The following is a 43,815-nucleotide window of genomic DNA, read 5'->3' as shown; positions in this document are numbered from 1 at the left end:
GGGGATCCGGCCGCACGCGGGACCTGGGGCGTGGGAGGCGCCCGCACGCGGATCGGTCCCTACCTGAGACCCGCCGGCTCACGGGACCCGGGACCGTCCGCGCGGGGGTCCGTCCGCCCGGGGTATCCGTCCGTCCGCGCGGGAAGCGCACCGCACGGTGGAATCGCCCCCACGCCACACCCGGTCGCCCACGCCGCGCCGTCGGCCACCCGCTCGCGGGCGGCGCCGCGGAACCGTGTCGGCCGGCCGCGGGCGGTGTCACTGCCTCCCCGGCGCCCCGGGAACCGCGTGCGGCTCGCAGTCGTCGACCTGGAAGGCGAGGTCGTTGATCACGCCGATGACGCCGTCCACCCGCCACGCGGAGCGGACGGCCAGGGGCACGTCGCTGCGCAACCGCACGCGCCCGTCCAGCCGGACGACCCCGTCCCGGACGGAGACGCCGACGGCCTCCCGCGGCAGCCCGAGCTCCCCGGCCACCACCTCGTCGGTCACCTGGCGGCGGATGTCGTCGTCCGCGCGCAGGAACACCCGCAGCAGGTCGCGGCGGGTGGCGATGCCGACGAGGCGGTCCTCCTCGTCCACCACCGGCAGCCGCTCGATGCCGTGACGTTCCATCAGCCGGGCCGCGTCCGGGACGCCCTGCTCCGGATGCACGGTCACCGCGGGCGTCGACATCACGTCCCCCGCGGTGACCGGGCGGTCCGGGCCCCCGCCGTCCCGGGCCGCCTGCTCGCGCACCAGGTCGGTACCGGAGACGACGCCGATCACCTTGTCGTCGCGGTCGACGACCGGAAGACCGCTGATGTGGTGGTGGTCCAGCAACCGGACCACTTCCTTGAACGGTGTCGCCCGGTGGGCGTGGACCACCTCAGGGGTCATCACCTCGCCGACCGTCTGCGATGTCACGGCAGTTCTCCTCGAGCGAATCGGCGGGGTGGGGCCGGCCCCTCCCCGCCACGTCCGACGCGCGGCGCGGAACCGGGGCCCGGCACCGGACCGGGTCCGCTGCCCGCTCGTCCGTTCCACCCTCCGGCCGCCGGGGCCGCCGGCGGGAGGTCCCGCCGGTCCCGGGCAGGGGGCCGGTCGGCCCCGGCCGCGCCCGGCCCGCCGGACCGATGTCCTCCTCCAAGCCGGGACGGCGCGGCGGACCTCGTCCTCCTCGGCGCCGGCGACGCCGGTGTACGGGGGCGGGTCCGGGCCGCGGAACCGGTCACCCTTTTGGGGCCGAAGGGACCGAGGCGGGGCCGTGCGGCCCATGGGCGCCCGTCCCGCCCGGCAGGACGCTCGAAGCAGCAGGAGGGCCGAACCAGCGGGAGGGACGCGTCATGCTTCGGACTGTCGCCGTGGGAGTCGACGGATCTCCCGAGAGCCTGGCGGCCGCGCACTGGGCGGCCCAGGAGGCCCTGCGCCGGGGAGCCGGGCTCGATCTCGTGCACGCCTGGCGCAGGCCCGCCGGCCCGGCGCCGTACGTGGTCTCGGACACCACCGATCAGGACTGGGCCGAACTGATCCTGCGGCAGGCCGTCGACAGCGTCCGCGCCGCGCACCCCACGCTGGCGCTCGACGGCCGTCTGATCGAGGACACCCCGGTCGCCGCCCTGCTCACCGCCGCCGCGGACGCCGAGCTGCTGGTCGTGGGCTCGCTCGGGCTCGGCACGGTGGCCGGATTCGTGACCGGGTCCGTGTCCCAGCGGGTGGTGGCGAGGTCGTCCCGCCCCGTGGTGCTGGTGCGCGCGGGACAGAGCGCCGCCGACGACCACCTGCCCGCCGTGAACGGGGTCGCGCCGCACGAGATCCCCGAGACCCCCTACCGTGCCGTCGTCCTCGGCCTGGACATCGAGCACCCCTACGACGAGCTGATCGAGTTCGCCTTCGACGCGGCCCGGCGGCGCGGCACCGACCTGTGCGTCGTGCACGCCCGCAAGGCGCGGGAGCCCGACGCCCGCACCGGCCCGGCCCGGCAGGACCCGGCTTCCAGCGCGCTGCCGGAGCGCGAGAAGGAGCTGGCGGCGGCGCTGCGCCCGTGGTGCGAGAAGTACCCGGAGGTCCCGGTGACCCGGACGGTGACGGCGGGGCGGCCGGCCGCGGAGCTCGTCCATGCCGCGAGCGCCGCGGGACTCGTGGTCGTCGGACGCCGGGCCGCCGGGCGCCTCGGGACCCACATGGGGCCGGTCGTCCACGCCGTGCTGCACCACGCCGGCTGCCCCGTCGCCGTCGTCCCGCACCCCTGAGGCGGCGAGGACCGCGCCATGCGTATCGTCATCGCCCTCGGCGGCAACGCCCTGCTCCTGCGGGGCGACCGCCCCGACGCCGCCGTCCAGCGGGCGAACGTCGTCCGGGTGGCCACCGCGATCGCGCCCCTCGCCCACGACCACGACCTCGTGATCACCCACGGCAACGGGCCGCAGGTCGACCTGCTCGCCGAGGAGACCACGGCCGACCCCGAACTCAGCGCGCCCTTCCCGCTCGACCTGCTCACCGCCCAGACCCAGGGCATGATCGGCTCCCTGCTGGCGCGCGCCCTCCGCGACGCCCTGCCGGGCCGCCGCGTCGCCGCGCTGGTCACCCACGCCCTGGTCCGCGCCGACGACCCCGCGTTCGGCCGCCCCACCACGCCCGTCGGCCCCGCCTACCCGCGGCAGCTGGCACAGGCGTTCGCCCGCCGGCGCGGCTGGCACATCGCCGACGACGGCCGCGGCGGCTGGCGGCGCGTGGTTCCCGCGCCGTCCCCCCAGCGGATCGTGGAGACCGAGACGGTCGAGGAACTGCTGGGCAGCGGCACGGTCGTCGTCTGCTCGGGCGGCGGAGGCGTGCCCGTCGTCGCGGAGCGGGGCCTGCTGAGCGCCGTGGAGGGCCTCGTCGACAAGGACCTGGCCGCCGCCCGGCTCGCCCAGGACCTCAAGGCAGGTTTCCTGCTCGTCCTCACCGACGTGCCGAACGTCTACGACCACTACGGGACCCACCGCCAGCGGCCCGTGCTGGACGCCACCCCCGGCGAACTGCGGGCCGGCCGCTACGCCGAGGACTCCATGGGACCGAAGGTCGAGGCGGCCGCCCGCTTCGTCGAGGCCACCGGCGCCCTGGCCGCCATCGGCGCGCTGGACGCGGCCTATGAGATCGTCCACGGCAGGTCGGGCACGCTCGTCCGCCCCGCCCTGGCCGCCGGCTGAGACACCGGCCGGGCCGGTGGGGGCTGGAACCCGGCCCACCGCGACCGGCCCGATGAGCCGAACCGGCTGGCGGTGGCAGTCCCGCGCCCACGGCCTCGGCTTCCACCCGGGCTCACCGCCCGCTGACGGCCGGCCGGCGGCGTGCGCCGGCGTCTCCTGGGCCGCCGTGATCGGCGGCCCACCGCCCCCTGCCGGGTCCGCCCGGCGCGGGCCCGCATCCGCGGCCGCCGGTCTCGGCCGGTTCGGTGAAGCGGGCGGCGGGACAGGCGCGTTCCAGGAAGGGAATGTGGTCGCCGCCCCGCAGATGGCGGTCGCGCCGGTGGACCAATGTCAGGGGTGTGCGGGCGCCATGCTCATGGACCGGTCGTTCATGCGGCGAGGCTCGCGCACGCGCCTCTTCGGCTGTCCGGCCGACGCCGAGCCGGCCGGTCCGGCCGGGCTGTCCGGCCGGCGTCCCATGGCGGCCGGCCGGAGGCCCGGCCTGCCCGCGTGGCGTCTGCGGGTGCGGCGGCGCCGACTGCCACACCCGGGCGGTCAGCCCTGCGGGAAGCGGCGGCGGCTCAGTCGCGGATGAGCAGGACCACACCGGCGAGCACGACGGCGAGTGCCACGGCAGCGGTCCCGTGGACCAGCCGGTGCGCGCGCAGCCCGGGCAGGAAGCGGTCGGCAGCGATCCTGCCGGGCCCGGTGAGGGCGAGTCCGGCCGCGCCGGCGGCCAGCAGGAGTTCGTACTCGATGCCCTGGGGGGCGAAGAACCCGCCGCCCCACTTGACGGCCAGGGCGTTGATCATCGTGCCGAGGACGGCGGCGCCGGCCAGTGGCGTCAGCAGGCCGAGCACCAGGCCCAGCCCGCCGAGGGTCTCGCTCAGTCCGGCGATCGCGGCCATCGTCTCGCCCGCGGGGTAGCCGCTCATCGTGAAGAACTGGCCGGTGCCCTCAAGACCCCCGCCGCCGAACCAGCCGAACAGCTTCTGGACGCCGTGCGCCGCGACGGTCAGTCCGAGGGCGACACGGACGATCAGCAACCCGACGTCGTAGGCGTGCGGCGAGGCCCCCTCGGCGACGGTGGAGGAGGAGGCGGAGCGGGTGAGGGTGGAGGCCATGGCGGACGGACCTTTCTGCTGGAGGGCAGGGGGCTCGCTTGAAGTTTCAAGCTTCTGCTCCACGATAGCCGATACGTGAAAGTTCAAGGATTCTTCCGCGCGTCGCTCGACGACCGCTCGCGGCACACCGGGCCACCCTGGAAGCCGCGGTCGGCGAGTCCCGGAACGGCGGACGCGCACGGCACCCGCCCGGGACTCGACGGGCACGGCTGGGGAAGGCGACGCATGGCGTGCCGGCCCCAGCACCCTGCCGACGCGGTGCTGAGCGGAGTGGCGCGATACAGCGCCCCGCAGAAGGGAGAAGTTGTTCGACATGTGCGGTCGCTATGTGTCCACCCGCCGTCCCGACGACCTGGTCCAGCACTTCGGTGTCAGCGAATGGCATCCCGAGGAGAAGCTGGCGCCGAGCTGGAACGTCGCCCCCACCGACGACGTCTACGCCGTGCTCGAACGAACCCCGCGCGGCGGCGACGACGCGCCCGCGCGCAGGCAGCTTCGGCCGGTCCGCTGGGGTCTGGTGCCGTCCTGGGCGAAGGACGTCAGGATCGGCAGCCGGCTGATCAACGCCAGGGTGGAGACCCTCCACGAGAAACCGGCGTTCCGCGGCGCCTTCGCCCGGCGCCGCTGCCTGCTGCCGGCCGACGGCTTCTACGAGTGGCAGCAGGCCAGGACCGAGGGCGCGGGCAGGACCCGCAAGCAGCCCTACTTCATCCACCCCGAGGACGACCGCGTGATGGCGCTCGCCGGGCTGTACGAGTACTGGCGCGACCCGCGGGTCGCCCGGGACGACGATCCCGCGGCCTGGCTGATCACGTGCACCATCGTCACCACCGAGGCCACCGACGCGGCCGGCCGCGTCCACCCCCGCATGCCCCTCGCCCTGAGCCCGGACCACTACGACGCCTGGCTCGACCCGCACCACGAGGACCCCGCCGCGCTGCGCGCCCTGCTGACACAGCCGGCGGACGGGCACCTGGACGCCCGGCCCGTCTCACCGGCCGTCAACAACGTGCGCAACAACGGCCCGCAGTTGCTGGAGGAGGCGACGCCGTGAGGTTTGGCAGCCGGCCCGCCGCCCGCGTCGCCGGGCGCGGCCGGGCGCGGCCGTCAGGGGCCGCGCCGGCGCCGCGGCCGTCCGGTGACCACGGCAGCCCGCCGCCGCCCCCGTCGCCGGGCGCGTTGCGTCCCGCCCCGCCCCCCTTCCGCTTACCGTGCTCTAGTGATGTGACCGGAAAGGTTCGCCGGGAAGCTCGTGACACCCGGTGCTGGGGCAGGTCCCCACGCCGTTCGGGCCGCGGGGTGTGGGTATCTCCCACGCCGCCGGGCCGTGGGGGAGTCGCACGGCGGAGCATCGCCCGCGTACGGGAAGTACTCGGACGATCCGGCAACGCGGCGAGGTGCGGCGCCGGGCGCCGCGACCCGGTGAACCTCTCCGGTCACAGCACGAGACGTGACGGGCAGTCGCCGAGCGAGGCCGGGAGGCGTGGTGGCGGATGCGGGCGGCCCCGCGGCCGGGCCGGGCCGGCGGCGCCGAACCGGCGGCGCGGTGCTGGGCAGCCGGCCGGCGCGCGCCGTACGGCTCCCGCCCCGCGCCCGGTCCCGTCCGGCGGCCCCGTCGGCCGAGCACACGGTGACGTGGCTGCGCGTCGCCGCCGCCTACGCCTGGCGCCTCCTCCTCGTGGGCGCCGCCGTCTACGGCGTCTTCACCGTCCTCGGCCGGTTCCACCTGGTCGCCGTGTCCCTGTTCGCCGCGCTCGTCATCACGTCGCTGCTGCGCCCCCTGGCCGACCTGCTGAACCGCGTCCTGCCGCGACCGCTCGCGATCGCCGTCTCCCTCGTCGGCAGCATCCTGGTCCTCCTCGCCCTGCTCGCCCTCGTCGGCAACGCGGTGGCGGGGGAGTGGACCCGGCTGACCGGTGAGTTCCGCGGCGGCGTCCACCGGATCGAGGTCTGGCTGGAGCGCCCGCCGTTCCGGCTGCGCCCCGGCACCCTCTCCGACCTCCAGCAGCGGATCCTCGACTACGTCACCTCCCACCGGGCCGGGCTGCTCAGCACCGCCGTCAGCGGCCTCGGCAGGGTGGTGGAGGTGGTCACCGGGGGCGCACTGGCCCTCTTCGCCTCCGTCTTCTTCATCCACTCCGGGGAGGCCCACTGGCGGTGGGCGCGCGACCAGCTGCTGCCCGGCGCGGCACGTCCGGTGTGGGACCGCGCGGGACGGGCGGCCTGGAGCACGTTCGCCGGGTACACCCGCGGCATCATCATCGTGGCCGCCACGAACGCCCTGCTGGTCGGCGCCGCCCTGCTGCTGCTGAGGGTGCCGCTCGCGCTGCCCCTCGCCCTGCTGGAGTTCTTCGCCGCGTTCGTCCCGCTGGTGGGCTCGCCGATCGCGCTCGGCGTCGCCACGGTGGTCGCCCTCGCCGGCCGCGGTCCCCTCGTGGCCGCCGCCGTCCTGGTGCTCATCGTCGTCATCGGCCAGCTGGAAGGGCACGTGCTGCATCCCCTGGTCCTCAGCTGGGCGGTCCGCCTGCACCCGCTCGTCGTCGCCGTCTCCGTCATCGGGGGCAGCATCGTCGCCGGAGTGATCGGCGCGGTCGTCGCCGTCCCCCTCGTCTCCGTCGCCTGGGCGGTGCTGGGCGCGACACGCACCCCGGCGTGACGGACCGCGGCAGCGGGCCTCCGCCTCGCGCGATCCCGGTCGGGGCTTTTCGGCCCGCGCGAAAAGGGGCACGCGTCCGTCGTACCACCCCCGAGCGGAGGAACGGTGCCGTGATGGCCGAGTACGAACGTTCACGCACGATGCCCGCCCAGCCGGAGCGGATCTTCGACCAGGCCGCCGACCTCGGCCGGCTGGACTCCTGGCTCCCGGACGACCTCCACGTGCACGCCGAGGACCTACCCGCCGTCACCGTCCACGAGGACCGGACCGACCAGGACACCTCCGCCCTGCTGCGCGCCGAGCCCGATCAGATGCGCATCGAGTGGGGCACGCGCGAACAGGGCAGTTACGCCGGCTGGCTCCAGGTCGCGGGCATCGGCAGCGGAGCCAGCGAGGTGACCGTCCACCTGTCGTTCTTCGACGACCGCCACGATCCGGGTGAGCGGGCCGCCGCCGACGCCCTCGAGGGCAGCCTGCGGCGACTGGAGGAGCAGGTGCGCAGGGACACCGACAACCCGGCCGGCTGACCTGGGCGCGACCCCGAGAGGTGTGTGACGGCCCGGCAGCTCGCCGGGCCGTCACGGCGGTTGCACAGGCCGGGAGGGCGGTCATCCCGCGCGCGGCATGACCGCCGCGCGTCCTCGGCCGAAGGACGCGAGGCGGTGTGAGGCCTCGTGACGAGGTCTCACACCGCTCATCGTTCAGAGGATCGGGTCAGTGCCCGCCGCCTCCGTGACCGCCACCGCCGCCGTAGCCGCCGCCGCCTCCGTGACCGCCGCCGCCGTAGCCGCCGCCGCCTCCGTGACCGCCGCCGCCGTAGCCGCCTCCGTGACCGCCGCCGTAGCCGCCGCCATGGTCGCCTCCGTGACCGCCGCCGTAGCCGCCGCCATGGTCGCCGTAGCCGCCGCCGTAGCCGCCGCCGTAGCCGCCGTGGTCGCCGTAGCCGCCGTAGCCGCCCCAGCCGTGACCGCCCCAGCCGTGACCGCCCCAGCCGTGACCGCCCCAGCCGTGACCGCCCCAGCCGTAGTCGCAGTCGTTGTCACCCCACCAGCCGTTGCCCCAGTTGTCGCAGTAACGGTTGTAGTTGTGGGAGGTGTTCTGCGGGGCCGCGGAAGCGGTCCCCGCCGCGCCGATCGCGGCGCCGCCGGCCAGCATGACGCCGGCTGCGGAGACCGCAAAGAGACGCTTCACACGCTGTGCTCGCATGGGTTCACCTTTCTTTTCCATCGTCTCGCGCAGTCCCATGGGCGCGAGAATGATGGCCGCCGCCGCCAAGGAGATGTGTGTGCGGCGCGGTCTCAGGCGTCGCCGCTTGTGATGTGGGGACACGCCTCGCCCTGCGGCGCCGCGACGCCGGCCGTGTCAGGCCGCGCAGCCGTGCGCTACGGCACGGGCCCCGCTCGGGCGCCTCGCCGGAACGGGAACGTACCCCGTATTGCGGCTGTCACTTGTAGACGCTAGTCGCCCTGCCGCCAGTCGGCATCTTGAGCGAGCAACCCGAACGGACGACATCGGCCAATACGGAACAGACCCGCCCGGCGGCACGGCGCGCGTGGCCGAAAGGCGGGCACCGCCAAGGAGGTTCGGCGCCGGCCGGCCACCCGGCGCCCGGTCCGTCGCGCGGGATCCCGCCGCGCCCGCCCGGCCGGCCCGCGCCGCCGCTCCGCGGCCCCCGCCGTCGCGCCGCCGGGACCGGGCGCGCGCGACGTTCAGGCGAACGGGCTAGAGCTAGGGAGTGTCCCGCGGATCAGGCCGGAGGACCCCGGCGAGGTGCCCTGCCGCGAGGGCACCCCGGTCACCGGACCGGCTCGGTGCCACGAAACCGGGCACGCCCCGGGAGAGCCCCGGGTCCGGGCCGTCACGGGCGGTACGGCAGGCGGGTTTCCGGGGCGGGGCCGGCGGGACGGGACGGCGGGAGCCGCGCCGTGTGCCCGGGAGCCGCACGCCTGGACCGTGGTCCGGCAACCGGGCGCGGTCCGGCGCACGGTGGGCCGACACGGACGCCCGCGTGCCGTGAGGTGCGTGCGGGCCCGCCCGGAATGCGGAACCTTTGGAGTGTTGCCCGCTTCCCGGGTCTTCCATGTCGATAGGGGTCACCGATGGCTGTGCAGGCCGAGCCGGCGAGCTTGGGGCCGACCGCGGAACGCCATGGCGGGGGACGGGTGATCGTTTCCTGGATCACGACGACGGACCACAAGAAGATCGGGCACCTGTACCTGATCACCTCGTTCGGGTTCTTCCTGATCGCGGGTGTCCTCGCGCTGGCGGTCCGGGCGGAACTGGCCCGTCCGGGGCTCCAGATGCTGTCGGCCGAGCAGTACAACCAGGCGTTCACGCTGCACGGCACGATCATGCTGCTGCTGTTCGCCACGCCGACCTTCGCCGGTTTCGCCAACGCGATCATGCCGCTCCAGATCGGCTCCCCGGACGTCGCCTTCCCCCGGCTGAACATGCTCGCCTACTGGCTGTTCCTCTTCGGCGGCCTGATCGTGCTGGGCAGCCTCCTGACCCCCGACGGCGCCGCGGACTTCGGCTGGACGGCCTACATCCCGCTCAGCGGCCGGCGCCACAGCGGCCAGGTGGGCGCCGACCTGTGGATCATGGGCCTGGCCCTGTCCGGCTTCGGCACCATCCTCGGCGCGGTCAACTTCATCACCACCATCGTGTGCATGCGCGCCCCCGGCATGACGATGTTCCGCCTGCCGATCTTCAGCTGGAACATCCTGCTCACCTCGGTGCTCGTGCTGCTCGCCTTCCCGGTGCTGGCGGCCGCGCTGCTGGTGCTGGAGGCGGACCGGCAGTTCGGCGCGCACGTCTTCGCCCCGGCCAACGGCGGAGCCCTGCTGTGGCAGCACCTGTTCTGGTTCTTCGGCCACCCGGAGGTCTACATCCTGGCCCTGCCGTTCTTCGGCGTGGTCACGGAGATCATCCCGGTGTTCTCCCGCACCCCGATCTTCGGCTACACGGGTCTCGTCGGGGCGACGATCACCATCACCGGGCTGTCCGCCGTCGTGTGGGCGCACCACATGTTCGCCACCCAGGCCGTGCTGCTGCCGTTCTTCTCCCTGCTGACCTATCTGATCGCCGTCCCCACGGGCGTGAAGTTCTTCAACTGGATCGGCACCATGTGGAAGGGGTCGCTGTCCTTCGAGACGCCGATGCTGTGGGCCGCCGGTTTCCTCGTGACGTTCCTCTTCGGCGGGTTGACCGGTGTCGTCCTCGGCTCGCCGCCCCTGGACTGGCACGTCACCGACAGCTACTTCGTCGTCGCGCACTTCCACTACGTGCTCTTCGGCACGATCGTGTTCGCCATGTTCGGCGGGTTCACCTTCTGGTGGCCGAAGATGACCGGCACCATGCTCGACGAACGCCTCGGCCGGATCCATTTCTGGACGCTGTTCGTCGGGTTCCACACCACGTTCCTGGTGCAGCACTGGCTGGGCGCCGAGGGCATGCCGCGCCGCTACGCCGACTACCTGGCCGCCGACGGCTTCACCGCCCTCAACACCGTCTCCTCCATCGGGGCGTTCCTGCTCGGCCTGTCCACGCTGCCGTTCTTCTACAACGTCTGGAAAACAGCCAAGGAGGGCGAGAAAATCAAGGTCGACGACCCCTGGGGCTACGGCCGCTCCCTGGAGTGGGCCACCTCCTGCCCGCCGCCCCGGCACAACTTCGTCACCCTGCCCAGGGTCCGCTCGGAAGCGCCCGCGTTCGACATCCACCATCCGGAGGTCTCCCAGCTGGACCAGAAGCAGGACACCGGCCGGCGCGACGTCGTCGACGCCGCCGGACACGAAGGCAGCCGGTCGTGACCGGCCCGGGCCGCGACCTCCCGCCCGCCGAGCAGCCGGCCCGGCTGGTCAACGAGGTGGAGGGCTACCTGCTCGCACAGGCGGAACGCGACCGGGCACGGCGCGAGGCGGCCGCCCTCTGCGCGTGCCTGCCCTGGCTGACCGGAGCGCAGGCCGACGACGTCACCCACCACTACGTGCGGCAGCGCCTGGAGATCACCCGCCAGACGCTGCGCACGATCGCCGGCCGCGCCGAGCAACTGCGGCACGAGTACGAGACGCGCTACGCGGAACTGCGCCGGGCCCTGCTCAGACGGCACGCGGCCGTCGCCTGCGCCCTGCTGGCCGGTGCGGGCGGTCTCGTCACGGTGCTGTGCGCACTGACCCGGGACGCGTAGGGGACAGGGCGCGCCCCGCACGGGTCACCGGCGAGACGCGCCCCGTGGAACAGCGGTCGCCGCGGGGGCGCGCCGCACGCGGGCCGGCCGTGGGGGCGCGCCGTACGGGGGTCAGCCGGCCAGATGGCGTTCGATCCAGTCGGCCGCCCTCCGGCGGAACAGGCGGCGGTTGTCGGCACGCCGGAAGTAGTGGCCCTCCTCGTGCAGGACGAGCACTTCCGCCTCGAGCCCCCGCTCCCTGGCCGCCCGCACGAACTGCTCGGACTCGCCGGGCGGCACGTTGGTGTCGTGTTCGCCGTGCACCGCCAGCACCGGGACGCGCAGCGCGTCCACCCGGCTCATCGGTGACAGCGCGTGCAGCAGCTCGCGGTCGCGGACCGGATGCCCGTACTTGTGGGCGGCCGACTCGGCGATCCACGGCTCGGTGCCGGCGAAGAAGGAGGCGAAGTCCGACATGCCGCAGACCGGGACGCCGGTGCGGAACAGTTCCGGGTGCCAGACCAGCGACGCCATGACCAGGTAGCCGCCGTACGAGTGGCCGAGGACGGCCAGCCGGCGCGGGTCGGCGAGACCCTCGATCATCACGTGGGCCGCGCAGTCGGCCACGTCCTGGATGGCGGCGAACCGGCCCGTGCCCAGGTCCGCGTCCACGAACGAGCGCCCGTAGCCCGACGAGCCGCGCACGTCGGGGGCGAAGACGTCCAGCCCCCGGCCCAGCAACTCGTGGAAGAGCGGTTCGAACACCGGGCGCTCCTGGTCCTCCGGGCCGCCGTGGAGGTACAGCACGCAGGGCGCCGGCGTGTTCGCGGGGCGGCCCGGCGCGCGGTAGTACCAGCCGCCCAGGGCGAGCCCGTCGCGGGCGACGGGCCGCAGGGGCACCGGGCGCACGGGCCGGTGCCCGGTGAGGGCCACGGCCTCGTCGCCGGAGGACCAGGGGGTGCGCAGGGGAGTCCCCTGCGGGAGCCACCAGACGCCGGGACGGCGCTGCGAGCCGGACAGGGCCACGACGGGGGCGTCCGGGTCGGAGGTGACCGCCACCCTCGTCACGACCTCGTGCGGCAGCGGCACGGTGCGGGTCGGCCCGACCGCCGATTCCGGCAGGCCGCCGGCGTCGCGCGGCGGCCGGGCGGCGTCCTCGACGCGGGTTGCCGGCGCCGACTCGGCGGTGCCGTCCGCGGGCCCGGGGAGCGAGGGCTCGGCCGTGCCCTCGGCCGTGGCGCCGGCCGACGGCCGCACAGAAGTCTCCGGTGCGGCGGGGCTGTCCGGTGCGGCAACGTCCCCCGCGTCGGCGGTACCGCCCTGGGCGGAGCCGTGCGTGTCCCGGCCGCCGGCGTCGCGGCGCTGGGCCAGGGCGGCGACCTCCAGTTCGCTCACCCCGCGCACGTTCCACGACAGCACCGCGCTGCGGCCGTTGCGGTCGAGAGCCAGCAGCTCCAGGTCGCAGTCGTCACGGTGGGCGGCGACCGCCAGACCGAGCCGCTCTCCCCGCGCGTCGAGCCGGACCGCGTACAGGGCGGCGTACTCCCGCTCGTGGTCGCTGCGCAGCCACAGCGTGCGGCTGTCCGGCGAGAAGCCGCCGATCCAGGGGTCCCCGTCGGCGACCCGCAGCGCGCAGGTCACCCGCAGGTCCGGGACGCGCACGACGAGGGCCTCGCGCCGCCCGCGCGGGCCCCGGCGCACCAGGGCGAAGCGGCCGTCCCGGCTGAGGTCGCACACGCGCAGGGTCGCGGCCCCGCGCTCGCTCGCGATCAGCACGGGCGCGGCCACGCCGTCCGGATCGACGAGATAGGCCGACAGCGTCTTCGGAGCGGGCTCGCGGCCCCGCGCGCCACCGTTGGCGGCCGCGGACGGTCCGACCCGCGTGGTTCCAGGAACCGCGGAACCGCCGTCGGCGGTGCGCGGCACGGAGGGCGTGCCGGGCGCGGAGCCGAACGGTGGCCGCGGTCCGTGCGGCGGTGCCCCGTGGGCGAAGGCCGCACCGTGCAGAGGGGTCCTGAGGCCGCCGGCGCTCCGGCCGCCCGGGCGGTACAGCGCCGCCACGTCCAGGCCGGCGGACGCGGCGTCCTCCGCGCCGGGGTGCGGGACCGCCTCGGCCACCGTGACCGCGACCGCCGAACCGTCGTGCTGCCAGCAGCCCAGATACGCGGAGCTGTCCGGCTCACCGCCCGCCAGGATCCGCCGTCCCGTGCCGTCCGGACGCACGCACAGCACCCGGGTGTGCTCACCGCCGCCCGGGGCGGCGGTGTACGCGATCCAGCGGCCGTCGGGCGACCAGGACACCTCGGTCACCGGGTGGGGACCGGCGTCCAGGAGGCGGGCCTCGTCGCCGTCGACCGGCCCGGCCCACAGCTGCGGCACGCCGGTCCGGTCGCAGATGAACGCGACGTACCGGCCGCCGGGGTCCACGGAGGGGTACCAGCAGCCGTGAGCCGGCAGCAGGGCGGGCACGTCGTGGGTCGCGGCGGTGTCCGGCAGCGGCGTGGGCGCGGGCGCGGGCCGCTGACCCGCCTGGGGTGTGCCGTCGGGCAGTTCCGTGGACCGGACGGCTCGCGTCGGGTCCGGTGTGTCCGGAGGTGCCGTACCGGTGGCGGCCGGGCTCCGGCCGGCCGGTGGCTCGGTCCGCGTACGACCGGGCTCCGGGGTGTCCGCCGGGCCGGCGCCGAACGCCGTGTCCCAGGGGGTGGCCGGCCGGCCCGGCTCAGCCGGCCGTACGGAGTGGCCCTGCCGCCCCTCCGGGCGCGCCGGGCGGCCGGAGCGTGCCGAGAGGTCCGCGGGGTCCGGCCGCCCGGGGTGTTCCGGGCGGCCGGGTCCGGTCCGTTCGGGTGCCGGGGCCCCGGTCAGCGGATTCCGTGCGTCTGCAGCCATATCTCCAGCAGGGCGACCTGCCACAGGGCGTTCGCCCCCCTCTTGGTGCGGTGTGCGTTCGGCTCCGCCAGCATTTCGGCGACGTGGTCCTGGCGGAAGAGACCCCGGGACACGGCCTCCGGGGCGGTGAGGGCCTCGCGGACCCGGTGCAGCACCGGCCCGGCCATGTGCTTGATCGCCGGGACCGGGAAGTAGCCCTTGGGCCGGTCGACGACGTCCCGCGGCAGCACCTTGCGGCCCGCGGCCTTCAGGATGCCCTTGCCGCCGTCCGCGAGCTTCAGCTCCGGCGGGCAGGCGGCCGCCAGCTCGACCAGCTCGTGGTCGAGGAAGGGCACCCGGGCTTCGAGGCCCCAGTCCATCGTCATGTTGTCGACGCGCTTGACCGGGTCGTCGATCATCATCACGTGCGTGTCCAGCCGCAGGTCGGCGTCCAGGGCCGTCTCCGCCCCCGGCGCCGCCATGTGCGCGCGCACGAAGTCGCCGGACAGGTCCTTCCCGGGCAGCACGCCCGGTTCCAGGATGCGGGCCAGGTCGCCGTGCCGCCGGTCGAAGTAGGTGTCGATGTACGCCTCGGCCGCGCGCTCCCGGGGCACGCCCGCCATGGCCGGGTACCAGTGGTAGCCCGCGAACACCTCGTCGGCGCCCTGGCCGCTCTGGACGACCTTGACCTCCTTGGCCACCTGCTCGGACAGCAGGTGGAAGGCGACCACGTCATGACTGATCATGGGCTCGCTCATGGCGAGCACCGCCCCGTCCAGGGCCTGCGAGACCCGGTCGGAGGGCACCAGCAACTGGTGGTGGTCGGTGCCGAAGTGCCGGGCGACCAGGTCGGAGTAGTGGAACTCGTCGCCCTCCTCGCCGCCCTCGGAGTCGAAGCCGACGCTGAAGGTGGCCAGATCGCTCTGCCCCTCGTCGGCCAGGAGGGCCACGATCAGGCTGGAGTCCAGGCCGCCCGACAGCAGCACGCCCACGGGCACGTCGGCCACCATCCGGCGGCGTACGGCGGTGCGCAGCGCCTGGAGCACCGCGTCCGTCCAGTCCTCCGCGGACAGCGCGGCGTACTCGGGCCGCCGCGTGTACGCGGGCTGCCAGTAGCAGTGGTCCTCGTGGGTGCCGTCCGCCTCGATCACACGGACGGTCGCCGGCGGCAGCTTCCGCACGCCGTTCAGCACGGTGTGCGGCGCGGCCACGGTGGCGTGCCAGCTGAAGTACTGGTGCAGGCCGACGGGGTCGAGGGAGGTGTCCACGCCGCCGGCCGCCAGCAGCGCCGGCAGCGACGAGGCGAACCGCAGCCGCCCCGGCGCCTCGGCCAGGTACAGCGGCTTGATCCCGAGGCGGTCGCGGGCCAGGACCACCCGGCCGGTGTCCTGCTCGACGACCACGAAGGCGAACATGCCGTAGAGCCGCTCGACGCAGGCGGTGCCCCACTCCTGGTAGGCCTTCAGGACCACCTCGGTGTCCGAGTCCGAGAAGAACCGGTGGCCCAGGGACGTCAGTTCGTCGCGCAGCTCGCGGTAGTTGTAGACGCAGCCGTTGAAGACGCCGACGATGCGGGCGTGCGGGTCGGCCATCGGCTGGGCGCCGCTCTCCGACAGGTCGATGATCTTCAGCCGGCGGTGTCCGAGGGCGACCGGCCCCTGGGACCACACCCCGCGGCCGTCGGGGCCGCGGGGCGCGAGCCGGTCGGTCATGCGCTCGACGGCCGCCAGGTCGGGCTGCCGGCCGTCGAAGCGGATCTCGCCGCTGAGCCCGCACATCAGGCGTTCCCCCCTTCCGTGAGCTCCTCGCGCCCGGCCGGCGGCAGCGCGCCGGCGCGCCTCGGCCGACTGCCGCCGGCCGGGCCCGCTCCCGCGGTGGCGTCAGGGGCGGCGTCGGTGGGGGGAGTGGGGACGTGTGACATGACGGTGACAGCTCTCCTCGGTGACGAAGGCGGTGCCGCGGTGGCACCCGCCGGGGTGGCCGCGGCCGGTCCGGCGGGTGCCGGTACGCCGCCCGGCCGGCCGCGGCGGGTGCCGGGCGGCCGGGGCCGCGTGGCGGCGCCGGGCTCCGGGAACTCGGCGCGGGACATGGGGGATGCGGGCTCAGGCGCTCGCGCCGCCGGCGACGGGGCTGGGACGGCGGGCCGGGCGTGGCGCGGACGCCGGTGCGGCGGCGGCACGCGCGGCCGCCGCGCCGCGGGTCTCGGCGACCATGAGGTCGACGCTCGCGAGCAGGTCCTCGGCCTCGGCCGCCTGCCGCAGCCGGTGTGCGGCGCTGCCCATGGCGAGGACCTCCGCCAGCAGTTCGTGGACGGTGTCCCAGTCGCCGGTCGCCTCCAGCGCCGGGCGGAGCCGGGCCAGCATTCCGTGCAGGGCCACGCGGGCCGGGACGGCGCGCCGGGTGACCGGGTCGACCAGGGGCCCTTCGAGGCCGGAGCGGGCGGCGCGCCAGGTGGCTGCGCGCAGCCAGCCGTGACGGCCGTCGCAGACGGGCCCGTCCTCGTGGGCCAGCCGCTCGCAGGCGTCGTGGACGAGGGCGCGGAAGAGGCCGGCCACGAGGACCACGGTCTCCACCCGCGGGCACGCGTCGCAGATCCGCAGTTCGAGGGTGCGCTGGTGCGCCGAGGGCCGTACGTCGTGGTACACCATGCCGGCGTCGCTGATGACGCCCGAGCGGATCAGCTCCTCCAGCTCCGCGTCGTACTCGGCGGCGCCGGAGTAGCAGCCGGCCGGGCCGGCGGTGGGCCAGCGCTGCCACAGCATGGTCCGCCAGCTGGCGTACCCGGTGTCCGCGCCGAGCCAGAACGGCGAGCTGGCGGACAGCGCCAGCAGCGGCGGCAGCCAGGGCGAGACCAGGCACATGGCGCGTACGGCGGTGTCCCGGTCGGGGACGTCGACGTGCACCTGCGCGCTGCAGATCAGCTGCTCGTCCGCGATCCGGCGGTACTCGTCGACCATGTGCCGGTAGCGGGCGTCCTCGGTGACGTCCTGGGAGGTCACCCGGGCCAGCGGGACGGTCCCGGCCGCCACCACCGCGAGTCCTTGCGAGGAGGCCGCCGCGTCCAGTTTCCGGCGGGCCTCCGCCAGGTCCGCGTGCAGGTCGTCGAGGGTGGTGTGCACCCGGCTGTTGCTTTCCACGACGGACCGCTGGAGTTCCGCGGTGAACCCGTCGCTCTCCAGCCGGTCGAGCACGGCGCCGGCCCGTGGCACCAGCCGGCCGCTCTCGACGTCCAGCACGTGGAACTCTTCCTCTGCCCCGATGCGCAACGTCAACGTTCTCCCCTTGCGTACTGATCCGGCCGGCCTACGCTCCGGCCTCCCGGCCCCCGCGGGCGCCGGACCTTCCGAGTGCCCCGGCCGGAGCGCCCGCAAGCGTGTCCGCGCATCTGATGCCACACAGCTCACATGTGAGCACAGAGGGTGCCGGGTGCCGGGCACACGCGCGGTCGCCCGCCGGCCACGGAAGGGCGGCGTCAGTGCAGCGCCCGGTACACCGATGCGGTGGTGAGGCCGTAGACGAGGTGCGGCACCACGTCGGACACCCAGGAGGTCGTGTCCCACGAGAAGGGGTCGGTCACCCGCAGCGCGGCCGCGGGGACGTCGCTGCCCGCCATGGCCGCCGCGCCGAGCAGCGGCCCGGCCACCGAGACCGGCAGGGGTCCGCTCCGCCGGCGCAGCAGGCCGTACGCCGCTCCGACGCCGACACCGGTGAGGTACCCGAGGAGCGCGCCCGCGGCCTCCGCGCGGTGGGACCTGGTGTCGCCCTCGCCGAGCCCGACGCCGGTCCGGTCGGCGAGCCGTTCCGCGACCTGTGCGGGCACTCCGCTGGATCCGCGTCCGCGCACCAGCATGTCGCCGTACGTGGTGAGGTCCAGCGCGAGGGTCCCCGCCGCTCCGGCCAGCAGGCCTTTGGTCATCGCGTGCATCCGGGTGCTCCCTTCGGTGTCGCGTGGTCGCCGCACACGGCACCCCGGGTTCCCACGGGGCGGCCGGCGAAAAGCGCGACGATCACCGCCCTGGACGGCGGCGGCCTCAGGGGCGGCTGGGGGTGCGCAGGGCGAGGATCGCGACGTCGTCGTCGTTGTCGTCCGGGCGGACCCGGGCGAGCAGCGCGTCGGTGAAGGACTCCAGCGGGCGGTGGGCGAGGGCGGCGGCGTGCCGGCGCAGCCGGTCGAGGCCCTCGTCGATGGCGTGGCGGGGCGACTCGACCAGGCCGTCGGTGTACAGCACCAGGGTGGATCCGGGCGGCAGCACCGTGGACGCGTCCCGGCGGGTGCGCTGGGTCCGGGCGCCCAGCAGGATGCCGTGTCCTTCGGTGAGGTACTCGGTCACGCCGTCGTGGGTGACCAGCAGGGGCGGCGGGTGCCCCGCGTTGGTCCACGACAGCTCCCACAGCCCGTCGTCGCCACCGGTCATCCGGGCCAGGATCACCGTGGCCATGGACACCTCGCTGATGTGCTCCGTGGCCTGGTCGAGCCACTCGACGATCCTGCTCGGCGGCTGCTTCTGCGACCAGGCGTAGGCGCGCAGCATGTTGCGCAGCTGCGCCATGCCCGCGGCGGCGTCCAGGTCGTGCCCGACGACGTCGCCGATCGCGAGCGCCATGGCGCCGTCCGAGAGGGAGAACGCGTCGTACCAGTCCCCGCCGACCTTCGAGGCGTCGGGCGCCGAGACGTACCGGGCGGTCATCTCCAGCCGCGGCACGCGCGGCAGCTGGGGCAGCAGGTGCCGCTGCATGGTCTCGGCCACCTTGCGCTGGCGCTGGTAGAGCCGGGCGTTGCCGAGCGCGAGGCCGGCCCGGCGCGTGATGTCCTCCAGCAGCGCCAGGTCGGTGACGGTGAAGGGCGGGCGCCCCGGGCCGCGGCCCAGGGTCAGCGCGCCCAGGACCTCGCGCAGGGTGCGGATCGGCGCGATCGCCGCCGAGCGCATGCCGGTCGCCTCGAACAGGCGGCGCTGCTCGACCGCGATGCCGGAATCGGGCTCGCGCCGGTAGGTCTCCGGTCCCGTGAGCGTGGACGCCACGCCCCGCAGCGCGCGCGACAGAGGCCACTGCGACTGCTCGGGCACGGGCGGCATCGGTCCCTGCAGGTCCTCCCGGGTCACCAGGTCGCCGTCGGCCGCCTCCACCACCAGGGCGCGCTGCACCTCGTCGCCCTCGGTGATCAGGTCGACGATCGCCCAGTCCGCCAGCCGGGGCAGCACCAGGCGCATCAGGCGGCCCAGCGCCTCGTCGACGTCCAGCGTGGACGTCAGGCGCGTGGTCGTCTCCGCGAGCAGCGCGAGACGCTCCAGCTCCGAGATGGACCCCGTCGAGCCGTCGTCCTGCGGAGCGCCGAGCGGCCCGGCCTCGTCGAGGGAGTGGAAGAGCACGAGGGTGCAGGAGGGCCGGTCTTCGACCCGGTACGGGGTCTGCAGCCACGCCACCTGGAGCATGGAGCCGTCCCCGCGCTCGAACCACTGCTCCCCGGTCTGCGCCGGGCGCCGCGCCAGGAAGGCGTGGCGCATCACGCACTGCGTCCTCGACAGGTGCTCGCCGTGGCGGGTGCGGTGCAGCAGCTCGTGCGCGTCCTGCCCGAGCAGTCCCTCCAGCGGGTAGGCCAGCAGGCGCTGCGCCCGGGCGTTCGCGGCGACGATGCGCCCTTCCTCGTCCACCACGTACGCGCCGGTGCCGATGGCGTCCAGGGACTCGCACAGGCGGTCTCCGGCCTCCGCCCGGGACGGTCGGTCCACGGCATCGGGAGCCTCTGGGCTCTTCACTTCCCGCCTCCTCGTCCGCGACGGGTGCCGGTTCCGGCCGTACCGGAAGGCTCGCCGCACCACTCCGCACCCGTGTGGTGTGTCTGTCTCGGAGTGTCCCCCGCACGGCCGGTTCAATCGCGCGCCGCGGCGGGGCACTCCCCATGGCTTCTGCCCTGCCGGCCCGCTGCGCGATGCCACGTGCCGAGGCCCCCGGCCCGCCCGGCCGGGCGCCGCCTCGCGGGCGCTCGGCCGGGACGCCCCCGGCTACAGGTACGGGCGCGTGATCAGCTCGATCGCATGCCCGGCGGGGTCCTTGAAGTACACCCCCCGGCCGCCGTGCTCGTCGTTGGTCTCGCCCGGGCGCCGCATCTGCGGATCGGCCCAGTGCTCGACGCCGCGGTCGCACAGCCGCCGGTACGCCCGCTCGAACAGCTCGTCGTCGACCAGGAACGCGTAGTGCTGCATCTGGATCTCCACCGGCGGCTCGGCGAACTGGAGCAGGACGCCGTCGTGGAGCTGGATGTTGGTGAAGGGACCCCAGGACGGTGCCGCGGGGAGCTCGAGGAGTTCGCGGAAGAAGCGGGCCGACTCCTCGCGGTCCCGCGCGGCGATGATGGTGTGGTTGAACGTGACTGTCATACGGCTGACCTCGCTGTGGTGCGACACGGGAAAGGGACTCGTGGTGCACGAGCCCGAGGAGGTCCGCGTGCCGGACCGAGGGGGCGCTCCGCGCGCCCCCGCTGTGCGGTCAGCCCTCCACCGGGTGGCCGATCCGTGTGTGGCGTGGCGCCGGTCCGGTGTTCACGTCGGGTGACCCTACGCGAGCGGCCCGGCGCGGGCAACGGGTGTCCGGGGCCTGGTGCGGCGGACGAGGAGGCGGCCGTCCCGGCCGCCGTCGGGACGGCTCCCTCCCGATCGGCGTCACCCACCCTTGGCGAAGGTGAATACCTGACGTAGAATTCGTGTATCGCTCAACACGTTCCAACGGGGGGACGACCGGCGAGGAGGACGGGTGACCTGGGGAAAGGCCGGCATGGCGGAGGGATCCGCACGCCAGACTCCGGCGCGGGCCCGGCAGGCCGCTGTGGCGGACGGGACCGCGGCGCTTCCCTGCCCGCCGACGCTCGGCTGCCGTCCGGAGGGCGACAGGGTGGTGGTGACGATCCGCGGAGAGGTCGACCGGGATGCCGCGGGCGTCCTCGGACGGACGCTGGACGACGCGCTCCGGCGGGCCGGGCAAGGAGTCGACCTCGACCTGGGGGACGTCGCCTTCTGGGACTGCTCCAGCCTCAACGTCCTGCTCGAACTGCGCCGGCGGGCGCTGCGGTCCGGCAAGGACGTCGCCATCCGGGCCGCTCATCCCACCGTCGACCGGGTCCTGGAACTGACCGGCACGGTGGATCTCTTCGTCCCCTCGGCCGCCCGGACCTGACGCCCGGGCGGCCCGGGCCTCCCCGCCGGATCCGGCCGGGCCCGCCCGGGCAACTCCACTCGCTGAGGGAAGCTGCGGCAGGCCGCGGCGGTCCTTCCTCCCGGTCTCCTCGACGCCCGGCGCGACCCGCGGTTCCGGCGGACGCCCGCGCGGTTCTCTTCCGCTTGCCGCCCGGTCCCCCCGGCCCATCGGCACGTTCCTCGCCTGCCCCTGCCGGGCGGTCCGCCCGGCAGGGATGCGCTCCTTCCCTCCCGGCCTGCCCCGGACCGGTCGGCCCGGCGGGCCGGGGCCGCTGGGCCCAGGCGCGGCCCGGTCCGCTGGTGCACGATCGAAGGAAGACCGCCGGCGGACCGGGCCGGCCGGCCGCCGGGCGCAGGAGGCGGAGCGCCGCCGGCGGACCGGGAGCGCAGGCGGTGCCGGGCGCGGAGCAGGGGCGCTGAGCCCTGCCCCGGAGAGGAACGGTGAAGGTATGACCTGGGCATCATGGACGACCACGGGGGTGTTCGCCGGACGCGGGGGCGTCCGGACCGACGAGGCCGGGATCCTCACCGGCGACCTGACCGTCCACACCACCTGGCACGGCACCCAGGCGGAGGTGACGGTGCAGTACAGCGGCACGTCGCAGTGGTTCACCCTCACCGGAAGTCCGGTCCAGTGCCTGTCCGAGGAGGACAGCCGCGACCTGCACCAGGTGGTGGTGGAAGCCGTACGGGCCGGCGGTGGCGCCGGGGTCCCGGAGCTGTACGGGTGGAGCCGCCGGTGACACCGGCACGGACCCGGCCCCGGTGGCGGCGAGCCGGGCGGGGTCCCCGCCGGGCGAGCAGGTAACGGAGTAAACCTGAAGGAGAACGCCCGTCGTCCCGCGGCACGCGCACACCGGCGCGCCGCTCGGAGCGCCGGGTGTCGCAACCAAGTGAGGAGTGTGAGCCGGCATGCAGGTACACGTGGGCGACGTCTTGCGGTTCACCGGCAGGACCGTGGGAACGCCGGAGCACCATGCCACGGTCCTCGAGGTGCTCGGCCGGAACGGGGAGCCCCCGTACCGGGTGCGGTACGAGGACGGTCACGAGACGGAGATCTACCCGGGCCCCGGCTGCCTGGTCGAGAACCGTCCCGACCACATGGCCGGGGCGCCGCGGCCGCACCGGTGACGTCCTCCGGCCGCCGAGGCGGCGGGGCGGGCTTCCGTGCCACGCCCCGCCCCCTTCGCGCGGACGGCCGGGAAACGACGCGTCGCGTCAGATGTACATGGCCGCGTAGTACCGCAGTTCGGGCCAGGTCTGACTGCCGACGACCCCGTCGACGGTCATCGCGGGGTAGCCGGTCCTGTCGTTCACATAGGACTGGAACGCCTTGGCAGCGGCCTTGGACCTGCTCCCGAAGACACCGTCGATGGTGCCGGGGTCGAACCCGACCTTCTTGAGCAGACACTGGGCCTCGATGCCCGAGCTCGACACTCCGGTGGAGCTGGGAATGACCGTCGTGCCCTGGTCCTAGCCGGCGTACCCGTAGACCCCCGACTGGGAGTAGTGGCAGGTGTACGCCTGAGCGGTAGTGGTGCCGGCGAACGCCGCGGGGGCGGTGACGGTGCCGCCGATCAACGCCGCGGCGGTCAGAGCCGTCGCGATGATTCGCCGTGAAGCCATGTCTTCTCCCTCGTGCGGTGATGCGGTGGCGACTGCGGGGATACAACGCCGCCTCACGCCTGCCCGCGGAGCAGCTGGCCAAGGGCATCGCCGCCTACTCCTCCGGCAACCACGCGCAGGCCGTGGCCCTCGCCGCCCGGGAACTGGGCACCAGCGCCGTCATCCTCATGCCGGAGGACACCCCCGACTCCAAGAAGGAGGCGACGGCCGGCTACGGAGCCGAGATCGTCACCTACGACCGCTACACCGGTGACCGGGTCGCCATCGGGGAGGCGCTCGCAGCCGACCGCGGCCTCGCTCTCGTCCCGCCGTACGAGCATCCGCACGTCATCGCCGGCCAGGGCACGGCGGCCCTCGAACTGATCGAGGAGGCCGGCGAGCTGGACGCCCTGGTCGTGCCGGTGGGAGGCGGCGGGCTGATCGCCGGCAGCGCCACCGCCGCCAAGGCGCTCCTGCCCTCGGTGCGCGTCATCGGCGTCGAACCGGAGCAGGGGGACGACACCAAGCGGTCCCTGGAGGCGGGCCGGCGGGTCTCGGTCCCCGTGCCGCGCACCATCGCCGACGGCCAGGCCGCCGACATCCCCGGGGAGCTGACCTTCTCCGTCAACCGGCGCCTGGTGGACGCCGTCGCCCTGGTCGACGACGACCAGATCCGCGAGGCGATGCGGTTCGCGTTCGAGCGCATGAAGATCGTTCTCGAACCGAGCGGCGCGAGCGCTCTGGCCGCACTCCTCGCCCACCGGATCGGCCCGGTGCCCGGGCGCGTCGGCGTCATCGTCTCGGGCGGCAACATCGGGGCCCGCCGGTTCTCCGAGCTCATCGGCGCAAGCTGACGGGACGTCAGGACCCTTCCGCCGGGTGTCTCCGGACGCGCGGGGGAGGGGACGCCCACGGACGTCCCCTCCGCCACGCGATCCGGCGCGACCCCTACGGGCTCGGGTCTACGGGTTCAGACGCACGGGCAGCTCGAAGAGGTCGTTCTGCGTCACCACCGGCTTGTTCCGCAGCTCCTTCACCGGGACCGCCAGGTCCAGCCGCGGGAAGCGGGCGTACAGGGCGGGCAGCGCGACCCCGGCCTCCAGACGGGACAGCGCCGCGCCCGGGCAGACGTGCGGGCCGTGCCCGAACGAGATGTGGCGGTTCCTCGTCTCCCGGGTGATGTCGAACTCCCCGGCGGAGGGGCCGTGCGCCTGCTCGTCGCGGCCGATCGCGCCGTAGGAGACGATCAGCGCGTCCCCCTTCGGGACGACCCTGCCGCCGACCGGCACGTCCTCCGTGGCGAACCGGATCAGCACGTGCGAGGTCGGCGTCGACCAGCGCAGCGTCTCCTCGATCACCGCCGTCCAGTCGGCCTGCCCGGACAGCACGAGCGCGCGCTGGTCGGGGTGCGCGGACAGGTTGACGACCGCGTTGACGAGCAGCGAGATCGTCGTCTCGTGGCCCGCCGCGACCATGAGCTGGAGCGTGGAGACGATCTCCTCGTCGGTCAGCCGGTCGCCGTCCTCGGACGCCTGGATCAGGGCGCTGGTCAGGTCCTCGCCCGGGTGCGCGCGCTTGGCCGCGACCGTGTCGCCCATGAGCTGCGCCAGCTCCCCGAGGGTGGCGACGACCTCGTCGGGCGGGGTCCGGGTCGAGAAGAACTTCTCGAACAGCACCTTCAGCCGGGGCAGCAGCGAGGCGTCGATGCCCATCAGCTCGGCGACCACGTACATCGGCAGCGGGTAGGCGAAGGCCGCCTTGAGGTCCACGACCTCCTCGGCCACGGGCAGGCCGTCCAGCAGTTCGTTCGTGAGCTCGGTGATCCGCTCGCGCATCCGCTCCACCCGGCGCGGGGTGAGCGCCTGGGCCACCAGGGCCCGCAGCCGGCGGTGGTCGGCGCCGTCCACGGTGAGCATGGAGCGGCCGGGGTTGGCCAGGCCGATCAGCGGCCAGTCCCGCGGTATCTCGCCGCGCTGCCAGGCGCCCCACACCGTGATGTCCTTGACCAGGCGGGGATCGGTCAGCAGCGCCTTCGCCTCGGCGTGGTGGGTGACGGCCCAGACGGGGACGCCGCCCGGCAGTTCGACGGCGGCCAGCGGACCGGCCGCGCGCAGCCGGGCGCTCTCGCCGTCCAGGTCGCCGACGAACGGGTCCAGGACGATCCGGGTCTCCGCGGCGCTGGTTCCTTCGGCGCTGGTTCCTTCGGTGCCGGTCGTCGTCATGGCGTGCCTCCCAGGGCCGGGGTCGGGGTGAACCGCACGGGCAACTCGGTCAGCCCCCGCAGCCAGGGCGAGGGGCGACGCGTCAGGAACTCGGCGGGCACCGCCAGGTCGATGTCCGGCAGCCGGTCCAGCACCACCTCGATGGCGGTCCGCGCGATCACCTCGGCGATCTCCTGGGCCGGGAAGGGGCAGCGGTGCTCGCCGTGGCCGAAGGAGAAGTGCGCGTGGTTGCCACCGGTCAGCTCGGATCCGTGGGTGCGGACCTGGGGATCGGAGTTCGCGCCCTGCAGTCCGAGCAGCAGCAGGTCGCCCGCGCGGACCGCGCGGTCGCCCAGCCGGGTGTCGCGGGACGCCCAGCGGCCGGCCACGTTCTGCGTCGGCGTGTCCTCCCACAGCACCTCGCTCATGGCCTCGGCCACGCTGTTGCGGCCGCCGAACAGCGAGGCCGCGAAACGGCTGTCGGTCAGCATCAGGCGCAGCGAGTTGCCGATCCAGTCCGCCGTCGGCTGGTGACCCGCCGCCATCATCACCATCAGGTCCTGGGCGATCTCCTCGTCGCTGAAGCCGCTCCCGTCGGCCAGCATCCGGGAGGCGACGTCGTCGGCCGGATGCGCCTTGCGTTCGGCGAGCAGCCGCGCCATCGACGCGGCCAGGTGCGTCTGGCCCGCGATCGCCCGCTCACGGCCGTCGATCATGTCGTTGAGCGCGGTGACCAGTCCCGGCCCCTCCTCGTCGGAGAAGCCGTAGAGCCGGGCCAGCACCCGCACCGGCAGCAGCATCGCGTAGTCGGCGATGAGGTCGGCCTCGGCCCGCAGGCACACCGCGTCGATCAGCTCGTCCGCGAACCGCTCCGCGTGGTGGCGCAGCTGGGAGGGATCGACGGCCTCCAGCGCGTCGCTGACCATCGCCGCGCGCCGGCGGTGGCGCTCGCCGACCGTGTACAGGATCGACGGCTGCTTGTGGCCGATCATCGGCAGCAGCGGCCAGTCGTCGGGGATGTTCTCCCACTGGTTCCACAGGTCGGAGTCCCGGCTGAACAGCACCGGGTCTCCGGTGACCTGGTGCAGTTCGCGGTAGCCGAGCACCAGCCAGGCCGGGATGCCGCCGTCGAGCAGCACCGGGGTGACGGCCCCGTGCTCCTTGCGCATCTCCCGGTACAGGCGCGCGGGTTCGGTCTGGAACCGTGGTCCGCCGAGGGGGACGGCGTCGGACGTCACACGTACTCCTGTCGGGGCAGGGCCGCCGGGGCGGCCTGGCCGGCGTACCGGTCCCGGACGTGCCGGACCAGCGTGACGAGGACCTGCTTGCTGGACTCCCGGGAGCGCGCGTCGCAGGTCAGCAGCGGCACCTGCGGGTCGAGATCGAGGGCCTCGCGGACGTCGCCGGGGGAGTGCGCGGGACCGCCGAAGTCGTTGCACGCCACGACGAAGGGCGTGCCGTGGTGTTCGAGGCGGTCGATGGCGTACCACGAGTCGTCGATGCGCCGGGTGTCGACCAGGACGACCGCGCCGAGCGTGCCGGAGAACAGCCGGTCCCACAGGAACCAGAACCGCTCCTGGCCGGGCGCGCCGAACAGGTACAGCACGTTGCGCGCGTCGAGCGTGATGCGGCCGAAGTCGAAGGCGACGGTGGTGGCGGTCTTGCCGCGCACCTCACTGATGTCGTCGACCGCCTCGCCCGCCTGGGTCATCGTCTCCTCGGTGTTCAGGGGACGGATCTCGCTCACCGAACGGACCAGCGTGGTCTTGCCGACGCCGAAGCCGCCGACCACCACGATCTTCAGGCCGTTGTCGGCGGAGGCACCCAGTGGGGTGCGCGCGTCAGAGATTGCGGAGTCCAACGAGCACCTGCTCCAGGATGTCGGGGTCGGGAACGGCTGCCCTGCGCGGATGGCGGGCGCTGACACGGCCCGCCGCGAGGAGGTCGCACAGCAGGACCTTGGTGATGCTCACGGGCAGGCGCAGCTCGGCGGCGATCTCGACCACGGCCGTCGGGAACTCGGCCATGCGCAGGATGGCCGCGTGCTCCGACTGCATCCCGGGCGTGGGTCCCGACTCGGCGACGACCAGCGTCACCAGGTCGAAGGGGTTGTCGGATCCGGACCTGCTGCGCCCGCCGGTGATGGTGTAGAGGCGGTCGGGAGCGTCGTCCCTGCCGGGACGGCTCATGACGTCCGGGGCTGCGCGGTGAGGTGCTCGCCGATCTGCTCCACGAGTTCGCTCATGGTGTGCCCGACGAGCCCGGCGTCGGCGTCCTCGGTGGTGACGACCGCCAGGTGCGCGCCGTCGCCCGCCTCGACGATGAACAGCACGCCCCCGTAGAACTCCGTCATGGCCGAGCGCACGCCTCCGCTGCCGTCGCCGAACTCCACGGACGCCCCGTGCGACAGCGACTGGATGCCCGCGGCGATGGCGGCGAGCTGGTCGGCCTGGTCGACGGTCAGTTCGGGGGTGCGGCACAGCTTCAGCCCGTCACGGGAGAGGACGAGAGCGTGCCGTGCGCCCGGGGTGCGCTCCAGGAGGCCCTCGATGAGCCAGGTGAGCTTCTCGTCGGCGGTGGTGCCGGTCATGAAGTGGTGTCGCCTTCCGGGTGCGCGGACGGATGGGTGGGGGTGCTGGAGGCGTCCGGCTGCTCGGATGCGCTGTGGGCGTCGCGTTCCGTACCGGGACGCGGCGCCGGGGCCTGCGCGGGCGCCTGCTGCCGGGCGGAGGTGCGGACCGCCTGGCGGAAGCTGCTGAAGCGGGCGGCCCGTGCCTTGGCGTCCTCGGGGCCGGGCGTGGTGCGCGGCTCGGCGGAGCGGGCCGTGGACCGCGCCCGCTCGGCCTGGGCCAGGGTGCGTCCGCGGCGCCGCCTGGGCAGGCCGGCGGGGCGCCCGTCGGCGTCCTCGGCGTCGGCGGCGGCCGTCTCGTGGACGGGGGCGGGGTCCACCCGCGGCGCGGAGGCCGCCGGTCGCCGCCCGGACGCCGGGCGGGGCAGGCCCGCCGCGGGGCGCTCGGGGGCGGCCGGACTGGCGAGGATGTCCTGCGGGATGAGCATCAGGACGCCGGTACCGCCGCGCGCGGACGGGCGGAAGGAGACCTTCAGGCCGTACTTCGTGGCCAGCCGGCCGACCACGGCGAGACCCAGCCGGGTGCCGGTGAGGCCGCCGAGCCCCGAGGTGTCGCCGGAGACGGCCTGCTCGGCCCGCCGCAGCTGCACGTCGCTCATCACCAGCCCGCTGTCCTCGACGGACACGATGACGCCGGCCGGGACCTCCTCGACGTAGACGTGGACCTCGGCCGTCGGCGGCGAGAAGTTGGCGGCGTTGTCGAGGAGTTCGGCGAGCGCGTGCATCACTCCCTCGGCCGCGTGACCGGCGACGGCGCTCTCGCTCGCCGCGTGCACGCGCACCCGCTGGTAGCCGCTGATGCGGCCCATCGCGCCGCGCAGGATCGACTCCATCGCGATCGGGCGGGCCCAGCGGCGGCCCGAGCGGGCGCCGGTGAGGACGGCGACGGAGTCGGCGAGCCGGCCGGCCTGCGCGGTGCGGTGGTCGAGGTGCAGCAGGTCCGCGAGGACGTCCTCGTCGGAGTGGCGTTCCTCCATGGACCGCAGGTCGGCGAGCGTCGCGGTGGCGAGGGCCTGCAGGCGCGCCGCCGCGTTGGAGGTCGCGGAGATCGCCGCCGCACGCTCCCGGGCGGCCTGCCGCACCTGCTCGCTCAGACGCTCGTTGTCGCGGGCGAGACGGTCGCTGCGGCTCTGCAGAAGGGCCCGCTCCTCGGCGAGGGAGTCGGCGAACTCGGCGCGCTGCCGGGCCAGTTCGTCGATCAGCCGCTGCTGCTCCTGGCGGGCTTCCTCGGCGTCCCGGGCCCGCTCCGCCACCAGTCGGCGGGCGTCCTCGGCCGCCGCGTCCAGCCGGCGGCGGGCGACCCGGGCCGTCTGGGCGGCGTGCACCGCCCAGGTGACGGCCGCGCACAGCGCCAGGGCACCGGCGCCGGCGCCCCACAGGAGCGGGACCCGCATCGCCGCGGGAGCCGCGGCGACCCCTGCCGCGACCGCCGCCGCCGCGAGGACGGCGGTGAGTACGGGAACCGGGGCGACGGTGCGGACGGTGGGTCGCTCGCCGGGGTGCGTGGGCGCGGTCATCAATCGGGTCCTTGGGTGGCCGTCCCGGTCGCGGACGGCCCTCGGTCCGGTCCCGGACACACAGGTCCCGGGCTGATGGAACGTGACACGTGAGGCTCAACTGGCGCTCACTATACGAGAGTTCCTGATCAGATGGGCAACGCTTCACGGCCATCGTCCGCGGCACCCCGACCCATCGGGAGCAAACCGCGCCCACCCCGCATGCGGGGCCGGGACCCCCGGGCGTCGACGGCCGCCGCCCGCCGCGGCCGCCGCGCGCTCCGCCGCCGGGGCCCGCCGGACGCGCGGAGACCCGCGCGTCCGTGGGGTCGCGCGGGTCTCCCGGGGTGTCCGCCGGCGGGAAGCCGGACCGGGTCAGTTCCACAGGGGGTAGGTGATGACGCGCTCGAAGCCGTCCGGCCTGCCCTCCGGGTAGACCAGGCTGATGCGCGTGAAGTGGTGCAGCGAGGGGTGCTTCTTCCAGGGCTGCGGGCTGTCGAGCCGGACGACGACCGGGTAGGAGTGGAACGTGCCCACCGCGCAGTACGGCGTGCAGTCGTTGACCACGTTGACGCCCCTGGCCGTCGCCGAGCCCGGCCCCCAGTGCGACCAAATGAGCGAGTGCAGCCGGCTGTTGCCGTCGCCGCAGGCGAGGATGAAGTCACCGGGACGCTGCCGCGGGTGCCAGAAGCAGTCGACGAGCACCGGCCGCCGGGACTGCTGCTGGGCCACGGAGTCCCTGTCCGGCGGGGCGGCCGCCGGCGCGGCCGTCGCCGTTCCCATGGCCGCCGCGAGCGACGCCGCGGCACAGACCGTCACCGCTGCTCTCACCGTGCGTGCACCCATGGGCGTACCGTCCTCCCGCTGACGAGGCGACCTGTACCGACGCTACGACCATGTCGGGGGACGCACCACTCGTGCGGCCGCGTGGGCATTCGCGTCGTCGCCGCTCTGCGACTGGCACGTGCCGCAGAGTTCGTGCTCGCCGTCGCGGGTGATGACGGTTCCCCAGCCGAGGCACTGCTCGCAGTCGCGAGCCAGACCGGGATCGGCGTGGGGCGGCGGGGTGGGGCTGTGGTGGGCTCCGTGCGCCATAGGGGGGCGGCTCCTCGGAAGTCGCAGCAGGGATGCGATTCCATTTTGTCCGATTTTTCGGAGATGTCCACCCTTGCTTTCCGCGAAAACGGCCCGCGCGGCGTGACGCCCCACTGCCCCGGGCAGGGAAAGCCGCCGAAGCCGGGGGGACAGGTCACGGGCACCGCGTGCCGGCGGAGAAGAGCGGGCGGTACCGGCGGGATCCTGCCGGCGGCGAGGACCGGGCGTCACGGGCGATTCCCGGCGGCAAGGCGGGTGTCACGGGAGGATTCCGTCGACCGCGACGTTCAGGTGGCGCGGGCCCCGCAGGACCGCGTTCCGCCGGTAGGGCGGCGGGTCCTCGATCAGGCGCGGGCCGTCGAGCCGGCGGGCCAGCTCCGAGAGCGCGATCTGCGCCTCCAGCCGGGCCAGCGGCGCCCCGAAGCAGCTGTGGATGCCGCTGCCGAACCCGAGGTGCTGCAGGTCCTCCCGGTCGGGATCGAAGCGGTCGGGGTCCCGGAAACGCTCCGGGTCCCTGTTGCCCGCGGCGAGCACCAGCCAGATCCTCGACCCCTTCGGGATCGTCACGCCGTGCACCTCGATGTCGGCGATGCAGGTCCGCTGCGGCAGGAACTGCACCGGCGGCTCGTACCGGAGCAGCTCCTCCACGACGTTGACGGCCCAGGCCGGTTCGCCGCGCAGCCGCCGCAGCGTGTCCGGGTGGCGCAGCAGGGTCAGCATGCCGTTGGTGACGAGGTTGACCGTCGTCTCGTGGCCGGCGATCAGCAGCAGCACCGCGGTGCTGAGCACCTCCATGACCGACATCGAGCCGTCCGGCCCGCCGCTCACCGCCAGGTCCGACAGCAGGTCCTCCCCGGGTTCCCGGCGGCGCTGCTCGACCAGCCCGGCCAGGTACATGCCGAGCTGCATTCGCGCCTCCCGCACCGAGTGCTGGAAGCCGGCGTCCCCCTCCCTGCGGGTCTCCGGATCCAGACCGGCGACGATCACGTCGACCCAGCCGCGGAAGCGCGGCTCGTCCTCACGCGGCACCCCCAGCAGCCGGCAGATGACGGTGACCGGGAACGGATACGCGAACTGGTCGACCACGTCGACCTGCCGGGCGTCGCCGAGGCCGTCGATGAGGCCGGAGACGATCGCGCTCAGCTCGCCGCGCATCGCGTCGATCCGGTGCGGCCGGTGCGGCGGGCCGAAGGAGCGGTTGGCGATCCGCCGCAGCCGGTCGTGCTCGGGAGGGTCCAGCCGGATGAAGCTCGGCGGCAGGCCCGTCTCCTCCGCCACCGACAGCTCGTCCTCGTCCGGTGCGGTGAGGTTGGCGGCGTCGGAGCTGATCCGCGGATCGTGGAGCAGGCTCTCGATGTCCCAGTACGAACTGACGACGTACGGGCCGCCCTCCTCCTCGTACAGCACCGGGGTCCGGCGGAGTTCCGTGTACAGCGGGTACGGGTTCGCGCGGTGGGCGAAGTCGGTGATCCGGCGCACGAGCGAGGCGTCCGTCATGAGGCGTCCTTCGGGCGGGGAGGTCCTGGGCGGTGCGGGCGGCCGGCACCCCGGTCAGGCGCGGGCCGGTGTGAAGACCAGGCGCCGGTCGGCCGGTGAGTAGCCACTGAGCGTCACGGTGGGGCCGTGCGTCGGCAGGGACGGGTCGGGGAAGTCCGCCGGGACCGGCCGCCGGCCCTCCGGCCGCCGGTCCACCGTCGGGAACTCCACCGGGAACGGCGCCCCCGTCTCGATCAGGCGCTGGTAGAACTCCAGCCACCGCGTGTTGTCGAAACTCACCGCCGCGATCACCCGCCCCTGGTAGCCGTAGACGCCGACGAAGCGGCGCTCGGCGAGCGACCCCTGCGTGATCATGATCTGGTCGCCCATGGACGGCACCCCGACGGACTTGATGTTCACGCCGAACTGCGCCGACCAGAACGCCGGCATCCACAGGTGCGGACGGCGCTCCGCGCCGGGGCTGATCATGTTGTGCGCGGCCACCTCGGCCTGGGCCACCGCGTTGCCCCAGTGCTCCAGGGACAGGAACTGGTAGCCGAACAGCGCGTGCGGGGACCGGGCGACGTCGCCCGCGACGTAGACGTCGTCGGTCACGATGCCCCGGAAGTCGAATGCCCGGCAGCCGGCGTCGCACGCGATGCCGCGGGGACCGGCGCCCAGCCCGGAGCCGGTCAGCCAGCCCGTGTTGCGGGTGGCGCCCAGCGACACGACCACGACGTCCGTCTCGACCACGTCGCCGTCGGACAGATGGGCGGCCCGCACCCGGCCCGCCGCGTCCCCCTCCAGCCCGGTCACCGTCACACCGGTGCGCAGGTCGACCTCGTTGTCCCGGTGCAGGTCGGCGGCCACCGCCCCGACGACCCCGCCGAGGGCGCCCACCAGAGGCGCGCCCGCGCGCTCCGCCACGGTGACGGGGATGTCCCGGTGCCGGCAGGCGGAGGCGATCTCCGACCCCGTGAACCCGGCGCCGATCACGAGCACCCGGCGCGGTGACGCCTGCAACCGCCGGTGCAGCCGGACCGCGTCGTCCCGGGTCCGCAGCACGAACACCCCGTCGAGCTGGGCCTCCGCCTCCTGCGGCCAGGGCCGGGCGCGGACACCGGTCGCGATCAGCAGCCGGTCGTAGGGCACCTCGTCGCCGTCGGCCAGCCGGACCCGCCGGGCGGTCGTGTCCAGCCCGGTCGCCGCCACCCCCAGACGCCAGGTCGCGTCGATCTCCCCGCGCCGGGGCAGTTCCGTCCGGTCCGGCCGCGCCCTGCCCAGCAGGACCGCCTTGGACAGCGGCGGCCGGTCGTACGGCTCGTACGGCTCGTCACCGACCAGCGTGAGGGATCCGGTGAAGCCCTCCGCGCGCAGGGTCTCGGCGGCCCGCAGACCGGCCAGCGAGGCCCCGACGATCACGATCCGGCCCTCACGGCGGAGCCACGCGAGGTAGTCCTCAGGTGGCATCGAGGGTCTCCCAGGCCTGCTCGCCGGCCGCGGCGTCCAGCCCGCCGGCCGTGATCGCGCCCACCGGGCAGGCGGCGACGGCGCGTGCCACCTTCTCGCGCTGTGCCGGCTCCGGCCGGGGGTTGTAGACCAGTGATTCCTCGCCGTGCATCACGAACACGTCGGGCGCCAGGAAGGCGCACTGGGCGTAGCCCTGGCACCGGTTGAGATCGACGACAAGCCTCATCACCGCACCGCCCTTCCGGCAGTCAGGTCCGCGGGGGCCCCGCCCGCGCGGGCACCCGCGGACGGCGGCCGTCCCCCGGCCAGCATCGGAGAGCCGCCGCGCGCTCGCGCGCCGGCGCCCGCCGATGGGGTGACCGGCCGCACCGCCGCCGGACGTACGGCGCATGCACCCTGTCACGGCCTCACGGCGTTCTGTGCACGCGGACCGGGCGGGTCCGGGCCGAGTAGCAGCCGTGTGTCCCCGGCGCAGCGGCCGCGCGCCGGTCCGCCGGGGAGGCGGCCGCTCGTCACTTGCGGTAGCCGAGCACGGTCATCATGCCGGACTCGGAGTGGTACTGGTTGTGGCAGTGGAGCATCCACAGCCCCGGATTGTCGGCGCGGAAGTCGACCACCAGCTTGCGGTGCGGCAGGACGATCGCGGTGTCCTTCCGGGCGCCGGACGCGCCGAGGCCGGTCATGGCGAACGTGTGCCCGTGCAGGTGCATCGGGTGCCACATGTCGGTGGCGTTGATCAGCGTCAGCCGGACCCGCTCACCCTGACGGACGGGGTGGCGCCGCTCCATCGAGAACGGCTGGTGGTCGAAGCCCCAGTCGTAGTTCCTCATGCTGCCGGTCAGCCTGATCCGCAGATCGCGGTCCGGCTCTCCCTCGCGCAGGGCCACGGACTCGTGCGGCACCAGACGCTGGGCCGGCACGATGCGGCCGTCGAGCTCCTCCGGGCGCACCGAGGGCTTGGGGAGGTCCTCCCTGCCGCCGGTGCGCAGCACCCCCAGCGCCCGCCCCTTCTTGCCCTCGGCGAGGGCGACCAGCGGGAAGACCCCGTCCTCGGCGGTGACCAGTACGTCGTAGCGCTCGGCCATGCCGATGATCAGCGCGTCCGTGGTCCTGTGCTCGACCGGGTAGCCGTCCGTGTGGGTCACCGTCATCCGGTGGCCGCCCAGCGCCACGCGGAAGGCGGTCTCCGCTCCCGCGTTGATGATCCGCAGCCGGATGCGGTCGCCCGGGCGGGCCCGGAAGACCGACGGGGCCTTCGGCAGGCGGCCGTTGACCAGGTAGTACGGGAAGTCGACGTGCCCGCCCGGGCTCTGCAGGAGCTCGCTGCGGGAATGTTGCAGGATGCGGGACGGGCCGCGGGACCGTTTCCCCGCCGGCCCGTGCCCCGCGGTCCTGTCGTGGCCGGAGCCGTCGTGCCCGCCGCTCTTGTCCGGAGCCCCGCCCATGTGCATGGGCGCGGCCCCCTTGCGCAGCTGCGCCAGCACCTCGTCCGGGGTCGAGCCGTCCACGCCGTCCAGCCAGTCGTCCAGGACGACGACCCACTCCTCGTCGTAGGACAGCGGCTCGTCGGGGTCGTCCACGATCAGCGGGGCGTACAGGCCGCGGTCGAGCTGCATCCCGGAGTGCGAGTGCAGCCAGTACGTGCCCGGGTGCGTCACGGCGAAGCGGTAGCGGAAGTCGGCGCCGGGCCTGATGTCGTGCTGGGTGAGGCCCGGAACGCCGTCCATGTCGCAGCGCAGGCGGATGCCGTGCGAGTGCAGCGTCGTGCCCACGGGCAGGTGGTTGGCGAGCGTCAGGTCGAGGATGTCGCCCGCGGTGACCCGGACCTCCCTGCCGGGCAGCGTGTCACCGTACGCCCACGACCTGACGGTCCGCCCGCCCAGATCGAACGACCCCTCGGTGGCCGTCAGCCTGACCTTGCGCACCGGACCCCGCCCACGCTTCCGCTCGGCGGCGACCACCTCGGGGCCGGACGGGTCCACGTACCCCTTCGCGGCCTCGGGGACGAAGGGGCCGTGCCCGGCGCCCGGGGCGGCGGCCCCCGGATGCGAGCCGGATCCCGCGCCGGGACGCGAAGGCGAGTCGGCCCCGGAGCAGGCGGCCAGGGCTCCCAGACCGGCGGCCGCCATCGAGGCACTGAGCAGGGTGCGCCGCGAAGGTGTGTTCATGGATGAATAACACACGCTTTGGGGTGATATATGCGGTAACCGGGGCGGCGCGTGTCGGGAAGACGGGTCGTGATGACCCACGGCCGGTGCGCCGCCTTGGAAGGGTGTCCGGTGACGGGGGCGCGACGGCCACCCCGCCCGCCACCCGCCCGGCGGAGCCCCCGCCGCACCGCTTCCGCCGCGCGGCGGGTTTGCCGCGTTCGCGGCACCATGGTGTCGTGTTCAGTAAGGCCGTGCGGCGTGTCGTCGACATGTGACGAAAGCCAGAAGGCGAGGACGGTCGCGGTGAATGACCGACCGGGCACGGGTGGCGAAGGCACCGCTCCCCACCTGCGGATGGACGCGCTGCTCAGCGAGTTGCAGGAGCACGTCGAGCGCGTGCGCGGCCGCCGCGACCAGATGCAGACGCTGCTGGACGCGGTCGTGGCCATCGGCAGCAACCTGCGGCTGGAGGACCTGCTGCTGCGCATCGTGCAGTCCGCGGTCGACCTCGTGGACGCCCGCTACGGCGCGCTCGGCGTGCTCGGCGAAGAGGGCCGCATCAAGCAGTTCATCACCGTCGGCGTGGACGACGAGACCATCGCGCGGATCGGCCACTACCCGGAGGGCCACGGCATCCTCGGCCTGCTGATCCGCGAGCCCCGCTCGCTCCGCCTGACCGACCTCGGCTCCCACCCGGAGGCGGTCGGCTTCCCCGCCGGGCACCCGCCCATGCGCGGCTTCCTCGGCACCCCCGTCCAGGTCGGGGACAGAATCTTCGGCAACCTGTACCTGACCGACAAGCGGGGCGGGCGGCCGTTCGACGAGGACGACGAGTCGGTGCTGCGCAGCCTGGCCGCGGCCGCCGGCGTGGCCATCGACAACGCGCGCCTGTACGAGGAGAGCCGGCACCGCGAGCACCGGCTGACCGCGGGTGCGGACCTGACCCGGGCGCTGCTGTCCGGAGAACCCCCGGCGCAGACGCTGCGCTCGCTGGCCGACACCGTGCGGGAGATGACCGGCGCGGACCTCGTGACGCTCGCCCTGCCGGTGGGGGACAGCGGTGACCTGGTGGTGGAGACGGCCGCGGGCGAGGCGGCCCCTCTCGTGCGGGGCCTGGCGCTGCCCGCGACCACGCTCGCGGCGAAGGTCTTCGCGACCGGCGAGACCATCAGCAGCGACGACCTCAGCGGCGACTCCCGGTCCTCCGGCGGCAGCGCCTCGGTCGTCCCGCTCGGGCCGGGCTTCTTCGTGCCCGTCGGCGGCCGGGAACGGGTGCGGGGCGTCCTGCAGGTCGCCGACGCGCCGGGCAGCCCCCCGTTCAACGACACGGTCCTGGAGATGGTGCGCACGTTCGCCGACCAGGTCGCCCTGGCGCTGCAGGTGGCCGAGCACCGGCAGCACGCCGAACAGCTCGCCCTGGCCGGCGACCGCGACCGCATCGCCCGTGACCTGCACGACCTGGTGATCCAGCGCCTCTTCGCGGATGGGCTGACCCTCCAGGCCGCCCTCGGACGCGTCGCCGACCGGCCCGAGACGGTGACGCGGATCCAGCGGGTCGTGGACGACCTGGACGACACGATCAAGGTCATCCGCACCACCATCTTCGGGCTGCGGCACCGCGACTGCCCGGACCGCGGGACCGGGCTGCGCGGCCAGCTTTTGGCCCTCGCCGACACCGCGACGCAGACGCTGGGCTTCACTCCGGCGCTGCGCATGACCGGCCTGCTGGACACCGAGGTGCCCGCCCAGCACGCCGAGCACCTGCTGGCCGTGCTGCGCGAGGCGCTGTCCAACATCGCCCGGCACGCCGACGCGGCCTCGGTCCGGATCGACGCCGACGTGCGGGACGGGGTGCTGCGGCTGACCGTGGCCGACGACGGCTGCGGGGTCGATCCCGCCGTGACGCGGCGCAGCGGGCTGGCCAACCTGCGCAGCAGGGCCGAGGAACTCGGCGGCAGCTTCGTCGTCACCCGCGGGCAGCCCTGCGGCACCGTCCTGCGGTGGAACGTGCCGCTGCCCGTCGGCGGACGGGACCCCGGCGACCGGCGCGAACCCTCCGACTGCCGGGCACCCGGCGACCGGTGGGCACCGGGCGACGCCGGGTGAGCCGGGCCTCCGCCCCTGGCCGGACCGGCCTCGGACGCGCGCCGGTGGCCCGAGTCACTGGCGGGGATCCTGCCGGTCGTGAACGGCGTAGCGAGCGTCGGGACGCCCCGGCCCCGTCCCGGTCGGGTGAGGCCGCACCGGCGACCCGGGGCGGCGGGTCGCAGGGCCGCGGCGGAGGAACGACCCGCGTACCGGACATGCGAGGGCGGTCCGGTGACGCGGCGAGGCGCCGCGCCCAGTCGGGGCACCTGCGCAGCCGCCGACCCGGGGGAGCGCCACGGACGGGAGTGCCATGGACGGGAGTGCCACGGACCCGGCCCCGGTGCGTACGACGCACCTCGCTCAGACGCCGCTTCCGCGCCGTGCCGCCTCCGAGCGGACCGGGGACTGCCCGGACGGCCGTGCGCCCGGCCGCACCGCTCGGCCCCGCGCCGACGGGGGGCCGGGCGGTTCGTCCAGCACGCTCCAGGCCACCGGACCCAGGAGGTCCGCCAGCCGCTGGAAGACGTCCAGGAGCACGTCGTCCACCGTCAGCACGCCCACCGCCCGGCCCTCGTCCAGCACGGGCAGACGGCGCACCCCGGACCTGCGGAACGCGCGGTAGGCCACGTGCACGTCGTCGGACGCGCGCACCGTGACGACGTCCGGCGACATCACCGTCTCGGCCCGCGCGCCCGCGCCCGCCCCGGCCCCCAGCCCGCGCAGAGCGAGGTCGCGGTCGGTGACGATGCCGCGCAGCGCCCCCTCCTCGACGACCAGCACGGAACCGACTCCCTCGTCGGCGAGCCGGCCGGCCACCTCCGCCAGCGAGGTTCCGGGAGTGACACAGACCGCCGGCGCGCTCATCACGTCGGACACCTTCATACGGCGGCTCCTTCGGCGACGCGGTTCACCGGCGAGTCTCCGGCTCGGGCCGGGACCCGTCGCTCCCGGCCGCCGCCACGGCGGCGTCGTCCTCGTGGAAGCCCAGCCGGTCGACCACCTCGACCACGCCGTCGACGCTCTCGCACAGCCGCACGACGACCGGCACGAGGCTGCTGCTGGGCACGGTGCCGCTCAGCGTGACCTTGCCGTCGCTGACCTCCACCGTCACCGCGGACGGCGGCAGGCCGAGCGTGCCCACGAGGATCTCCTCCACGATCTCCTCCTGGATGGCGCGGTCCCGGCGCAGCCACAGCTGGACCAGGTCGCTGCGGCTGATGACGCCGATCAGCCGGCCGAGGCCGTCCACCACCGGCAGCCGCTTGATCCGGTGCTCCTCCATCGTCCGCGCCGCCCGGATGACGTTCCAGTCCGGCTCGGCGACGATCGCCGGGCTCGTCATCAGCTCCTCGGCCACGGTCGCGGCCTTGCCGCTCGTGTGCCGGTGCATCAGGTCGGCCTCGGAGACCACACCGACGGGGCGGCCGTCGTCGACGACCGGCACGGCCGTGATGTCGTACTCCTCCAGGAGCCGCACTATCTCCATGAGCGCGGTGCCCCGCTGGACGCTTACAGCGGTGGGCGTCATCAGGTCACTCACGCTGCGTTGCCTCATCGCACCGGCTCCTCTCGGTCGCCTTCCGGATCACGTCCGTCTGAAGCCAGGGTGGGCGTGGACCGGGCGCCGCGCACAGGGCCGAACGTCCCCGGCCGGTCCCCGCGAGCGGATACCGCGCCGCCCACCGGAACCGGGCGTGCCCGCGACCGCGCCCGTCTCCGCGCCGCGGTCCCCCCGCACGCCGCCACCCGGGGCCCGGCCGGCCCACCGGCCTCGGGTCCGGCCGGCCCGCCGGCGGCGGCAGCCCGGCCGGCTGACCGGCCTCGGGTCCGGCCGGCCCCCTGGCGGCGGCAGCACGGCGGGCGCGGGTGAGCCGTCCGTGGCCGCGCTGGTCTCCGCGTCGTGGTCTGTGCGCCGGCGTCCCGGCGCGCGCCCGGCCTCCTGGCGGCGGCAGCCCGGCCGGCTGACCGGCCTCGGGTCCGGCCGGCCCACTGGCCTCGGGTCCGGCAGTCTCACCGGCCGCAGGCCCGGTCGGCATCCCCTCGGGTCCGGCCGGCCCACTGGCCTCGGGTCCGGCAGTCTCACCGGCCGCAGGCCCGGTCGGCACCCCCTCGGGCCCGGCCTGCCCCCTGGCGGCGGCAGCACGGCCCGCGGCGAGCGAACCCGGTCGTGGCCGGCGACCGGACGTGCCCCACCTCCGCGCTGGGTCCGGCCCGCGAGTCCGCGCTTGGGCCGCCGTCCGCGGACCCCGCGCGGCCGCGCCGTCCGTGCGCCGTGTCCTCACCTTCGTGCGGCACCGATACTCCGGCCGGAGCCCGCGGCAGCCACGTCCGTGTCCGTCCGGTTGCGTCCATGGCCGGGGACGGGGCGGAATGGAGTCAGGGCCTCCGTCCCGTGTTTCCCCGAGCCGGGACGGAGGTCCGCCGGCGGCCGGCAACGGGGCGCCCATCGTCCGCCGCCCGGCTCCCGGCCGTAGGGTCCGCCGGGCTCCGAACACCAGCGCCATGGAACGGCCGGGAGCCCGCCCCACCCGCTTCCCAGTGGCCCAGGGCTGCGGCTGGTACGGGGGCTCGGCCCGCGGTCCGCGGCGGGGAGTGCGAACGGGACACTCACGCCGTGAAGGCCAGCCTCTCGCGCCGTACGGGGTGCAGGAAGCCGGCCCCGGACGCCCAGCGCGCGACCTCGGCGGCCGCCAGGTCGGCCAGGCGCCGCCACTCGTTGCCCTGGGAGCCGGCGAGGTGCGGGGTGAGCAGCACGCCGTCGCAGCTCCACAACGGGTGATCCGGCGGCAGCACCTCGGGGTCGGTGACGTCGAGCACGGCACGGATGCGGCCCGCGAGGAGGGCGTCGGTCAGGGCGGCCTGGTCGACGACGGCGCCGCGGGAGGTGTTGATGAGGACGGCGCCGGCGGGCATCGCCTCGATCAGCGAGCGGTCCACCAGGCCACGCGTCGCCGGCAGCAGCGGAGTGTGCACGCTGACGGTCTCGCACCGTGCGAACAGCTCCGGCAGCTCCACCCGGCGCACGCCCAGGTGCGCCGCCTCCTCGCCGGTGACGTACGGGTCGTACAGCAGCACCTCCACGTCGTGCGGGCGGAGCAGCTCGACGACCCGGCGCCCGATCAGCGACGCGGACACGATGCCCACGGTGCGGTGGTAGTTGCCGACGGTGCGGGGCGTGCGCTGCCAGGGCTCCCGGGCGCGGGAGGCACGGTAGTCGCGCGCCCGCTCCAGGACCTGCTTGCCGGTCAGCAGGATCATGCCGAGGGTGTACTCGGCCACGGGCAGGGCGTTGACGGCGGCCGCGGAGGAGACCTCCAGGCCGCGCCGCCAGCAGGCCTCGGTGACGTGCCCGCGCACGCTGCCCGCGGTGTGCACCACGGCCCGCAGCCGGGGCGCCGTGTCCAGCACCGCCGCGTCCAGCGGCGGACAGCCCCAGCCGGTGACGAGCAGGTCGGCCCCGGCGAGCAGGGACCGGGCGCGCGGTGTGCCGAAGTCGTCCAGCACGGGGAGCGGGGCCAGGTCGCAGACCGCCCGCAGGGCGCGCAGCGACGGGGGGTCGAGGACCGCCTCGGCGGCGTCCGCCGACATGGCCGCGACGGCGCGGGGGCGGAAGCCGGGCGGCGGTGTCACGTCGTTCACAGGGCTCTCCTCGCTCGGTCGGGCGGCGCGGCGTACGTGCACGGCCGCTCTTCACGTCCTCACCCTCCCGCCGTCGCCGCCGGAGCGTGTCCTGCGTCGCTGGTCCGATCGGTCACTGATCATCGGGGACCGTGTCTGCCGACGGCGTCTCGGGGCACGAGTGCTAGGGCCACCGATGCAACACGGAAGGTATGAGAACTCATGGCACAGGACCTCACTCCGCAGTACACCGTTCCCGGCATCGAACTGGAGGCCGCCGGCCGGCTCATCGGAGTGCTCCGTACGCGCCTGCACGCACTGAACGATCTGCACCTCACGCTCAAGCACGTGCACTGGAACGTCGTGGGACCCCACTTCATCGCCGTCCACGAGATGGTCGACCCGCAGGTCGACCGGGTGCGCGAGATGGCCGACGACGTCGCCGAACGCATCGCCGCGCTCGGTGGCGTGGCCCAGGGCACGCCCGGCGCGCTCGTCAGCGAGCGGACCTGGGACGACTACTCCATCGGCCGGGCCGACGCCATCGCCCACCTGGGCGCCCTGGACCTGGTCTACACGGGTGTGATCACGGACGTCCGCGCCGCCGTCAAGGAGGCCGGCGAAGTGGACCCCGCCACGGAGGACCTGCTCATCGAGCAGCTGCGCGACCTCGAGCAGTTCCAGTGGTTCGTCCGGGCGCACCTGGAGAGCGCGGGAGGCAAGCTGGCCACCGCCGGCGTCTCCACCGAGACGGACGCCGCCTCGCGCGGCGGCGAGGTCGGCTGACCCGCCCCGCACCCGGTCCCGTACCCACGGGCCGTGGGACCCCGCCGGGGCACGCCCGACAGCGGGCGGTGGGACCGTCCGCCGCCGTCGTCCCGTCGCGGCGGTGCGGTCCCCGGCCCGTACGACACCCGTACGACACCCGTATGACATCGGCGGCGGCCCGCCCGGCACCCGCGGCGCGGTGCGCGACCGGGGTCCGGCGGCCGCCGGACCGCCGGCCGCGACGTCACGAGGCCGAGGTGGAGGAGCATGTCCGCTGAGCCGCAGACCGTGCCCGGCGGCCGCACGCGCCGGCCGCCGGGGCGCCCGGCCGGTGCCCGGCCGGCCACGCCCGCCGCGTGGTGGCCCGCCCTCCGCCGCACCCCGGGGTCGATGTGGCGCGACGACATCTCCGACTACGCCGCCGCCCTCACCTACTACGCCATCCTCGCGGTGCTGCCCGCGCTGCTGGTCACGGTGATCTCCTTCGGCCTCGTCAGCCCGGGCACGGCGAGGGACTTCATCGCCCACGTCACCGCCTACGCCCCCGCCGAGTCGGGATCCGCCCTGCACGAGCTGCTGACCCGGATGCTCACGCCGAGCTCCGCGGCCTGGACCCTGCTGGGCGTGGGCGCGGCGAGCGCCCTGTGGTCGGCCTCCAGCTACCTGGCCGTCTTCCGCCGCGCCCTGCACCGCATGCACCGCACCGAGGACCGGCGGTCCCCCTGGCGCACCGCCCACCGCATCGTGCTGACCGCGCTCGTGCTGCTGGGCCTGCTCGCGCTCAGCGCGCTCCTGCTGCTCGTGACCGGCCCCGTCGCCGAGAGCGCGGGCCGCCTCCTCGGCCTCGACGGCACCGTCGCCTGGGCCTGGAGCCTGCTGCGCTGGCCGATGCTGCTGTGCCTGGTGGTCCTTCTCGTCGTCGTCCTGTTCCGCACCGGACCGCCCTCGGCCCGGCGCCGGTCGCACAGCCTTCCGGGCGGAGTCCTGGCGGCGGCCCTGTGGCTGACGGTGTCGGCGGGCTTCGCCGTCTACGCGTCCGTCTTCAGCGCCTACAGCCGGCTGTACGGCTCCCTCGCCGGCGTCGTCGTCTTCCTGATCTGGCTGTGGCTGTCCAACCTCGCCCTGCTCTCCGGCGCCCAGTTCACGGCCGAACTGACCGAAGCACCCGGCCGCCGGCCGCCCCCGGCAGCCGCCCACCGCCCCCCGCCGGACCCCGGTCCGCCCCGGAGCCCGGCATCCGGCCGGGCCTCGCCACCCGAAGACAGAAGTGCAACCGCAGCCGACGCAGGAGACCCCTAGCACATGAGTGATCGACGAGACGGCCCCGACGAGGCACACCGGCGGCCGTCCGGTGTCACGGACACGACCGTGGAGGCGCTCGGCGCGCTGTCGAAGGCGCTGGAGACCACCGAGCGGGCCCGTGGCCATCTGTACTCCTTCCACCAGCTCACCGGCACCGCCGACTTCGAACTGGACCGCGCGGTGGAGCTGCTGCGCAAGGCCGGGCACCACGAGTGGGCCGAGCGGGTCGAACGGGAGGTGCTGGGCCGCAACGTCATCCCCGGCCACTGGACCTTCCAGATCGTCGAGGCCTACAACAGCACCTACTACCAGCCGTTCAGGGACCTGGAGTCCGCCGCCCTCCAGGACCTCGCCGACGGCAAGGACCACCTGTTCGAGGCGGAGCTGAAGGAGGGCCGCCGTACCAGCGGGCACCCCGACCACACCGCGCGCCCGGACACCGGGCCCGCGTCGTGAGGCCCGGTCCGGGTGAACGCCGGAACACCCGCGGGACGCGAGCGCCTGGTGTGCCGTACACCACTCGCGGCCGGCGGGAACCGGTGGTGTGTGCCGTGGAAAGCGGGGTAGGCGGCCCTTCGTCGGGCACCGCGGCGGACACGGTGACGTGGAGATCAGGGAGGGGCACAGCATGACGGCGATCACGACGGCGAGGACGGACGCGGAAGCAACCCGGTTGCCGGAGGTCGCCGATCCCTCGAAGGTGGCTCCGCGGGACGCGCGGGAGCTGAGCCGGGTGTTCTTCGATCAGCTGGCGGTGCTGGAGGA

The 43,815-nt window shown here is 74.7% G+C and carries 41 protein-coding genes and 1 pseudogene; 16 read left to right on the top strand and 26 right to left on the bottom strand.

Annotated elements, in window-relative coordinates:
• Nucleotides 1-258 precede the first annotated feature (258 nt).
• On the bottom strand, nt 259-906 hold the full coding sequence (locus ABZ920_RS13290) for a CBS domain-containing protein (protein ID WP_361502810.1): 648 nt from the start codon (nt 904-906) through the stop codon (nt 259-261).
• 419 nt (nt 907-1,325) lie between these two features.
• Here ABZ920_RS13290 and ABZ920_RS13285 point away from each other — a divergent pair, with 419 nt between their 5' ends.
• Both ABZ920_RS13285 and ABZ920_RS13280 read left to right on the top strand, forming a co-directional pair.
• Entirely contained in the window at nt 1,326-2,231 is a 906-nt protein-coding gene (locus ABZ920_RS13285) for a universal stress protein (RefSeq protein WP_361502808.1), read from the top strand.
• A gap of 18 nt (nt 2,232-2,249) precedes the next feature.
• Nucleotides 2,250-3,170 (top strand): carbamate kinase, encoded by a 921-nt coding sequence (locus ABZ920_RS13280; RefSeq protein ID WP_361502805.1) that lies wholly within the window; start codon nt 2,250-2,252, stop codon nt 3,168-3,170.
• A 560-nt stretch (nt 3,171-3,730) separates the two neighbouring features.
• On the opposite strand, the gene ABZ920_RS13275 is transcribed toward ABZ920_RS13280, so the two are convergent.
• A complete protein-coding gene (locus ABZ920_RS13275) occupies nt 3,731-4,273 on the bottom strand; it encodes a DoxX family protein (RefSeq protein WP_361502802.1) in 543 nt (180 codons plus the stop codon).
• A 313-nt stretch (nt 4,274-4,586) separates the two neighbouring features.
• Between ABZ920_RS13275 and ABZ920_RS13270 the strand changes: the two genes are divergently transcribed.
• The 3 genes from ABZ920_RS13270 (at nt 4,587) to ABZ920_RS13260 (ending at nt 7,456) form a co-directional block, all read left to right on the top strand.
• Nucleotides 4,587-5,327 (top strand): SOS response-associated peptidase, encoded by a 741-nt coding sequence (locus ABZ920_RS13270; RefSeq protein WP_361502800.1) that lies wholly within the window; start codon nt 4,587-4,589, stop codon nt 5,325-5,327.
• A 576-nt stretch (nt 5,328-5,903) separates the two neighbouring features.
• Nucleotides 5,904-6,929 (top strand): AI-2E family transporter, encoded by a 1,026-nt coding sequence (locus tag ABZ920_RS13265; protein ID WP_361502798.1) that lies wholly within the window; start codon nt 5,904-5,906, stop codon nt 6,927-6,929.
• Nucleotides 6,930-7,042: 113 nt separating this feature from the next.
• Nucleotides 7,043-7,456 carry an SRPBCC family protein gene (locus ABZ920_RS13260; protein WP_361502796.1) on the top strand — a complete coding sequence of 138 codons (414 nt, stop codon included), beginning with the start codon at nt 7,043-7,045 and terminating at the stop codon, nt 7,454-7,456.
• Between the two features lie 187 nt (nt 7,457-7,643).
• Here ABZ920_RS13260 and ABZ920_RS13255 read toward each other — a convergent pair whose 3' ends face one another.
• A complete protein-coding gene (locus tag ABZ920_RS13255; protein WP_361502794.1) occupies nt 7,644-8,135 on the bottom strand; it encodes a hypothetical protein in 492 nt (163 codons plus the stop codon).
• An 893-nt stretch (nt 8,136-9,028) separates the two neighbouring features.
• Between ABZ920_RS13255 and ctaD the strand changes: the two genes are divergently transcribed.
• Together ctaD and ABZ920_RS13245 are read left to right on the top strand one after the other, a co-directional pair.
• Nucleotides 9,029-10,741: a cytochrome c oxidase subunit I gene (gene ctaD / locus ABZ920_RS13250; RefSeq protein ID WP_361502792.1), complete on the top strand. Its 1,713-nt coding sequence runs from the start codon at nt 9,029-9,031 to the stop codon at nt 10,739-10,741.
• Nucleotides 10,738-11,118, top strand: coding sequence for a hypothetical protein (locus ABZ920_RS13245; RefSeq protein WP_361502790.1), 381 nt, complete (start codon nt 10,738-10,740; stop codon nt 11,116-11,118). The genes ctaD and ABZ920_RS13245 overlap by 4 nt, the downstream gene beginning before the upstream one ends.
• A gap of 111 nt (nt 11,119-11,229) precedes the next feature.
• On the opposite strand, the gene ABZ920_RS13240 is transcribed toward ABZ920_RS13245, so the two are convergent.
• From ABZ920_RS13240 to ABZ920_RS13215, 6 genes are all read right to left on the bottom strand, one after another.
• Nucleotides 11,230-13,983, bottom strand: coding sequence for an alpha/beta fold hydrolase (locus tag ABZ920_RS13240; RefSeq protein ID WP_361502787.1), 2,754 nt, complete (start codon nt 13,981-13,983; stop codon nt 11,230-11,232).
• Entirely contained in the window at nt 13,956-15,740 is a 1,785-nt protein-coding gene (locus ABZ920_RS13235) for an N-acetylglutaminylglutamine amidotransferase (protein WP_361502785.1), read from the bottom strand. Before ABZ920_RS13235 ends, ABZ920_RS13240 begins: the two co-directional genes overlap by 28 nt.
• A gap of 324 nt (nt 15,741-16,064) precedes the next feature.
• Nucleotides 16,065-17,234 (bottom strand): glutamate--cysteine ligase, encoded by a 1,170-nt coding sequence (locus tag ABZ920_RS13230; RefSeq protein WP_361502782.1) that lies wholly within the window; start codon nt 17,232-17,234, stop codon nt 16,065-16,067.
• 200 nt (nt 17,235-17,434) lie between these two features.
• Nucleotides 17,435-17,887 carry a hypothetical protein gene (locus ABZ920_RS13225; protein ID WP_361502780.1) on the bottom strand — a complete coding sequence of 151 codons (453 nt, stop codon included), beginning with the start codon at nt 17,885-17,887 and terminating at the stop codon, nt 17,435-17,437.
• 106 nt (nt 17,888-17,993) lie between these two features.
• Nucleotides 17,994-19,691 carry a SpoIIE family protein phosphatase gene (locus ABZ920_RS13220; RefSeq protein WP_361503122.1) on the bottom strand — a complete coding sequence of 566 codons (1,698 nt, stop codon included), beginning with the start codon at nt 19,689-19,691 and terminating at the stop codon, nt 17,994-17,996.
• 273 nt (nt 19,692-19,964) lie between these two features.
• Nucleotides 19,965-20,339, bottom strand: coding sequence for a VOC family protein (locus ABZ920_RS13215; RefSeq protein WP_361502777.1), 375 nt, complete (start codon nt 20,337-20,339; stop codon nt 19,965-19,967).
• Between the two features lie 373 nt (nt 20,340-20,712).
• On the opposite strand from ABZ920_RS13215, the gene ABZ920_RS13210 reads away from it, so the two are divergent.
• The 3 genes from ABZ920_RS13210 to ABZ920_RS13200 all read left to right on the top strand — a co-directional run bounded on the left by ABZ920_RS13210 (nt 20,713) and on the right by ABZ920_RS13200 (nt 22,283).
• Nucleotides 20,713-21,132: an STAS domain-containing protein gene (locus tag ABZ920_RS13210; RefSeq protein WP_361502774.1), complete on the top strand. Its 420-nt coding sequence runs from the start codon at nt 20,713-20,715 to the stop codon at nt 21,130-21,132.
• A 469-nt stretch (nt 21,133-21,601) separates the two neighbouring features.
• Nucleotides 21,602-21,895 (top strand): hypothetical protein, encoded by a 294-nt coding sequence (locus ABZ920_RS13205; RefSeq protein ID WP_361502771.1) that lies wholly within the window; start codon nt 21,602-21,604, stop codon nt 21,893-21,895.
• 169 nt (nt 21,896-22,064) lie between these two features.
• A complete protein-coding gene (locus tag ABZ920_RS13200) occupies nt 22,065-22,283 on the top strand; it encodes a DUF1918 domain-containing protein (RefSeq protein ID WP_361502769.1) in 219 nt (72 codons plus the stop codon).
• A gap of 87 nt (nt 22,284-22,370) precedes the next feature.
• Here the strand turns inward: ABZ920_RS13200 and ABZ920_RS13195 are convergent, their stop codons facing one another.
• Complete coding sequence (locus tag ABZ920_RS13195) at nt 22,371-22,589, bottom strand: peptidoglycan-binding domain-containing protein (protein ID WP_361502766.1); 219 nt, start codon at nt 22,587-22,589, stop codon at nt 22,371-22,373.
• A gap of 36 nt (nt 22,590-22,625) precedes the next feature.
• The gene (locus ABZ920_RS13190) at nt 22,626-22,778 is read right to left on the bottom strand and encodes a hypothetical protein (protein WP_361502764.1); all 153 of its coding nucleotides are present in this window, start codon (nt 22,776-22,778) and stop codon (nt 22,626-22,628) included.
• A 20-nt stretch (nt 22,779-22,798) separates the two neighbouring features.
• Between ABZ920_RS13190 and ABZ920_RS13185 the strand changes: the two genes are divergently transcribed.
• Nucleotides 22,799-23,611, top strand: coding sequence for a pyridoxal-phosphate dependent enzyme (locus ABZ920_RS13185; protein ID WP_361502761.1), 813 nt, complete (start codon nt 22,799-22,801; stop codon nt 23,609-23,611).
• A gap of 108 nt (nt 23,612-23,719) precedes the next feature.
• Here ABZ920_RS13185 and ABZ920_RS13180 read toward each other — a convergent pair whose 3' ends face one another.
• The 12 genes from ABZ920_RS13180 to ABZ920_RS13125 all read right to left on the bottom strand — a co-directional run bounded on the left by ABZ920_RS13180 (nt 23,720) and on the right by ABZ920_RS13125 (nt 35,292).
• A complete protein-coding gene (locus ABZ920_RS13180; protein WP_361502758.1) occupies nt 23,720-24,979 on the bottom strand; it encodes a cytochrome P450 in 1,260 nt (419 codons plus the stop codon).
• A complete protein-coding gene (locus tag ABZ920_RS13175) occupies nt 24,976-26,196 on the bottom strand; it encodes a cytochrome P450 (protein WP_361502755.1) in 1,221 nt (406 codons plus the stop codon). The genes ABZ920_RS13180 and ABZ920_RS13175 overlap by 4 nt, the downstream gene beginning before the upstream one ends.
• Nucleotides 26,193-26,786 (bottom strand): ATP/GTP-binding protein, encoded by a 594-nt coding sequence (locus tag ABZ920_RS13170; protein ID WP_361503120.1) that lies wholly within the window; start codon nt 26,784-26,786, stop codon nt 26,193-26,195. Before ABZ920_RS13170 ends, ABZ920_RS13175 begins: the two co-directional genes overlap by 4 nt.
• Nucleotides 26,787-26,799: 13 nt before the next feature.
• Nucleotides 26,800-27,147 (bottom strand): DUF742 domain-containing protein, encoded by a 348-nt coding sequence (locus ABZ920_RS13165; RefSeq protein WP_361502752.1) that lies wholly within the window; start codon nt 27,145-27,147, stop codon nt 26,800-26,802.
• Complete coding sequence (locus ABZ920_RS13160) at nt 27,144-27,548, bottom strand: roadblock/LC7 domain-containing protein (RefSeq protein WP_361502749.1); 405 nt, start codon at nt 27,546-27,548, stop codon at nt 27,144-27,146. Before ABZ920_RS13160 ends, ABZ920_RS13165 begins: the two co-directional genes overlap by 4 nt.
• Complete coding sequence (locus tag ABZ920_RS13155) at nt 27,545-29,104, bottom strand: ATP-binding protein (protein WP_361502747.1); 1,560 nt, start codon at nt 29,102-29,104, stop codon at nt 27,545-27,547. Before ABZ920_RS13155 ends, ABZ920_RS13160 begins: the two co-directional genes overlap by 4 nt.
• A 354-nt stretch (nt 29,105-29,458) precedes the next feature.
• Nucleotides 29,459-29,929: a hypothetical protein gene (locus ABZ920_RS13150; protein WP_361502744.1), complete on the bottom strand. Its 471-nt coding sequence runs from the start codon at nt 29,927-29,929 to the stop codon at nt 29,459-29,461.
• Nucleotides 29,930-29,971: 42 nt separating this feature from the next.
• Nucleotides 29,972-30,178 carry a hypothetical protein gene (locus tag ABZ920_RS13145; RefSeq protein WP_361502741.1) on the bottom strand — a complete coding sequence of 69 codons (207 nt, stop codon included), beginning with the start codon at nt 30,176-30,178 and terminating at the stop codon, nt 29,972-29,974.
• A 258-nt stretch (nt 30,179-30,436) separates the two neighbouring features.
• Entirely contained in the window at nt 30,437-31,675 is a 1,239-nt protein-coding gene (locus tag ABZ920_RS13140; protein ID WP_361502738.1) for a cytochrome P450, read from the bottom strand.
• 54 nt (nt 31,676-31,729) lie between these two features.
• Complete coding sequence (locus ABZ920_RS13135) at nt 31,730-33,124, bottom strand: FAD/NAD(P)-binding oxidoreductase (RefSeq protein WP_361502735.1); 1,395 nt, start codon at nt 33,122-33,124, stop codon at nt 31,730-31,732.
• A complete protein-coding gene (locus ABZ920_RS13130) occupies nt 33,114-33,350 on the bottom strand; it encodes a ferredoxin (RefSeq protein WP_361502732.1) in 237 nt (78 codons plus the stop codon). Before ABZ920_RS13130 ends, ABZ920_RS13135 begins: the two co-directional genes overlap by 11 nt.
• Before the next feature lie 286 nt (nt 33,351-33,636).
• Nucleotides 33,637-35,292, bottom strand: a complete 1,656-nt coding sequence (locus tag ABZ920_RS13125; protein ID WP_361502729.1) for a multicopper oxidase family protein — start codon at nt 35,290-35,292, stop codon at nt 33,637-33,639.
• A 336-nt stretch (nt 35,293-35,628) separates the two neighbouring features.
• On the opposite strand from ABZ920_RS13125, the gene ABZ920_RS13120 reads away from it, so the two are divergent.
• On the top strand, nt 35,629-37,380 hold the full coding sequence (locus ABZ920_RS13120) for a GAF domain-containing sensor histidine kinase (protein ID WP_361503117.1): 1,752 nt from the start codon (nt 35,629-35,631) through the stop codon (nt 37,378-37,380).
• Nucleotides 37,381-37,722: 342 nt separating this feature from the next.
• Here ABZ920_RS13120 and ABZ920_RS13115 read toward each other — a convergent pair whose 3' ends face one another.
• The 3 genes from ABZ920_RS13115 to ABZ920_RS13105 all read right to left on the bottom strand — a co-directional run bounded on the left by ABZ920_RS13115 (nt 37,723) and on the right by ABZ920_RS13105 (nt 40,950).
• Nucleotides 37,723-38,244, bottom strand: a complete 522-nt coding sequence (locus tag ABZ920_RS13115; RefSeq protein WP_361502726.1) for a CBS domain-containing protein — start codon at nt 38,242-38,244, stop codon at nt 37,723-37,725.
• 25 nt (nt 38,245-38,269) lie between these two features.
• Nucleotides 38,270-38,917: a CBS domain-containing protein gene (locus ABZ920_RS13110; protein ID WP_361502723.1), complete on the bottom strand. Its 648-nt coding sequence runs from the start codon at nt 38,915-38,917 to the stop codon at nt 38,270-38,272.
• A gap of 1,052 nt (nt 38,918-39,969) precedes the next feature.
• On the bottom strand, nt 39,970-40,950 hold the full coding sequence (locus ABZ920_RS13105; protein WP_361503114.1) for a hydroxyacid dehydrogenase: 981 nt from the start codon (nt 40,948-40,950) through the stop codon (nt 39,970-39,972).
• Nucleotides 40,951-41,202: 252 nt separating this feature from the next.
• Between ABZ920_RS13105 and ABZ920_RS13100 the strand changes: the two genes are divergently transcribed.
• The 4 genes and pseudogenes from ABZ920_RS13100 to ABZ920_RS13085 all read left to right on the top strand — a co-directional run.
• A complete protein-coding gene (locus ABZ920_RS13100) occupies nt 41,203-41,766 on the top strand; it encodes a DNA starvation/stationary phase protection protein (protein ID WP_361502720.1) in 564 nt (187 codons plus the stop codon).
• A 249-nt stretch (nt 41,767-42,015) separates the two neighbouring features.
• Nucleotides 42,016-43,047, top strand: a complete 1,032-nt coding sequence (locus tag ABZ920_RS13095) for a YihY/virulence factor BrkB family protein (RefSeq protein ID WP_361502717.1) — start codon at nt 42,016-42,018, stop codon at nt 43,045-43,047.
• A gap of 3 nt (nt 43,048-43,050) precedes the next feature.
• A complete protein-coding gene (locus ABZ920_RS13090; protein ID WP_361502714.1) occupies nt 43,051-43,506 on the top strand; it encodes a hypothetical protein in 456 nt (151 codons plus the stop codon).
• Between the two features lie 172 nt (nt 43,507-43,678).
• A pseudogene (locus ABZ920_RS13085) lies at nt 43,679-43,815 on the top strand (RNA polymerase sigma factor SigF); the annotation flags it as partial.

The organism is Streptomyces sp. NPDC046831 (assembly GCF_040645305.1).
In the GTDB taxonomy this organism is placed as follows: Bacteria; Actinomycetota; Actinomycetes; order Streptomycetales; family Streptomycetaceae; genus Streptomyces.
This window is presented reverse-complemented; position numbering and strand designations above follow the sequence as displayed.

What these genes read in the sequence shown, in the direction of transcription:
- ABZ920_RS13285 (WP_361502808.1), top strand. Translation starts at nt 1,326, where the DNA reads ATGCTTCGGACTGTCGCCGTGGGAGTCGACGGATCTCCCGAGAGCCTG.
- ABZ920_RS13280 (WP_361502805.1), top strand. Translation starts at nt 2,250, where the DNA reads ATGCGTATCGTCATCGCCCTCGGCGGCAACGCCCTGCTCCTGCGGGGC.
- ABZ920_RS13275 (WP_361502802.1), bottom strand. Translation starts at nt 4,273, where the DNA reads ATGGCCTCCACCCTCACCCGCTCCGCCTCCTCCTCCACCGTCGCCGAG.
- ABZ920_RS13270 (WP_361502800.1), top strand. Translation starts at nt 4,587, where the DNA reads ATGTGCGGTCGCTATGTGTCCACCCGCCGTCCCGACGACCTGGTCCAG.
- ABZ920_RS13260 (WP_361502796.1), top strand. Translation starts at nt 7,043, where the DNA reads ATGGCCGAGTACGAACGTTCACGCACGATGCCCGCCCAGCCGGAGCGG.
- ABZ920_RS13255 (WP_361502794.1), bottom strand. Translation starts at nt 8,135, where the DNA reads ATGCGAGCACAGCGTGTGAAGCGTCTCTTTGCGGTCTCCGCAGCCGGC.
- ctaD (WP_361502792.1), top strand. Translation starts at nt 9,029, where the DNA reads ATGGCTGTGCAGGCCGAGCCGGCGAGCTTGGGGCCGACCGCGGAACGC.
- ABZ920_RS13240 (WP_361502787.1), bottom strand. Translation starts at nt 13,983, where the DNA reads ATGGCTGCAGACGCACGGAATCCGCTGACCGGGGCCCCGGCACCCGAA.
- ABZ920_RS13235 (WP_361502785.1), bottom strand. Translation starts at nt 15,740, where the DNA reads ATGTGCGGGCTCAGCGGCGAGATCCGCTTCGACGGCCGGCAGCCCGAC.
- ABZ920_RS13225 (WP_361502780.1), bottom strand. Translation starts at nt 17,887, where the DNA reads ATGCACGCGATGACCAAAGGCCTGCTGGCCGGAGCGGCGGGGACCCTC.
- ABZ920_RS13215 (WP_361502777.1), bottom strand. Translation starts at nt 20,339, where the DNA reads ATGACAGTCACGTTCAACCACACCATCATCGCCGCGCGGGACCGCGAG.
- ABZ920_RS13205 (WP_361502771.1), top strand. Translation starts at nt 21,602, where the DNA reads ATGACCTGGGCATCATGGACGACCACGGGGGTGTTCGCCGGACGCGGG.
- ABZ920_RS13200 (WP_361502769.1), top strand. Translation starts at nt 22,065, where the DNA reads ATGCAGGTACACGTGGGCGACGTCTTGCGGTTCACCGGCAGGACCGTG.
- ABZ920_RS13190 (WP_361502764.1), bottom strand. Translation starts at nt 22,778, where the DNA reads ATGGCTTCACGGCGAATCATCGCGACGGCTCTGACCGCCGCGGCGTTG.
- ABZ920_RS13185 (WP_361502761.1), top strand. Translation starts at nt 22,799, where the DNA reads ATGCGGTGGCGACTGCGGGGATACAACGCCGCCTCACGCCTGCCCGCG.
- ABZ920_RS13180 (WP_361502758.1), bottom strand. Translation starts at nt 24,979, where the DNA reads ATGACGACGACCGGCACCGAAGGAACCAGCGCCGAAGGAACCAGCGCC.
- ABZ920_RS13165 (WP_361502752.1), bottom strand. Translation starts at nt 27,147, where the DNA reads ATGAGCCGTCCCGGCAGGGACGACGCTCCCGACCGCCTCTACACCATC.
- ABZ920_RS13160 (WP_361502749.1), bottom strand. Translation starts at nt 27,548, where the DNA reads ATGACCGGCACCACCGCCGACGAGAAGCTCACCTGGCTCATCGAGGGC.
- ABZ920_RS13155 (WP_361502747.1), bottom strand. Translation starts at nt 29,104, where the DNA reads ATGACCGCGCCCACGCACCCCGGCGAGCGACCCACCGTCCGCACCGTC.
- ABZ920_RS13150 (WP_361502744.1), bottom strand. Translation starts at nt 29,929, where the DNA reads ATGGGTGCACGCACGGTGAGAGCAGCGGTGACGGTCTGTGCCGCGGCG.
- ABZ920_RS13145 (WP_361502741.1), bottom strand. Translation starts at nt 30,178, where the DNA reads ATGGCGCACGGAGCCCACCACAGCCCCACCCCGCCGCCCCACGCCGAT.
- ABZ920_RS13140 (WP_361502738.1), bottom strand. Translation starts at nt 31,675, where the DNA reads ATGACGGACGCCTCGCTCGTGCGCCGGATCACCGACTTCGCCCACCGC.
- ABZ920_RS13135 (WP_361502735.1), bottom strand. Translation starts at nt 33,124, where the DNA reads ATGCCACCTGAGGACTACCTCGCGTGGCTCCGCCGTGAGGGCCGGATC.
- ABZ920_RS13130 (WP_361502732.1), bottom strand. Translation starts at nt 33,350, where the DNA reads ATGAGGCTTGTCGTCGATCTCAACCGGTGCCAGGGCTACGCCCAGTGC.
- ABZ920_RS13125 (WP_361502729.1), bottom strand. Translation starts at nt 35,292, where the DNA reads ATGAACACACCTTCGCGGCGCACCCTGCTCAGTGCCTCGATGGCGGCC.
- ABZ920_RS13120 (WP_361503117.1), top strand. Translation starts at nt 35,629, where the DNA reads ATGGACGCGCTGCTCAGCGAGTTGCAGGAGCACGTCGAGCGCGTGCGC.
- ABZ920_RS13115 (WP_361502726.1), bottom strand. Translation starts at nt 38,244, where the DNA reads ATGAAGGTGTCCGACGTGATGAGCGCGCCGGCGGTCTGTGTCACTCCC.
- ABZ920_RS13110 (WP_361502723.1), bottom strand. Translation starts at nt 38,917, where the DNA reads ATGAGGCAACGCAGCGTGAGTGACCTGATGACGCCCACCGCTGTAAGC.
- ABZ920_RS13105 (WP_361503114.1), bottom strand. Translation starts at nt 40,950, where the DNA reads ATGTCGGCGGACGCCGCCGAGGCGGTCCTCGACCCCCCGTCGCTGCGC.
- ABZ920_RS13100 (WP_361502720.1), top strand. Translation starts at nt 41,203, where the DNA reads ATGGCACAGGACCTCACTCCGCAGTACACCGTTCCCGGCATCGAACTG.
- ABZ920_RS13095 (WP_361502717.1), top strand. Translation starts at nt 42,016, where the DNA reads ATGTCCGCTGAGCCGCAGACCGTGCCCGGCGGCCGCACGCGCCGGCCG.
- ABZ920_RS13090 (WP_361502714.1), top strand. Translation starts at nt 43,051, where the DNA reads ATGAGTGATCGACGAGACGGCCCCGACGAGGCACACCGGCGGCCGTCC.